Consider the following 57,671-nt stretch of genomic DNA (forward strand, 5'->3'; position numbering starts at 1 on the left):
GGAATTCATTCAGCGTAGCGATCATAGGGAACATAATGCGCAGGTTTCCATAGACACTAGCGCGCAGCAAGGCGCGGAGCTGAGTGCGGAAAATATCGGTCTTATCGAGACAAAGACGAATTGCCCGGAATCCGAGGAACGGGTTCATCTCTTTTGGAAGGTCCAAATAAGGCAGTTCCTTGTCACCGCCGATGTCCAGTGTCCGCACGACAACCGGCTTGCCTTCCATCTTCTCAAGCACGGTCTTGTACGCATTGAACTGAATTTCTTCGGAAGGCAGCTTGTCGCGGCCCATGTACAGGAACTCGGTACGGTAGAGGCCAACGCCTTCTCCGCCGTTCTCCAGAACGCCTGCCACATCATTAGGCGTACCAATGTTGGCCGCCAGCTCGACATGCACACCGTCCTTGGATACGGTCGGTTGATCGCGCAGCTTCTTCCACTCTTCGCGCTGTTCCAAATACTTCTGCTGCTTGGTGCGATATTGCTCCAGCAGTTCGTCCGTTGGGTTGATGATCACTTTGCCGTCCAGACCGTCAACGATGATCACATCCCCATCTTTGACCTTGGACAGCACATCCTTCGTTCCGACAACCGCCGGAATTTCCAGAGAACGAGCCATGATCGCGGAGTGTGAAGTCCGGCCGCCAATATTGGTCGTAAAACCCTTCACATACTTGCGGTTAAGCTGAGCTGTATCCGAAGGAGTCAAATCTTCCGCGATAACAATCACTTCACGGCTGATTTCCGCAGGGTTCACATAGTTCAGCCCCAACAGATGAGTCAGAATCCGCTTGGTTACATCGCGCATATCGGCAGCACGTTCTTGCAGGTACGCGCTCTTCATGTTCTCAAACATGGAAATGAACTGGCTAGCCGTTTCGTTCAGGGCAAATTCAGCATTGACAGAATCACTCGTGATCTTCTCACGAACAGGATCAATCAATTCCGGATCATTCAGAATCAGCAAATGAGATTCGAAAATTTCCGCCTTCTTGGCACCAAGCTCCTGAAGCGTGCGCTCTTTGATCGCTTCAAGCTCTGCTTGCGACTTCGCCAAAGCTGCATCCAGCTTGGCGATTTCCGCAGCAGTATCCGTTACCTGACGCTCATGAACCGTATAATCCGGATGCTCCAGCTTGAAAGCCTGAGCGATGGCTACCCCTGCAGAGGCAGCAATCCCTTCCAGCTTAAGCATTCAGCTCTCCCAGCCCTTCGTTAATCATAACATCAGAGAGCGCTTGAATCGCTTCTGCTTCATTCTCACCTGTAGCAGAAAGAGTAATAGTGTCGCCCTTTTCAAGGCCAAGGGACAATACACCAAGAATAGACTTCAAAGTAACTTTTTTGCCTTTTGCTTCCGCAAAAGCTTCAGCACCTTTGAATTTATTAGCAGTATTCACCAGCGCAGTTGCTGGACGTGCGTGAATTCCATCTTCGTCAATGATTTTAAAAGTTCTTTCCATGAGTAATCCTCTCGCTTTCAGATAGTAATTGATTTTTTTGTAGCTAGTATACATATTAAAGGATTAGAGCGGAAAATTCCAGTTCCGCTCTTAACCCTTGATTATACTTACTTAATCGTGATGATGTTTGCCTCACCGCTCTTCACGGCTCCCGTCTTGTTCAGCGTTACCGCTGCACCTTCCGGAAGATTGGAGAAGATGATCGGTGAAATAATGGATGGAGCATGCTCCTTCACATATTCCAGATCCACTTCCATAATCGGCTGTCCGGCAGATACGAGGTCTCCCTCCTGTACCAGAACCGTAAATCCTTGGCCTTTCAGCTTAACCGTGTTCACTCCAATGTGAACGAGCACTTCTTTGCCGCCGTCGGACATAATGCCGACTGCATGCTTGCTCGGGAACACATTGAAGACCTTACCGTATACCGGCGAGCAGATCTTGCCGTCATGCGGCAATACCGCGAAGCCGTCACCTGTCATTTTTTGCGAGAACACAGGGTCAGGTACATTGGAGATATCCATTAATTCACCATTTACTGGTGATACGATATCCTCAGCAATCAGAGCATTGCCTTCTTGAGCTGCTTCCTGCTCTACTTCAGCCGGCTTCGGATCAGCAGGAGCTGGAGAAGGTGCCGGCGTTCTACCGCTCATAATGTCAGCAATCTGCGATTTGATCGTATCCGAACGAGTACCGAAGATCGCTTGAACGTTGTTACCTACTTCAAGCACCCCGGAGGCTCCAAGGTTCTTCAGACGATTCTTATCGACATTCGCCTTATCCTTAACTTCCACCCGCAGGCGAGTGATACAAGCATCCAAGTGAGCGATGTTCTGCTGACCACCCAGCGCAGCCAGAATGTTATGCGGAAGCTCATCGGTTGTCACCGGCTTGCCAGATGCTTGTGAGCCGCCCTCATCTCCCTCAGAAGCATCGTCACGTCCAGGTGTCTTCAGGTTGAATTTCCGGATAAAGAAGCGGAACATGAAGTAGTATACGACCGCAAAGCACAAACCTACTACAATAACCAGCCACCATGGCGTCCGGTTTGGAATAATCCCGAACAGGGTAAAGTCAATAAATCCGCCCGAGAAGGTCATACCAATCTTAACGCCTAGGATTTGCATGATCATGAAGGACAAACCTGCGAAAATGGCATGTACAGCGAACAACAATGGTGCTACGAACAAGAAGGAGAATTCCAACGGCTCCGTAATCCCTGTCAGGAACGCAGTAAGCGCACCGGACAGCATCAGGCCACCCACCATTTTCTTATGCTGCGGCTTAGCTTCATGATACATCGCCAATGCAGCAGCTGGCAGACCAAACATCATGAACGGATATTTACCTGTAGTAAATGTACCCGCTGTGAAATTAACACCGTCCCGCAGTTGAGCCATAAAGATATGTTGGTCACCACGGATCAATTGTCCCGCTTTATTAGTGTACTCTCCGAACTCAAACCAGAATGGCGAGTAGAAGATATGATGCAAGCCAAACGGAATCAGTGACCGTTCGATCACACCAAAGATAAAGGCTGCCAATGTACGATTGGTGTCAATCATACTGTTAGACACATAGTTCAGTCCGTCTTGAATCGGCGGCCACACAAACGACAGCGCCACACCGGCAACCAGCGCCCAAACTGCAGTCATAATCGGAACAAAGCGTTTACCGGCAAAGAACCCGAGATATGAAGGCAGTTCGATCTTGAAATACTTGTTGTACATCGACGCCGCCAGGATACCTATGATGATCCCGCCGAAGACCCCTGTCTGCAGCGTTGGAATTCCGAGTACTCGCGCATAGGCTGCACTGTCTACCTTTAGAGCGTACTCGTTAACTCCCATGATCGTACCCATGGTAACGTTCATAATCAGATAACCGACGATTGCGGCAAGACCCGCAACCCCCTCACCGCCAGCCAAGCCTACGGCCACGCCCACGGCGAACAACAGAGATAGGTTATCAAATACGATTTGTCCGGCATTCATCAGGATGTTTGCAATGGTTTGAATCCAATGCGCGTTTAATGCCGGGACATATTGAAGGAAATCCGGATTGACCAGCATGTTGCCGATCCCGAGTAGTAAGCCTGCAGCAGGAAGAATAGCTACCGGCAGCATCAGGGCTTTACCTACTCTTTGCAGAACACCGAAAAACCGCTTAAACATATGCGCCCTCCTAGAAGTTAAAGATGGTGTCCAAACAACAAATAAAAAGGCATGAGCCGACAAAACATCCTGCTTGTATGCCTTACCTTCACGGTTATAATACCCCGTACAAGGAAGTTACAATCAGAATACTTTGTTAGACTCATGCCTGATCGAATCAGTTACACGTTCTGAACTATTTTATTCGTTGCTTTACGTTGGTAGTATAACACCAAGCTAGTCTAAGTGCAACCCTTTACATTAAAAAAAATAATCAGAGCCATAAATTTATATTGCGCCTTTAGGAGCTACCCGGTGCAAATGCATCGTTAAGTAGCTCGTCTCCGCCTGATAAACGGGCTTTTTCAGCCGCTGTTCCATTACCTTGGTGAGTTTCCAGGCTAAGGAGTACAGCTCAGGATATTCATCCCGAAGCAGCTCTTCAAGCTTGGAAGTCTCCTGTACACGCTCCCCCCTGCGAATCCGCTCAATTGCAAAACGAAGATGAGTTAGCATTCTTGCATAATCAAGCGAGTGCCTTGCTATAGAGTAATGAAAATGCTCTTCAATGATGCCTACAAGATCAGCTATGAGTTGAGAGTGTTCCTTGACCTCGGTAATATGCTGGTTTGTCATCGCACTGTGTATGTGAAGGGCCACAAATCCAACTTCATCCTGTCCTAAATCAATGCCCATCTTCTCCTCCAGCTGCTTCATTACATGCTCAGCCAGCTCATATTCCAGCGGATAAATTTCCTTGGTTTCGAACAAAAACGGGTTGTGTATTGCAATATCCTGTTCTGCCCGTTTAATTGCAAATGCAATATGGTCGGTAAGCGCAATATGAATATGTTCGTTAAGCGTAATTTCACTGCGCTGGGCTATATATAAAATCGCCTCATTTATAACCTCAATCAGTTTTTCGTCGACTTGGGGAATGAGCTGTTTGTACTGTTCCTGCTCCTGTGCATTTTTTAGTATAAATAGCTTCTCAACCGATTTCAGTGGAATCGCTTCGTGAGGCTTGCGGTTAAAGCCAATACCCTTGCCGATCACCACAACTTCGCCATGTTCTGGATGATCGGCGATAATTACATTATTATTCAGCACTTTATTCACCAGTAAGCTGCTCACGGACGCACCTCTTTTAACAAGAAAATAATAGCCTGCCGAACGAGCTTTACACAGCTAGCGCGACAGTCATCCCATTATAACCTTTGTTTTTGAGTTCACGCTACTGTTTGTATATTCTAAGCAAAAAAATAGGACCGGGAAGAAATACTTCTTCCCGATCCGGCTTCTATTCTCCCTCATGAAGTGAGGCTGCAGCTTCGCGTTGCGCCCGCTGCTTAGGTGCCTCAGCAGCAGGTTTGCCGCCAACTAGCCCCTGAATCAGCTGATCCAAATCGATGCCGGATACACTCCTCAGCATCTCTGGTGCTGTTGACATTAATTCTGTCACATAATTGCTCACCCTTGAAGCTCCTTCGCCTTTGCCTGTGTCGACCACCGTTAACTTGTCGATAGACGAGAGCGGCTGAGCAATCTTGCCAGCAAGCTCTGGCAGCATCTTAATGACGATGTCGAGGATCGCCGCCTCGCCAAACTTCGCGAATGCATCGGCCAACTTCTCCTTCGCTTCCGCTTCGGCGAGACCCCGCAGACGGATAATTTCTGCATCAGCCGTACCTTTAGCCCGTTCGGCATCAGCCAAAGCCTGACCCTCGAGTCTTTTCTGCTCTGCAGAAGCTCGGGCCTGCGTCTCAATGGAGTACGAAGCCGCATCGGCTTCACGCATTTTACGGGCTTTATCCGCCTCGGCTGCCTGTTCGACCGCATAACGGTCGGCGTCGGCCTTCTTCTTCACTTCGGCATCATACTGCTTCTGACGCACTAGAATTTCTTTCTCTTGTAGGTCAATCTCCCGCTCTTTCCGAACCAGTTCCACCTTCATTTGCTCTTCGACCATCGTCTGCTTGGCACGTGCTTCTTGAATGTGATAAGCCTGATCGGCTTCCGCCTTAGCCGTATCCTGTTCCTTCTTAAAGGAGGCTACCTTCAGTTCTTTCTCCTTGCTGGCTTCCGCGATGTTCGTGTCACGAAGCAGCTCGGCCTTCTGCCCTTCTTCCTCGGCACGCGCCTTCTGGATTCGGGAATCCCGGACTGCCTCGGCTTCGGCAATCTCCGCATCACGTTTTACGGCAGCAATTCGCGGCTTACCCAAAGCTTCCAAATAGCCATGCTTATCGCGAACATCCTTGATGGTGAAAGATACGATCTGCAGGCCCATCTTCTTCAAATCCCGGGCAGCAACACTCTGTACCTCTTGTGCGAATTTATCACGGTTCCGGTAGACCTCCTCCACCGTCATGGAACCGAGTATAGAGCGCAGATGCCCTTCCAGCACTTCTTGAGCCTCACCCTTTAGCGATTCGATCGGTTTGCCCATGAATTGCTCGGCAGCCGTCGCTACATCTTCCGTGGTGCTGCCGACTTTGATGATGGCGACCCCGTCTGCCAGTACGGGAACCCCTTGCTCCGTATAGACCTCGGGCGTGGTAACATCGAGTTTATGGGATAGTAATGACATAAACTCTGATTTCTGGAATACCGGCCAGATAAAAGCGCCACCGCCCCTAACAATCTTAATCTTCCGTCCCGTCTCGTCTTCTGATATATTCTTGCTGCCAAGGAATGAACCTGTAACAATCATCGCCTCATCCGGACTGACTGTCCGGTAGCGTGCCCAGAAAGCAAGGCACAACACGATAATTACGCCCATTACAATTGCCGGAATAAGCAAATAATCAGGCAAACTCGTCATTACACATCTCCCTCTCTCTCATCCAATTCGGACACAAGCAGAATCCCCTCGCGAGTATCAACAACCACTACCCGTGTACCTGCAGCAATCTCCCTCTTCTCCCAGCTTGCAGCGATATGTAGTGTATGGCCTCCGACAAGACTAACCATGATCTCTCCAAAGCCGGAAGGTGGAATGGGGATTGTTACCTCACCGACTTTACCGGACAGCTCCCGAATAGAATAGCCCGTCGAGTTCTCGCTGTTCTCCATGGGACGAACGTAACCGAAGTACACTAGTACAGCAATGAAGACTGCACAGAGTATGGCCAGAACAATCACTCCCGCAGCAGACAGCCCGGTATGCCGGTTAAGCAGGAGCCCCGCTCCACCGAAGGCAGTTATGGCTCCCGCAATGACTACAGGTTTAAAAAAATCCACCGACAAAAAGTCGAGTGCTCCGCCCAGCAAATCACTGATTACATCGCCAAGGAGCACACTGACTAATGCGAAGAGTACCCCTCCGGCCAAGCAGCTTAGAAACAGAGTCTCCACCTTCGGACCTCCTTTCAGAAACTCGTTGCTTGTATGTTAATTGTTACGTATGGAGACTTCCAAAGTTTCAATAATTTGTATGTATATTGATATGTATATGCACATAAAAAAGCGTTCCACCCTATGAGTGGAACGCGGTTACAGCTGAAATGATTAGAGAGAACGCCGGTAAATATCAAGTACCGCTTCCTTATCCAGCTTGGCGAAGTTGCCGAACGGGCCAAAGCGAACGGTCTTCTCAGCCATGACTTCAAGCTGGCTGTCATCAATATCATAATCAGCAAGCCGGCTTGGTGCGCCAATGGAAGTCCAGAAAGCCCGGAGCGCATCAATGCCCTCCTCCCCGACCTCACGATCGGTTTTACCCGCTGGATCGATACCAAATACATTTACGGCAAACTTCCTGAAGCGGGCAGGGTTCACATCAAGATTATGCTTCATCCAGTTCGGGAATAAGATGGCCAGTCCACCACCATGAGGAATATCGTAAACCGCCGACACAGCATGCTCGATATTATGTGTCGCCCAGTCGCCACGGAAGCCCATGCTGACCATGCCGTTCAGCGCCAAGGTTCCGACATACATAATGGTTTCGCGCAATTCATAGTTCTCCAGATCATTGATTAGCTTAGGCCCTGTTTCAATGACCGTACGGAGCAGAGTTTCACAGAAGCCATCCTGTACAGGCGTATTCCCTTCCTGATGGAAATAGTGCTCCAGCACATGGGACATCATGTCTACCATTCCATACACGGTTTGATCTTTAGGCAGGCTGAAAGTATTCTGCGGATCAAGGATAGAGAAAGTCGGGAATGAATAAGGGCTGCCCCAGCCCAGCTTCTCCTTCGTTTCTTCATTTGATATTACAGAACCGCTGTTCATTTCAGAACCGGTAGCTGCCATGGTCAGCACGGTTGCCAGAGGAAGCGCATCCTGAGGAACAGCCTTGCGCTGTGCAAAATCCCACATGTCGCCATCGTACTTCGCTCCCACGGCAATCGCTTTGGAACAGTCAATAACGCTGCCTCCGCCAACAGCCAGAATAAGCTCAATGCCGTGCTTCTTACAAAGCTCTACGCCCCGGTGCACGGTGGACAACCGAGGGTTAGGCTCAACGCCGGCCAGTTCAGTAACCTCTGCTCCAGCTTCCTTCAGAAGGCCCAGCACTTGATCATACAAGCCGCTGCGCTTAATGCTGCCACCGCCATAAACTAGCAGCACTTTCTTTCCGTATTTAGGGACTTCTGTTCTTAATGCTTCTGTTTTATTCTTACCGAAGATCAATCGGGTCGGATTGTGAAACTCAAATGAATCCATGTCTGAATCCCTCCAACTATATTATTACTTTCCTATAGTTACTTGCTTTGTCATACTCATTATAACCTGTCGCAACCGAACAAAACAAATGATGAGCGCAAAGGGCTACCCGAAAAAATCCGAGTAGCCCTCTTGTTACCTCATATTTAACGATAGCCAGCAGCATTAAGGAAGCGGCGTAGTGCAGCCTGTCCTTTCTCTGTTCGTTTGAACACACCAGCATGCTCAAGGATTTGCGAGAACTTTCTCCCCACCTGATCGCGAAGCAGTTCATTAGCTGCCTCCTTCGAACGGGCGGCTCCGTATTCGCGAATCAGCTGATCCACCCATTCCTTATGCTTAACCAGCTCAGGCAGGCCTCCTTGCTCCGCTTGGTGAAGAAGCTCTGCATCTCCAGACAGAATAGAAGAAATTTGATCCAGCTCACTCTTGAGCCTACCCGGCAGAATGGCAAGACCCATGACCTCAATCAGACCGATATTCTCCTTCTTCAAGTGATGCATCTCCCGGTGAGGATGGAAGATCCCCTCCGGATGCTCAGCACTTGTCCGGTTATTTCGCAGCACCACGTCCATCTCATATCCGCCATCTGGCGACCGCCGTACAACCGGCGTTACCGTGTTGTGCGGAACCGAAATTCCTTCTTGTACGGATTCGGCCAGAATGTCAGCTTCGGCATCACTGTAGCTCTGCCAAGTTGTGTACAGCTCATACCCTGCTTCAAGCAGCACATCCGACTGCTGCGACCGAAGGCGCAGTACGGTCATTGGCCAGTTCACGATGCCCAAGGTAACATCCGGGTAACGTTTCGAGACAAGGACTTCATCCACGGGTGACTTCTCAAGCGGAAAGCGATGCCTGCCCCCTTGAAAGTGATCATGCGTCAGAATAGAGCCTCCAACGATAGGCAGGTCTGCATTGGATCCGATAAAATAATGCGGGAACTGTCTTACGAAATCCAGAAGCCTGCGGAAAGTATCCTTACTCATCTTCATTGGTACATGATCATGATGGAATACGATACAGTGCTCGTTATAATATACGTAAGGTGAATACTGGAAAAACCATGGCTCTCCATTCAATTCCAGCGGAATGGTACGCAAATTGTGGCGAGCAGGATGATTTATTCTTCCTGCATAGCCTACGTTCTCCCTGCATAACTGACATTTAGGATAGGCAGGAGACGGCATTAGCCGTGCTGCAGCAATCTCCTCCGGCGTTTTCTCAGGTTTGGACAGATTGATCGTAATTTCCATATCCCCGTAAGGTGTCTCTTGAACCCAATATACATTTGCAGCCACCCGATCCATACGAATGTAATTGGATTTCTCTGATAACTTGACCAGAGCATCCGTAGCGGCTTCAATCCCTTTATCCCGCTCCAGCTTACGGAAAGTGTGAATGACTTCTGACGGCCGCGGCATAATCAGCCCCATGATCCGGGCGTCCAACAGGTCTCTGTACGTAGGCGTATTCTCGGCAATAAGTCCTATGGTATAACCGTAATCGATCAGCACCTCTAACAGCGGCTGAGGGCCGCCAAGCGGCAGCTCCTCTACTTCCTTACCATAGGGCTCATCGAAGGAGAATAGCTCCAGCAGCCTGTTCCGTGAATAATCCAAGTCCCACCAGTCAATCAGGCTGTGCTCGAGTGCGAAGTGAACCAGACGCTCGATAGCAACCAGTGCTTGTTCGCGCAGTGCATCATGGGAGCGGGTAGTAGCTTCTGATGTTTGTTCCTTCACTCCATTAGCCTCACTTTCCGCTATAACCTTCAGGGTGGTTTTGATGCCAATTCCAGGCGCTCTGAATAATCGAATCCAGCTTGCTGCGGCTAGGATTCCAGCCCAGTACAGCGCGCGCTTTCTCTGCGGAAGCGATCAGGACTGCAGGATCGCCTGCACGCCGAGGATGAACCTCTACCGGGAAGTCCACCCCAGTTACTTCCTTCACTTTCGCAATGACTTCCTTGACAGAGAAGCCTTCTCCATTGCCCAAATTGTAGACATCGCTCTCCCCGCCCTTGCGCAAATAATCTACTGCACGAAGGTGAGCGTCTGCCAAATCACTGACATGAATGTAGTCGCGAACACAAGTGCCATCTGCCGTCGGGTAATCATCCCCGTATACGGCGATATGCGGACGCTGCTTGAGAGCAGCCTGCAGGATGACCGGAATCAAGTGCGTCTCTGGACGATGGTCTTCGCCGATCTTCCCGCTCGCATGAGCCCCGGCCGCATTGAAATAACGTAAGGCCACATACTTCATGCCCAGCACACGATCGAACCAAGACATCATGGTCTCCATAGTCAGCTTAGTCTCTCCGTACACATTCGTTGGACGGGTACGGTCACCTTCTTCAATCGGCACCTTCTCTGGCTCACCATAAGTTGCAGCCGTAGAGGAGAATACAATCTTCTTCACCCCGGCCTGCTCCATCGCTTCAAGCAAGCATAAAGTACCGTACACATTGTTGTCATAGTATTTTACAGGCTGCTGCATACTCTCACCAACCAGCGAATTTGCTGCAAAGTGAATGACAGCATCGATGTCGTTCTCTGCGAACAGTTTAGCCAGCAGTTCTTTATCTCTTAAGTCACCCTCATATAATTTACCGCCCAGCAAGGAATCCTTATGCCCTGTCTGCAGGTTGTCGAGAACAACAACCTCTTCTCCGCGGTCAAGCAGTTCTGCTACTGTATGAGATCCGATATAGCCTGCACCGCCTGTTACCAAAATTGCCATCGTTTATACCCCCTCGATTTGATGAACGCCCTCACCAACACCGCATACATAAAAATCACCTTTCAGTCCGGTGCGTTCTTCATAAGCTTTACCTACTTGCTCCACAAACTTCTCTACATCGTCCTGATGCACTAGAGACACCGTACACCCTCCAAAACCTGCTCCTGTCATTCTCGAACCTAAGGTTCCCGGAATTTTCCGTGCTTCCTCAACCATGACATCCAGCTCTTCACAGCTGACTTCATACAAATCACGCAGAGAATCATGGGATGCATTCATCAGCTGCCCAAATGCCGCCAAATCGCCTTGTTTAAGAGCTTCGACGGACTTTAGCACCCGGGCGTTTTCTTCCACAACATGCTTCGCTCTCTCCAATAGCGGCTTTGTCTCCAACACAGCCTGATGCTCCTCAAGCTGCTCGGGAGTAAGCTGGGCAAGGTAATCCAGACCGCTTACTCTGGACTGAAGTAACTGTAGCGCCTGATCGCATTCGCTGCGCCGTTCATTATATTTCGAATCCACCAAGCCTCTTCGTTTATTGGTATTTGATATCACAAGCTTATAGTCTCCGGTAACAAATGGGACCTTCGTATATTCCAGTGTATCGCACATCAGCAGAATAGCGTGATCCTTTGCCCCATTCGCTACTGCAAACTGATCCATAATTCCGCTGTTGACGCCTACATATCCGTTCTCCGCTTTCTGGGAAAGCACCGCAATTTCCACGCGATCCGCCAGATATCCCTCTGTGCTGAGAAGGCCGTAAGCGGTCACTACTTCAATGGAAGCCGAAGAGGACAGGCCTGAGCCATTAGGAATTTCACCGTTGTACAAGAAATCATATCCACGGGTCAAATCACGTCCCAGCTTGCCAAGCTCAACTATGACGCCAACCGAATAATCGACCCATTCCCCGGTTTTGGATTCCGCAAGAGATTTCACATCGCCATGAAGCTCTACATGATATGGAAAATTCATAGACTTGAAGGACAGTTTCTTGTCTTGGCGCGGACGCAAGAGCAATGTGGTTCCGAATTCCAGTGCGGCCGGAAGCACATAACCTCCATTGTAGTCAATATGCTCACCGATTAAGTTGACCCGCCCAGGCGCCTGAAACACGGATATTTCTTCGGAAGATTCCCCGAATTGTGCCGTAAATGCCTGCTTCATCTCCATCAGATTCATTAAGATACACCCTTTCAACAAAATGTTACATAGTATGAGGTTCATCTGCAAATTTTCGATGGTTCCTGGTTCAATTATAAGAGATACGCACCAAGATTGATAATGTATGTATGCGCTTTTAATATGGATAAATGTGACTTCACCGTGTAAGATAGAAGAAGAAACTGCTTCACAGGGGGGAGTCGTTATGACTGCAGAGGCATCTTATATTTCTGCTGCAAATCCGGGAGGAGCAAGCCGTGAGGAGCTTCGCGTCCTATTTGCCGGCGACAGCCAGACGATGCCAGATCACATGCTTGGACCTAAAATCTATGATTTCTTCCTGTTCCATTATATTGAGAACGGGGCTGGAGTTTTTCGTACCGAAGAAGCGGTCTTTCATTTACAAGCTGGCAGCGGCTTCCTGATCCATCCCAATCAGCTCGTAAGCTATGCATCCGATCATGAACAGCCATGGAAATACCGGTGGATGGCCTTTACGGGCGGGAATGCTGCTTCGCTTGTACAGCGCGCCGGCTTCAGCTTAAGCTTACCGATCATGCATGGGAATGTGCACAGCGGAATTCCGCAAGCCCTCGCCTCCATTCTGCAGCTTTTTCGCGAACAAAGAGAAGGTGCTCATCTGGCTTCCTTAGGGTATCTCTATCTGATTCTGGCCGAAGCCGAAGGCTCAAGGACTGAGAATATGGCGCCCTTAACGGGAGAGACACGCGGTGACAGGATTGTAAAGCAAATGATTCATTATATGTCCAGCCAATACGCTTATCCTATATCTATTGAGGAAATGTGCTCCGGACTCGGCTATAATCGCGCATACCTGTCCCGAATCTTCAAGAAAGAAACCGGCATATCCCCAGTCTCCTATCTTCTGAAGCTGCGCATTGATAAAGCTCGTCACCTGCTGCGTGAGCGGCCTGACCTTTCCATTGAGCAGGTTGCGAATTCCGTAGGAATTCCAGACTCACTCTACTTCTCACGCCAGTTTCGCCGCTTCCACGGCGAAGCACCCAGCAGATACCGCCAATCCGCAGCAGGGCTTAAGAGCAGAAGCGTTATGAAATAAAAATGCCCGGTCCACCTAAGCATTGCTGAGGTGGATCGGGCTACTCATTTATCTTGCGAGTCACGACTATTTATTCAGCGTCTGTCTTCAAAATGGTCTCAATTCGGTTCAGTTCTTCCTCAGAGAAATCCAGCTGATTCAAAGCAGCTACGTTCTCTTCAATTTGACTGACACGGCTTGCACCAATCAAGGCCGAGGTGACACGGCCGCCGCGAAGCACCCATGCCAGGGCAAACTGAGCCAGGCTTTGTCCTCGGGCTGCAGCCATCTGATTCAGAGCACGAATCTTACGTAGGACCTCTGGCGTAATCTGGTTCTCCTGCAAAGCTCCGGTTGGATTGGCTGCGCGCGAATTTTCCGGAATTCCATTTAAATACTTGCTGGTAAGAAGACCTTGAGCAAGCGGACAGAACGCGATACTTCCAACGCCGTTCTCTTCCAGAACATCCTGCAGTCCGTTTTCGATCCAACGTTCCAGCATGGAATAGCTCGGCTGATGAATCAACAGCGGGGTGCCAAGCTGCTTCAGAATCGAGATCGCCTCCGCCGTCTTCTCGGCAGAATAGCTGGAGATTCCAATATAAAGCGCTTTACCCGAACGAACAATTTGATCGAGCGCCATCATGGTCTCTTCTAACGGAGTCTCGGGATCAAACCGGTGGGAGTAGAAAATATCCACATAATCAAGCCCCATCCGCTTTAGGCTCTGATCAAGACTGGAAATTAAATATTTCCGGGAGCCCCATTCTCCATAGGGACCTGGCCACATGTAATACCCGGCCTTAGAGGAGATGATAAGCTCATCGCGATAAGAAGCCAGATCCTTCTTAAGTACCTGTCCAAACATCTCCTCAGCCGATCCGGGAGGCGGGCCATAGTTGTTTGCCAGATCAAAATGGGTGATTCCCATATCAAAGGCGCGTCTTATCATTTCACGGCCGTTCTCAAAACTGTCCACACCACCAAAATTATGCCATAAGCCAAGCGATATAGCCGGAAGCTTCAGCCCCGAGCGGCCTACTCGGTTATATTTCATATTTTCATAGCGTTCTTCATTAGGAGAGTATACCATGCTCCACATCCTGCCTTCCTATGTTGAAATAACCTGCTAAAAATATGATAGCCTCTTCAATAATGTTTGGCAAGAAAACGTTTTCTGGCGCTCTGTTACTAGAATTTGTAGAATAAATCAACGATTATCGCTATACAGTATCTTACCCACTTTTTCAAAAGCCTGACCGATAGGCTCAGTTATGATCAAATTAGCCCTGTGGTCATAAGCTGTACGGGAAGCATTCAGCAAAACGGTATAATTTCCCCGGAAATAAGTAACAAAATGAGCGGCAGGCTGAACAGTCAAAGAAGTCCCCCCAATCAGCAGCAAATCTGCTCCTTCAATCACGGCCAATGCCTGTTCAATAGTGTGCTGATCGAGAGGTTCCTCATAAAGAACTACATCGGGCTTAATCACTCCTCCGCATTTACTACAGTGTGGAACCGCCTCCTCTATCGACAAAATGTGCTCAAGCGAATATGGGGCCCCGCATTCCATACAAGTATTTCGCTGAACTGTTCCATGGAGTTCAAATACATGCTTATTACCTGCTGCCTGATGAAGCCCGTCGATATTCTGTGTAACCACTCCGATCAGCTTGTTCCGCCGCTCCAATTCGGCTAGAAACCGGTGTGCGGCGTTAGGCTTAGCTTCAGGGTGCAGCATTTTTGAACGATAAAAGTCAAAAAAGACTTCAGGATGCCGATCAAAAAAACTGCGGCTTAGAATCGTCTCCGGAGAGTATGGAGACTGATTCTCCATCTGATAAATTCCCGCAGCCGAACGAAAATCAGGAATTCCGCTTTCCGTGGATATGCCTGCCCCGCCAAAAAAGGCAATTCGGTTGCTCTCGGAAATCCATTTTGCCAGCTGTTCAAGCTTTGCTTCCATTTCCCTCACTCCTCATATATTAATTTAAGTTCTGATTGCTGCTTCAAGATCCGCATAGTGGTGAATAATAAAATCCGCGTGTATAAGATGCCCCGAATCTCCATCCGGAGCATAACCGACGGATAAAGCGGCACCGCCCTGCCGCCCCATCTGCATATCCCCATCCGTATCCCCGATCATGAGAACTTGCCCTGGAGCAACCCCAAGTTCGCTGCAAGCCAGTTCAAGCATTTGCGGGTCCGGCTTTCCCAGACTTACCCGGTCATGGCCCACAACTGTGCTGAAGAATGCGGAAATACCTAACCAGGCTAGATGGTCAGCAGCTTCGCTTGTCCGATCGGCGGTGACTACGCCTAGAGGAATGCCAAGCCTCTTGCATGTTTGCAGCAGAGAGAGCAAGCCAGGCATAGGCACCGCATTCTTCTCCTCCCGAACCGTCTGCATGGCACTCTTCGCGAACTGCCTGACCTGAAGCAGCGCCTCATTCCAGGCCATGCCGGCGGCGGCATAAAGCTGCCATGCCAGCACAGCAATCGTCTGCTCTTCTGAGGCCATGGCAAGCGGCCCCCTCCGGTCATAATCTGCAGCTCTTCCATCAAGGCCAAAGCTTAGACCAAGCAGCTTTGAAGGCTCCCCGAGCAGCTTTCCGCCCAGCAGCGAAAGGTGGCTCTCCACCAGCCGCGTCAATACTTCTGCCCATTGCCCCCACAGCGCCATAAAATCCAACAATGTACCATCCTTGTCGAACAAAGCAGCATGGAAGGGCACTGTCTTACCTTGAATGACCAGCTCTGGCATGCTTCTCCTCCTAACTCAATTACGAAGTTTAACGAGTGATCTTAAGTTAATTTTATTTTACCGCTACAAAAAACATGGATTCAACACTTAGACATAATTCCAGGTAATGATAACGCTTACTGAAGTGATACATATCACACGCAGAGGCACTGTTTCCGTCGTATTCTTAGCTCAACAATATTTTAAATTTAAAAAACATATTTTTGGACAGGAGTCGTTCGCTATGCTGGATGCTTCTACCGTTGAACGTACGGGAGAAACCTATGCTTTGAACCTTCGTTTTCTGCTCATTGTATGTGTTTTTATCGGTAATCTCATTGAGCCGCTAATTCTCCAAGCACCTCACATGCACGCCCTGTATGTTTGGATTTTCACTTTTCATATGCCTCTATTCGTGTTTGTCACCGGTTATTTTGCTAAGCATAATCTTAGGGGGGATGCCGGACGCAAGCTGCTGATCCAAATTGGCCTGCAATACTTGATCTTTCAGAGCATCTACTCAGTTCTCGACATTACTGTGTTCAAGGTGAATCAGATTCACCATTCGTTCTTCGCCCCTTACCTTCTCCTCTGGTTTCTAGCCAGCCACATCTTTTGGCGTCTAGCTTTACGGCTGATGTTAAAATGGCCGGTAAAGCTCCAGTTTCTATGCTCCTTGGCAGGTGGTATTCTAGTCGGCTATTTGCAAATGGACGGCACTTGGCTCAGCCTTTCTCGCAGCTTCATCTACCTTCCTTTTTTTGTAGCTGGATATCACTACTCTTACGCTTATTTTGTGAAATTTATCACCAGAAATATCCGTCGCCTTGCCCTACTCACCAGCCTCATTCTCTTAGGGGCCGCTGCCATATGGTCAAACCAAATGCAGATCGGCTGGCTGTATGGAAGCATGACGTATGCGCAGCTCCAATATCACGAGTGGTATGCGGGTCTTTTTCGGGCAACGATTTACATGGTGCAGATCATTTCGGCAGCAGCCATTTTATTGCTTGTCCCTCAGCGGCAGCATCGCATCACCGACTGGGGTAAGCGAACACTGTATGTCTTTCTGCTGCACGGGCTTATTGTACGCTTTGCAGCTGTCTCACCGATATACAGCTATATAGAGAGTCCCGCTGCCTCATTCGCCTTGATGCTTGCAGCAATTCTCTTAACGATCCTGCTTTGCCACCCCAAAGTTAAACAAATGACCTCCTGGATCATAGAACCTAGGGTAGAATGGCTGTTCGCAGCTCATTCCCAGCCCACAAAGATAACAGCTGCTTCCAGCGAGCGTTAGCACTTTAATCTCCATAGCTGATTCAACCCAGCTAGCTGTGGTATATAAAAGTTACGCGCAACTAAAAACCATTACTGCGAAGGAGTGATTTTTGATGGCACGTAACAATAAAAAGATGAGTCGTGAGGAAGCGGGACGCATGGGTGGCGAAGCCACTGCTAAAAACCATGGCAAAGAATTCTATCAAGAAATCGGACAAAAGGGCGGACAAGCCACCGCCAAATCACACGACCGCGAATTCTATCAAGAAATTGGGCAAAAGGGCGGCGAAGCCACCGCCGATTCTCACGATAAAGACTTCTATCGTGAAATCGGACGCAAAGGTGGACAAGCCAGAAACAATAAATAATTTCCCAGTATTGGGATGAACTTTATATATAGGAAGCAAGGGCGAACACTCCGGATTACTGATCCGGGGTGTTCGTCTTTTATAGGAAAATGCAACCTGCTGGCTTTAGTAGAAAAAGAAGAAGTGATATGATAGACTGTTAAGAAAGCTTTAGCGATGTGAATTCTTAAAATACTGATGTGTAAACTGGGGGGAAACGTCATCATGACAGCCAAGAAAATGCGTTCTGATATGATTAAGAAGGGCTTTGACCGGGCTCCGCACCGCAGCCTTCTGCGTGCAGCCGGAGTGAAAGAGGAAGACTTCGGCAAACCGTTCATCGCCGTCTGCAACTCCTACATTGATATCGTGCCAGGGCATGTCCATTTGCAGGAATTCGGGAAAATTGTCAAGGAAGCCATCCGGGAAGCCGGCGGGGTTCCATTTGAGTTTAATACCATCGGGGTGGATGACGGAATCGCCATGGGCCACATTGGTATGCGTTACTCTCTGCCAAGCCGGGAAATTATCGCCGACTCGCTGGAAACTGTAGTTTCTGCACACTGGTTTGACGGTATGGTCTGCATCCCGAACTGTGACAAGATCACGCCGGGGATGCTGATGGGTGCACTGCGTGTTAATATCCCAACCATCTTCGTCAGCGGCGGCCCGATGAAGGCCGGAGTAGATACCAAGGGCAACCGGTTATCTCTGACCTCTGTATTCGAAGGCGTCGGCGCTTATCAATCCGGAAAAATTGATGATGCTGGTCTTCTCGAACTTGAACAATATGGCTGTCCTACCTGCGGATCCTGTTCAGGCATGTTCACGGCTAACTCCATGAACTGCCTTGCTGAGGCCTTGGGTCTGGCGCTTCCAGGCAACGGAACAATTCTTGCGGTGTCCGAGGAACGCCGTGACTTTGTTAGACAGTCTGCTCGTCAGCTCATGGAGCTGGTGAAGATGGACCTTAAACCTCGCGATATTGTGACCAAGGAATCCATTGACAATGCATTTGCATTAGACATGGCAATGGGCGGATCCACGAACACTGTGCTTCACACGCTGGCCCTTGCTCAGGAAGCTGGTATTGACTATCCTCTGGAGCGGATCAATGAGGTAGCTAACCGAGTTCCGCATATTTCCAAGCTGGCCCCGGCATCCAATTATTTCATCGAAGATGTGCACCAGGCAGGAGGCGTGAGCGCAGTGCTGAACGAGCTGCTTAAGAAGCCGGGAGCGCTGTTTGGCGAGCAAATTACCGTAACAGGTAAAACGCTGCGTGAAAACGTAGAAGGCCAAGAAATTCAGGATACCAACGTCATTCATCCGATCGACCAGCCTTATTCCGAGCGCGGTGGTCTAGCTATTCTGTATGGTAATCTGGCACCTGAAGGCTCTGTAATTAAGGTAGGCGCTGTTGATCCTTCTGTAGGCGGGTATCATAAAGGTCCTGCCATCTGCTTTGATTCTCAGGAAGAAGCGCTCGAAGGCATCGCTAACGGCAAGGTCAAGGAAGGTCATGTCGTAGTTATTCGTTATGAAGGACCAAAGGGCGGTCCTGGTATGCCGGAGATGCTGGCTCCAACTTCTCAAATTGCCGGTATGGGCTTGGGTGCTAAGGTCGGCCTAATTACAGACGGCAGATTCTCTGGCGCATCCCGCGGCATCAGTATCGGACATATTTCTCCAGAAGCTGCTGAAGGCGGTCCGATTGCTTTTGTTGAAGATGGAGACCTCATCGAACTTGATTTGAACAACCGTAAGATTGAGCTTCTGGTTGATGAAGAAGTAATGGCTGCGCGCCGCGCAAACTGGAAAGGATTCGAGCCAAAAGTAAAAACAGGCTACCTCGCGAGATATTCCAAGCTAGTTACCAATGCTAGCTCCGGTGGCGTCATGAAAATTTAAATAGAATTTATGGATAAGAAAAAAGGACCGATGAAAATCGGCCCTTTTTTCTTATCTTACTGCATATCTCATGTAACGCTTGGAAACAATTGTTAGCAAGGAATAGATGCTTCAATCGCCGCATCATGCTCTTTATGATCTTGCAATCTGCGATGAGAGCCATCTTCCCCAAATTGTTCAATGAGCGTATCAATCGGCATTACAATCAGCTTGGGAACCATTTGATCTGCATGGCGCCGGACTCGGTCCTGACCTGCAGGGTGAATAACACGCATCAGTAGCTTCAAGTAAACCTTGGTGGATTTAGCAAAGAAACCGTCGGGAAGATCTGTTACTGTAAATCCAAATTGTTCAGGTCCTCGATTAATAAGACTTACTCCATACAAAGCCTTGACGTTTTTCAATGCTGGATGTTTGGTGATGTATTGGGCTAGCTCGGGGAGAGTCTTCTCTACATTTCGTATCAATTGAATAGCCAAATGAACGGAAGACTTCGACTTGGAGCCGATATCAAACAATCGCTTGTTATCAAAATGCAGCTCAAGAATCTGGTCACCCTTCCGCAGCGCCCCCCCTTGCTTTAAGGCAACTGGGTCACCCGAATAGGTTCTAACTCGAAAATGAAATATAGGATTTTCCTTATTCGTGGTCTGAAGGCTGAACATGAAGTGAAACAGCTTCTCCCACAACAGCCATAAGAATACAATCGCTTTTTTGAACCAGGACAGTGCTGGCACCCCATCCTTGCCTTTCTTCACAGCTTTAGGCATCTGGGCTTTAGCCGTCCCGTGAATCATTTCATCGATTCGGATGCTTCGAAGTCCGCGGGCCTCCGCTTCCTGCAATACCTGCTCCAGTGCCGCAAGCATCTCGGCAGGCGCAGTCTGATTCGCCCCCAGTGTAGCCCCGCAGTCATGCAATAAAAAAACCTCTCCTGCGCGCAGCTTCTTCAGCATGCGCCGAGCCAGCCGTTCTCTCCCTACACGGGCTCTCCAGTCTCCAAACATGGAAGACCATAGCACAAGCTGCATTTCATTGCGCTTGGAGAAGTCAAACAAGTTCACAATCCCCCATGGCGGACGGTAGAAATGCGTCTCCATGCCGGTCACGCTTTTGATAATTTGCCCCGTCATAGCCACCTGTTTCTTGACTGTTCCTGGCCGCATCAACCAGTTGGTCTTATGAATGTAGTTGTGAATGCCAAGCATATGACCCTCATCATGAATTCGCTTGATTAGGTCCGGGTGCTTCTCTGCATTGGCTCCAACCACGAAAAAGGTTGCCTTAGCATCATATTTCTTTAATAAATCCAACAGCTGAGGCGTATAAACGGCATCAGGTCCGTCATCAAAGGTGAGTGCGAACTCGTTCTCCGTTGTACCTCGTCTGAAGACACGGAAACCGAACAAACGGCTGATCAGCCCAGGAATAAAGGCATATAAAGATAAAATATAGAATCCCCATAACAGCAAAGTCTCCATGGCGCTTATCCCTTCTTTTCTAATTCAATTGACTTTAGCTTGCTAGAATAACGCAAGTCATGGATACATCCACTCTATTTTATCATATGATGTTACAAATTAGGCGCACTTTTTTTATTTAGCCCGTTTGCGTCCTCTTGTACAGTATATTCATGACTTCACCAAACAGCTCTGTCGCAAGTGATTTTGTTCCGGGTTTTTTGCCTTGCACCAGAACAGCAACGGCATACCTCGGATGCTGGATTGGCCCATAACCAATAAACCACTGGTCGTTCAGCTTACGCCCGTGCCGGGTCACCTGGGCTGTTCCGGATTTTCCGGCAAGGTCCCAGGAGAAGTCTGCAAGGCTTCGTCCTGTTCCTTCGGTCACCACTTTTCTCATCCACCCCAGCAGCGTAGCTGCAGTCTGTGGAGAAATTCGCCCGCTTGACGCCAGCACCGCATGCGGTTTCAGTGCAGCTAACGGGGTCCCGTCAGCATAATAAACATCGCTCACCAGTCTTGGCGCATGAACCACCCCGCCGTTAATCAGTGTCACCACCAGATTAGCGGCTTGCAGCGGCGTCATAAGAACGCTTCGCTGTCCAATTGCAGTTTGGGCCAAGACGCCTTTATCAGAGGGATCTTTTTCCTTGCCAAATACAGTACCTGCCTCTTCCTGGTCAAACATCCGCAGCGGCTCTTGTCCCTTTCCATAAAAAACACTGTCACTCCATCCAATCAGGCGGCCCAGCCCAAGCTGATCGGCGGTCCGTTCCAGCTGAAAAGGCGACAAACGTTCTCCTAGGCTTGCAAAAACTGTATTACAGGACTTGGCATACCCCTCTCCCAGCGAGAGACGGCCATGACCATGCTCCTTCCAGCACGATAAGCCGTATTTGCCGTAATCCCCATTACAGTGAAAGGCTTCCGACGGAGAGGTTAGTCCGGCTTCAAGTGCAGCAGCGGCAGTAACCGTCTTAAAGATCGAGCCTGGTACAGCTGCTTTCACTGCTCGATTGCTCCAAGCTTGATCAGATAGCTCAATATGATTGGGCTGGAAGAAAGGGCTGGAAACCATGGCGAGTACATCTGCAGTTTTCGTATCGAGTACAACTACCGCTCCTTCTGCCACTCCTGCAGCTGCAGTCAGCTTCTCAATTTCGGCTTGGATGCCAAGATCGATGGTGGTCTTTACCTTAACCGGGTAATATGGATTTCTCGGGGTATGAATCCGGACAGCCTCTCCTCCAATCGGTTTCTGATGGGCATCCACGCGGTATGCTGCCTGTGTCGGTCCCAGCCCCTGCAGCATACGGTCCAAGGTTCTTTCCAATCCTGATGCGCCGATCTTCGAGGATATCGGCAGATTTTTCTGGTTAGGCTGGGACAGATTCAGCTCTCGGATCCGTTCAGGCTGCTCAGCCAGGAAGCCGAGCCACTGGCGCCCTCCAGCAGCCTCAGGATAACGAAGCACATAAGGGAGAGCTGCTAGGCCTGGGACGTTCTGCTTGTTGATCGCCTTTGCCTCACCAAGGGACAATCTTATAGGGAGCTTATCCTTTCCGCCCGTCCAAGTCGCAGGATGCGTCAACTTCCCCCAAACGGTCCCCAGCTCTTCAGGAGAAGTGTTCAGAAGTGTTGCCGCTTGATGTAGATAGGCCGGGGCCTTGCTTGAATTTATCCCCAACGGCTCAAATGAACCTACTGGAAACAACACCGGTGTCCAGATGAGCTGCCCGGTCAAGGAGCGTCCATGGCGGTCAACAAATTGCCCCCTTCCGCTGTCCAGTTCAATTCTCTCCTCCCGCTGCCGAACCGCTCTCTCACTGATATCAGTGTTTTGCATAGCGACACGGGCCGGAACCGGATCTGCGAATTGAAGCCATGCGAGCCGAAGTCCTAGAAGCACAATCAATCCGCTTAATAAGATAAGCAGGTAGAAGATGCGGATTTTTGTCTGCATGAAGTCTGTCCCCCTTAGGGCTAAGTATCCCCTCATTTGCCTCACTTCACACCATCCTTAGAAGCGCTCGATCCAGTCGGGGTACAAAATAGTGGAAGACCCCTATATAAAAAAGACGGCCCCGTAGGAGAGCCGCCTTTACTTTTGGCTTATTTTAGAATGTAAATTTGGACAAGGAGTCTTTCAGACCGGTAGATACCTTCTCCAGCTTATCTGACAGCTGAACCAGCTGATCTCCAACCAATTGCTGTTCGTTGCTAAGGGATGCAACCTCTTCGGACGTTGCGGAAGACTGCTGCGCTACCGCGCTGACATTGGTCATAGCTTCGCTCAACACGCCCTGTGACTGACTCAGCCCTTGAACCGATGTCGTTACAGAGTCAAGCTTCGAAATGAAGCCGACCATTTGCTCCTGTACGGATACAAAGATTTGATTCGTCTCCTGAACCGATGTAATCTGTTCAGCAAACATTGGGCTTGCATCCGACAGCGCCTGAACGGTCTCGTACATTTCCTGCTGAATTTTATCTGTAATTTGACCCACCATCGTAATAGACTGCTTGGACTGCTCGGCTAGCTGACGAATTTCATCTGCCACTACCATAAATCCGCGTCCGGCAGCTCCTGCTCTCGCTGCTTCAATCGTAGCGTTAAGCGAAAGGATATTAGTCTGCTGAGTGATATTTTGCATGACATCCACTACTTTGAGTACAGAAACAGTGCTTTCCTTCAAGGCTTCTACTTTCTCAGCCAAAGCACGGGTAATTTCCCCAGTAGCATTGGTCTTCTCCATAAGTCCTTGTAAATACTCTGTGCCTAGCTGACTGGACTTCTCTACCTCGCGTGCTGAAGCTTCCATCTCTTTATTGGCAGAGATCACTTCATGAACCTGGCTGCCAATCCCTTCGGTCAGCTCGCTGCCCCGTTCCGCCTCGGAGGCAAGGCTGCCAGCACCATTGGCAATTTCCTCTGTAGCTACAGCGATTTCCTTGGCCGAGATCGCGGTCTTTTTCGAAGCTTCTGCTAGCTCGGAGGCGGTATCGAGCACATCTCTCGCCGAACCATTAGCCTGCTGTACCAATTCCGTAATTTTCTCCATCATGACATTGAAGCTTGCCGATAGCTGTCCAATCTCATCCTTCGTCTTATGGTCAATTCGTACGTTCAGGTTGCCTTTGGCCCCTTCTTGCATCAGACCATTCAGCTTGCTAAGCGGCCGCGCAATCATGCGAACCATCCAGATTCCCAGTAGGACCGCGATTATGGCAACTACAATCACCGATAGATAGGTGGACAGCAGAATTCCTCTGGCATCCTTGACCAGGTTGCCGGTTGGCACAATACCTGTCAGCTTCCAGCCAGAAACCTGCTGGGTACTATAAACAGCCAGAATGGAATCCCCTTTAAGATCCTTTGTAGTTAGGCTGTCCTGTTCCTTTTTGGAATCTTTAATAAAGCTGTATTCTACTTTTTGGCCGTTCTCTTCATCAATGGAAGAACCGATGATTTGTCCTTCCGGCGTAATCAGCTCTACTTTAGAGCCTTCGCCCAAATCCACCTTTTTCAGCTGTTCGGTAACAACAGATACATCAACATCACAAGCAATAAGGAACTGATTGGTGCCCGTCAAAGTCTTGATGGATTTGACCCACCGGAACATATTCTTGCCCTTATCTCCGTCTACAGACAACCAGACCGAACCCGATTGCTTGCTAAGCTCATCATACCAGGCTTGATCCTTCATTGTGCTCATGAAGTCAACATCAGATGTCCCGGTAACAACGTTGCCCAGCGAATTATTTAGTGGAAGCAAATAAACTGCCCGCACCCCTTCAACGGTATAGTTCAAGCTGCTCATTTTTTTATTGATACTGTTGGTTACGGTAAAGCGATCATAATCGCTGCCGCCTGTTGTTGCGAGAGCCGTTTGAATCAAGGATTGCATCTCCTGATCAACGAACATTTGCTGCATACTATCTTCATATCGTTTAAATATAATGTCCAGCTTTTCACTGGTTTGAATAACGGTTTGCCGGTTAGCACTGAGCGCATTTTTCTGGATGGTATTCTTCGCCAGCTGGTAAGATACAATCCCCAATGACAACACGAAGACCATAATGGCTACAAAGAAAATCAGGAACAGACGTATCCCTACAGATCTGGTAGGATCCAGCTGCTTAATCCGAACGCCCCGCAAGTATGTAATCGCTTTCTTAAAAGGCCCGGATAAACCCTTGGTTTGCACTTTATTTATCTCTTTCCCTTCCTCAGCTCCCCCTTTCTTCGGACGATTGTGGTTATTCTCTGGTTTATTCTTCTTTTTCGGAACCAGACCCATTGCCCTCACCTACCACTCTCTCTAGTCTTAATCACACTCATTATATTATTTCGGTCGTTCTTCCTAGATTTTTAAGATGGTCCTCCATAACTTGTTAGGTTTTCTTATTTTTTTTGGAATTTGTCATAAAAAGAACATTTTTTCTCTATCTAGGGGCCTACAGCTGATTCTATCATAATCAAGAAGTAGACTGATTTACCTATATGGATTGAACTAAAGTTTTACAGTGACCTTTCTATATATAACGGCCTATTTCGGCCCTATAACATTCATTTCTTTAGTTCATTCTATATAATTCACATAAAAATGCCTATCGCCGCTAAAAGACGATAGGCATTAACAGTTTAATTACTTTTTCTTACGCATCATATCAAAGTACTTAACAGGCTGCTCTACTTTAAAACGAACTAGCTGCAGGGGATGCCGCGCCGCATCCAGCTCATTGCCTTCTTCATCCCAGATCGTATCGATCTTCTGCTTGAAGAAAGTGCCACCTGGACCGAAGAATTCAACCTCTTGTCCAGGCTTGAAGTGGTTGCGCTGCTGCACAGTTACAAGCCCCGTCTCTTCCTCATAGCTCATGACCAGTCCTGCAAAATCATAAGGCGCTGCCTTCTCTTCAGGCTCATAAATATGATCCTCATGATCAGGAGTATCATAGAAGAAGCCCGTATTCAAAGGACGATTCGCTGCTTTATTCATTTCATCGATCCATTCCTGTTTAAGCTCATAGCCTTCAGGATCAGCCATATAAGCATCAATGGCCTGACGGTATACATTCACAACAGTAGCTACATAGTGTATGGATTTCATTCTTCCTTCAATCTTGAAGCTGTCTACCCCAACATCGATCAGGTCGGGAATGTTGCCAATCATGCACAAGTCCTTAGAGCCCATCGTAAAGGCATTATCCTCTTCCGCAAATAAAGGAAGCTGGGTCACACCGAGCTTGAACTGCTGAACAGCCCGATCCTCCTGCGCCTGTTCTTCTGAGACCCAGGTCGTCTCAGGTCTGGCATCTTCAAACAAATCGTACTTCCAGCGGCAGGATTGGCAGCAGCCTCCGCGGTTAGAGTCCCGGTCCGTAAAGTGATTGGACAGCACACAGCGCCCAGAATAAGAAGAGCACATCGCACCATGAATAAACGCCTCAATCTCAATATCCACATGGTCCTTGATCTCCTGAATTTCCGCCAAGCTGGTTTCCCGCCCCAGAACAACCCTGGGTAGCCCCTCTTCCTTCCAGAACTTAACGGCTTGCCAATTCACGGTGGACTGCTGTGTGCTTAAGTGAACTTCCAGATTAGGAACTACGCGGCGCGCGGTATCCACAATGACGGGATCTGCCACAATAACTGCTGATATTCCGACTTCATATAGGTTTCGGAGATATTCTTCAATACCTTCCAGATCCTCGTTATGCGCATAAATGTTCGTGGCCACGAATACTTTTGCACCGTATTTGTTTGCGAATTCGACGCCTTCCCGCATTTCCTCAAAGCTGAAGTTATCTGCATTGGAGCGAAGACCATACTTCTGCCCGCCAATATACACGGCATCGGCTCCATAATGTATAGCAAACTTGAGCTTCTCCAGATTACCGGCCGGAGCAAGAAGCTCCGGCTTATCAAGCCGATAGCGTTTGCCTGAATATTTGGGCTTATGTTTAACAACGGTGTCCAAGTGGTATTCACCCTTTCAATGTAAAATTTTAAGAGTTCTTAAAACACTTGCTCTTTATAGAAAAAGCCAAACGAGAGCTCACGCTCAGGATCTTGAAGTCGCCGTACCTCTTCCAGCCAAGCCTCATCATATTGATACGCTTCGGGCGCTTCGACATAGCTATCCATCGCCTGCCGATACGCTTTAATGGCTGCCACATTATAAGCTGCAGGCTTCAACAACGTTTCGATCTTGAAGCTTTGAACTCCAGCTTCCAGCATGAGATGTAAATCCTCTATGATGCATATATCATCCGAGCTCATGATGTGCGTACCATTTATATCTTCATAGATTGGAAATTTCTCTTCCTTACGTTCTTCTTCGATGAGAAACAATCCTCTATGAAGCCCCAAATCCTCTCCCTCGACGGGCCGGCCCTGATGCAGCATATAGCTTGCTACAAGGCGCCGCTTCGAATGGTAGATATTCGTCATGCCATGAATTTGTGCCTGCGCCTCAATCTCCAGGTGCGGCATCATGCCAACAATTTCATCCATGTTGAGCTCACGGGCCAGCACCACCCGCGAAGCGCCTTTGCGTCCCCAGTAATTAGCTGTTGCATAGTTGGTGGAGGTCATCTCCGCGTTCCAGTGCAGCTTTAAGCTGGGAGCATCCTCCTTGGCGATGCTAAGCACCGCAGGGTCTCCGAACTCAATTGCATCAACACCCGCTTCTTCCAGACTTCTCAGATAAGCTGGAAGACCCTTCAGCAATTCATTGCTCATCAAGTTGTTTACACTCACCACTACCTTGACGCCCTGGTTGTGCGCGATATTCACTGCCTGAACAAGCTCGTCTCCTTTCAGCTCTCCAGGGAGACGCATACCATACAAATCTTCACCGATTAAAACCGCAGTGGCTCCGGCAGAAATATAAGCTTCTACCTCTGCAAGAGATCCCGCAGGAGCGATTAGCTCCGGTTTGTATCCTTCCATATTCACACCTCTGTCTATTTGGCCGAAGCCTTGCTTTTCTTAATATTTGCCTCATGCTCGGCAAATGTCCGGGCAAACAGGTGCTCCTGGCTGCCATCCTTCTTAGTAACGTAGAACAAATAATCAGAGCTTTCAGGCGTAAGAGCTGCCTCAATGGACTTCAAGCTGGGGCTGGCTATAGGTCCGGGCGGTAGTCCCTTGTATAAATAAGAATTATATGGACTATCCACCTTGCGAAGATCCGAATTTAAAAGCCTCTCTTTGGGCTTCTCAAGCAAATATTGAACCGTCGCATCAATCTCCAGCTTCATATCCTGCTTAATCCGATTATAAATAACTCCAGCAACCAAAGGCCTTTCCTGATCAACAACTACTTCCCGTTCCACTAATGAAGCTACAGTCATCAGCTCATTCAAAGATAGCCCCTGCCGCTTTAGCTTTGCTTGGTAGTCAGGAATCGTGCTAAGCTTCTTCTCGGTCTCATCCAGCATTCGTGCAATAATGTCGCTTGCCGTACTGCCTTTCTTCAGCTCATAAGTTTCCGGGAATAAATATCCCTCCAGCCGGTACATAACTTTGCTGTCCTGTGGAATGGAGCTAAGCAGTCCACTTTGAATCCCGGTAGGGTTCTTAGCGAGCTTAAGAAATTCATCCGCATTTACAATCCCCTCAGCAGAGAGCTTCTCTGCCATCTGCTTGACAGTGTAGCCTTCAGGAATCGTGAAACGCACCATCTCATCCTTAACCACATCACCCTTATTAAGCTTTTGAATAATTTCTTGGTAAGTCATGCCAGGATTCAGTTCATATACGCCAGCCTGGAAGTGTCCCCCTTCACTCTTCAGCTTCAAATATCCTTTGAACAACAGTGCATTACGAATCAAGCCTTTGTCTTCTAACAAATCCGCAATGCCAGACGTTCCTGTTCCCGGCTCAATCGTAAACTTTACTTTCTCATCCGATGGCTTCACCGGCTGAAGGTTGACATAAGTGTATCCTATAATTCCTCCTGCGATGACCAGCAATGTAATCAAAACGGCCAGCCATCGGCGATTGCGTCTTTTGCTCAAGAATTGTTCAACCCCTTAACAGCCAAAAAGAGCGGAAGCTCCTCCGCCCTTCTCAGCTAATTCTCTATAGAGTAGCCCTCTTCACAAGTCTACTACTCAGGAAATGTTAATTCGTCATACAACTCATTAACATCTTCCCATTCATCATCATCGTCAATGGTCTCCAAAGACAGCGTTCCCTCCGGAGAGGTGATGATCTTAAGGATCTGCGGCTCAGTTTGAGCACCTGCTGAATCTAGGCGCAGAACGGCGTAGGATCTGCCGGCAACATCGAATTCCTTCTCAACACGATAATAAGAGGCTTTACCCTTCTCATCTTGAAGCTCCACGATCGGGCCAAACGCTTCCTGGATTCTATGACTCCATACAACCTCAGCAGCAGAGAACTCAGTCATGCTCGGGATCTCCACCGAACTCATCCAGAAGAGTATTAAAGGTCTCCTCGACAATTTCCCACTCTTCATCACTTTCAATCGTGTACAGCTTCAGATCTTCTCCGTCTTCCTCATACCGAAAAGCATACACCTCTTCACTCTCTTCATCCTCTGAATCGAGCGGTACGACCATCATATATTTCGCATCAGAGCCGTCAACCTCAAATTTCATGATGACTTCGAACTCTTCCTCGGTCCCTTCTTCATCAGGGATATAGATGATTTCCGGTTCTTCCTGATTGCCGATAATCTCCTTCGCCATTTGCCATCACCCTCACCTTTTACTCTTAGAGTCCAAATAATTCTGTAAAATGAAGATCGCCGCCATCTTATCTACGACCTGTTTGCGCTTCTTACGGCTTACATCAGCCTCCAGCAGCGTGCGATGTGCTGAAACTGTTGTCAGCCGTTCATCCCATAGATGAACAGGCAGATTCAGCTGCAATTTCAGCTTCTCTGCAAATTCCATGCAGATTTCACCGCGGGGACCGATCGTACCATTCATGTTCTTGGGAAGTCCAACAATAATCTCTTCAATATTGTGTTCCTGCACCAATTCAGCAATTCGCAACAGCTCAGATTCGTCCCGCCGGCGCTCGATTGTCTCAACGCCTTGCGCGGTCCAGCCCAGAGCGTCACTGACGGCAACTCCGATCCTGCGGTCCCCATAATCGAGTCCCATAATTTTCATTAGCTAACTCCTGTCAAACTTGTCTTTGCTTCATAGCTGAATTACACAGCCTATAACGGCAATTGTTCCTCTACCGGTGATTTGCCAAGTAGTATCTCACCAGTTCCTCGATCAGTTCATCGCGCTCTTTCTTCCGGACCAGACTTCTGGCATTGTTGTGTCTCGGTATATATGCCGGATCCCCCGACAGTAAATAACCGACAATTTGATTAATCGGATTATACTCTTTCTCTCTCAGGGCCTCATACACGGTGAGGAGAATTTCCTCTGCAGAAGCTTCCTGTTCATCAGCCTTCACATTAAATTTGACGGTCTTATCCATGGAGTCCATAATGCCACCTCGCTTCTTCAAACATAACGGTTGCATTGCCGATAGAGCAGTTTATGACAAGCTGACTAATCAATGCTGATAAGAAAGCCTATATACTCCTACTATACCATAGACAGGGTTCTATAAGGAAATAATAACCTGCTAAAAATATCCCTAACCAGGTCTTCCTCAAGAAATAAACTGAATTTAGCCTTCAATCAGCTGACGAGCCAGCTGGAGTGCCTCATCCAATTTGGAAGCGTCTTTACCGCCCGCTTGAGCCATATCCGGACGGCCACCGCCGCCGCCCCCGCATACTGCGGCAATTTCTTTCACCAGCTTACCTGCATGCAGTCCGCGTTTTACATCTGCCTGTGGAACAACCACGACAAAGTTCACTTTGCCTTCCATCTCTGCGCCCAGCACAAGCACAGCATCCGGCAGCTTCGTTTTAAGCTCGTCCGCCAGCGTACGCAAGGCATCCATGCTTCCTGCGGCCACCCGTGCAGCCAGAAGCTTGCTCTCGCCAACCGCCTGTACCTGGCTTGTCAGTTCACCGGCTTCGATTGCACTCAGTTTGCCTTGCAAAGATTCATTGTCTCGAGACAGCTCCTTGATCTGCTGATGCAGCCCTTCAATTCGCTTAGGGACCTCGCTGAGGTTGGTCTTCAGTGCAGACGCAGCCTGTTTTAACAGCTCAAGCTGCTGGTCAATAAATTCGTAGGCGTTGCGCCCTGTCACAGCCTCGATCCGGCGTACCCCAGAACCGATGCCGCTCTCACTCACCAGCTTGAACAGCCCAATTTCAGACGTGTTCTGAACATGGCATCCGCCGCACAATTCAAGGCTATACCCGCCGACTTGCACAACGCGTACGATATCCCCATATTTTTCTCCGAACAAAGCCATAGCTCCCATAGCCTTAGCTTCATCAATCGGCTTAAGCTCAATTACTACGTTCAAACTGTTCCAAATCTGCTCATTTACACGGCGTTCAATCTCTGTCAGCTCCTCAGGGGTAATGCTGCCCAGATGAGAGAAGTCAAACCGTAGACGCTGCGGCTCTACCAGAGAGCCTGCTTGGTTAACATGCTCGCCAAGCACTTCTTTAAGCGCCTTATGAAGCAGGTGGGTTGCCGTATGGTTCTTCACGATATCAGCCCGCTTAGCGCGGTCTACTTCTGCACGTACTTCCGTCCCGGTCCGAAGCTCACCTGCTGTGACCTTCACTTCATGTACATGCTGGCCATGAGGAGCTTTGAACAAGCCCTCAACTTCAGCTGCCCCGCTCTCTGAACGCAGCTGGCCTTGGTCGCTCACCTGTCCGCCGCTCTCGGCATAGAACGGGGTTGACTGAAGAATAATTTGCCCCGTTTGACCTTCAGACAAAGTATCTACGAAGGCATCATCTACAATAATCGCCAAGATTTTCGTTGAGGCAACAAGCTCATTATAACCAACGAATTCAGTTTTAGTCGTAAAATCAGACAGCACCCCACCCTGAATCTTCATGCTTCCTCCTGTGTGGGAAGCCGCTCTAGCTTGGTCGCGCTGTTTTTGCATGGATGCTTCGAACCCTTCGCGGTCTACGGTCAGTCCGTGCTCCAGGGCGTAATCTTCCGTCAGGTCCAGCGGGAATCCGTAGGTATCGTAAAGCTTGAACGCGTCTGCACCTGCAATCACAGTGCGTCCGGCTTCTTTCGCTTCTTTGGATACCTGCTCCAATATAGCTAGACCATCGCTGAGCGTCTCATGGAAGCGCTCCTCTTCACCGCGAACGACCTTCTCGATGAATTCACGCTTGGTTACGATATCGGTATAGTAGCTGCCCATAATTTCACCTACAGTCTCCACTAGAGAGAACATAAATGGACGGTCCAGCCCGATCATTTTGCCGTAACGCACAGCCCGGCGCAGCAGGCGGCGAATAACATAGCCACGGCCTTCGTTGGATGGAAGGACACCGTCAGCCACTGCAAATGCTACTGTACGGATGTGGTCCGCTATAACTTTCAGGGCTACGTCATGCTCCTTGTTCACGCCATAAGTCACTTTTGCGATCTTAGCCGTCTTGGCAATAATCGGTTGGAACAAGTCGGTATCAAAGTTTGAATCTACGTTCTGCAAAATGGAGGCAAAGCGCTCAAGTCCCGCTCCTGTATCGATATTCTTGTTAGGAAGCGGAGTATAGCTGCCGTCCTTATTATGATTGAATTGGGAGAACACAAGGTTCCACACTTCAAGCCAGCGCTCATTCTCACCGCCGGGATACATTTCAGGATCAGACAGATCATTGCCGTAGGCTTCTCCACGGTCATAGAAAATTTCTGTACAAGGTCCGCATGGGCCTTCGCCAATATCCCAGAAATTATCCTCAAGCTTAATAATGCGCTCTGGTGGAATACCGATCTTCTCGTTCCACAGCTTGTACGCTTCTGCATCCTCAGGATATACAGTTACGGACAGACGCTCCGGATCGAATCCGATCCAGTCTTTCCCTGTGAGGAACTCCCATGCCCACGTAATGGTCTCTTCCTTGAAGTAATCTCCAATTGAAAAATTACCCATCATTTCAAAAAAGGTATGGTGCCGTCTAGTTTTGCCTACATTCTCAATATCGTTCGTTCGGATACACTTCTGAGAATTGGCAATTCGCGGGTTCTCCGGCTTCACACGCCCGTCAAAATAAGGCTTCAGCGGCGCCATCCCTGCATTAATCCAGAGCAAGGACGGATCGTTGTGGGGAACGAGCGAAGCACTCGGTTCAATGTTATGCCCCTTGCTTGCAAAAAATTGAAGCCATTTGGAGCGAATCTCACTTGATTTCATGATCTTGTATCCTCCCAAAAATGTAAAAATAGAAAAAACGCCCCTGAACTACAGGGACGATTGTCTCGCGGTACCACCCTGGTTACCTTCCAATGACCGTGCCCTAGAGCACTGTGACGAAGCGGAAGATCGCCTTATATCGGTTCTGTAACGGGGACCAGCCGGCGGAACAGACCCGCACTCTGAAATTAGCTTTCGGCCAGGGCTTTAATTTGCGGTTCTTCCAGCCGACGCAGCAGGATCTGCGAAGGAACCGTTCTCTGGGAAATAGCCAAGACGTACTTGATTTCATCATTGATTTTAACTATTAATCTACAAAAACACACAGTTCAATACTCAGTATATAAGCTTGCCACATCGCCTGTCAATCCGGTTTTAGATCGTCTTACGCCGGATGTAATAGGCATAGAAGTGCTGGAAGATAACCTTCAGAACAGCAAACAAGGGAACGGCCAAAATGAGGCCCGGAATGCCTCCCAGCTGCCCTCCCACCAGGAGCGCGAAAATAATGAGCATCGGATGAAGGTGCAGCGTCCGTCCCACAACCTGCGGAGAGATCACATTGCTCTCTAACACCTGACATACGGTATTGACCAACACGACCATCAGCACCATTTTCCACGAAATCGTCGAGGCCACGACTACGGCAGGTGCGGCTCCAAGAAATGGCCCCAGGTAAGGAATGACGTTGCAAAGCGCCACCACGCTGGCAAAGAGCAGCGCATAAGGCATGCCAATAATCATATAGCCGGCATACGCCAGCACTCCGATTATGACACATACCAGAAGCTGGCCCCGCACATAATTCCCAAGTGCCTCGTCAATATCCTTGATTAGCGTAACAATAGACTTACGATGCGCCTTAGGAAGGCATTTCAAAATCAGACGTTCAAACACCTCAAAATCCTTCAGCATATAAAAGATAAGAAAGGGCACGATGAACGCATTAAAAACCACACCGATCGTGGTTCCTATATGGTTCATAAAATCCGAAATCCCACCGGCAAGCTTTTGCTCAAATTGATAGAACCAATTATTCATCCCCATTCTTACACCCTGAGGAAGCATCGTGTTATCCCATCGGTTCATAATTTGCTGTGTATGTAAAGTCAGCTCCGGAAGATGCTCTCCGAGTTCAGCAAGCTGCTCCATAAACATAGGGATCATATTCATCAGCACTACGGTCAGGCTTGTCAAAAACACGGCGTAAATGAGCAGCACTGCAATGGTCCTTGGAACCTTCCGGCTTCCCAGCATTCTTACAATCGGGTTAAGCACATAAGAAATGATCATTGCAATGATGAACGGAGCTAGCACCGCCTTCAGAAAACCATAAACGAGACTAAACATAGGTCTGAGCAGCCATATAAAATATAAAATTACCAAAGCCATAAGCAGCCAGCATCCATAACGAAATATTTTGCTTTTGTATAACGGCTCCACATCTATTTCCTCCCCGCATGTGGACTGGCTTTACTGTCAGTATATGCTCAGGGGATAGAAAATAACCAAAAATCGTACTTTGGCAAAATCCAAACATCAAACATACAAAAAAGCGGACAGAATCCTAAAACAGATTCCTGTCCGCTAAAATTAGCAGCTGAACTCATATGAAACCAAACTCTGTCTTCCTCTAGAAAAGCGCTTTATGTATGAGGAGAGCCGGTCCTTACGAGGAAGCATGAAGCTGTGGAAAGTCTTGAGCCATTTCCTCGCCGAAGAACAGATCGTCAAGCGAACTTAGCGTACCGTCCTCTTCCACTTGGTAAACAGACATCTTCTCTCCATTCACTGTCAATTCAATAAAGCAGCCCCAGCAATAAAATTGATGGGAGCCAATCTTTCCGATATCCTTGGAATTGCAGTTTGGACACTTCATCATCATATAATCACACCTATCCGTTCGCAGAGTTAATGGTCTTCTCCAGCCGCTCCTCACTGAGCGGAGGAACCATAATGGCATTCTCGCCCTTCGTGATCTCCGGTGTAAAAGGCAGCCATCTCCGCCCCTCTACCAGATCCGAAATAAAGCCATCACTGATTTCAAGACCTGTTATTGTATTTCCCAATTCATGGTCAAAATAAACATCACTGACATGACCAATCATAACCCCGTCACTTGTCAGAACAGACAGCTCTTTGACCTTCCCATCTCCAAGCGCGAAGGTGGTTTGTATATTCTCGGCTTCCATCTTCCGGACAGCCTGTTGATTACGAATCATAACGGCATCTTCGCCATAGGCTGAGATGTCTTCCCACAACACCGCTTTATAATGCGGGGAAAATATGCTCTTGCCTTCCAGAATAACACCGAGTATCTTCCAATCCTCACTGATCATGAAATCGAGGACCTTCCCGATCTCTTTGCCATCCTCCACATCAAATACGGACAAACCGAGCATTTCCTGAAGTTTCATGGCGCGGGACCTCCTCTGTCGGCTTCTGGCCTGATTCACCCATCTCCTCTTTCGGCAACTTAGAAGTCAAGCTAAAGAACAGCCCTATCTTCTATTACGAAGACGGTTCAATATGGTTCCAACTTTTTCTGCACAATAGGTCATATCTTCCCTAGTATTACCCAAACCAAAGCTAAATCGAATCGCGGAACGCAGAACATTTTCAGGCAAATGCATCGCTTCCAGCACATGAGACGGCTCGAGCGAGCCGGAGGTGCATGCCGAGCCGCTGGCAACCGCAATTCCTTCCATGTCCAAATTCATCAGCATCGTCTCTGTTCCGCATTCCGGAAAGCTGACATTCAGGATATGCGGCAGATGCTCGGTAGGATGTCCGTTGATTCGGAACCGCTCCGTACCAATTTCTCGCTCGAGCGCTGCGATCAGCTCCTTCCGCAGCTCTTCTTCACTATCTCGACGCTTAACGGTTTTGCAGCTCGCAATTTCTGCAGCTTTGGCGAACCCTGCCAAACCGGCCATATTCTCTGTTCCCGCACGCCGCTTGCGTTCCTGAAGGCCTCCAAACAGCAGCGGTTCAATGGAAATGCCGCGCCGGACAAATAATGCGCCAACGCCTTGTGGCCCATTAATCTTATGAGAAGAAACGCTCAGCAGGTCCACGGGTAGATCCTTCACCTTGAAAGGCACAGCACCAAAAGCCTGTACAGCGTCCACGTGAAACAGAATTCCGCGCTCTCTAGCCAGGTTTCCAATCTGCTCAATCGGCTGAAGCGTTCCGACTTCATTATTCCCATACATCACACTTATTAAAATGGTCTCCGGCGTAATCGCTTCCGCAACTTGCTCTGGATGAACTTGTCCATAGGTATCCACAGGGAGATAAGTTACCTGATAGCCGTTATCCTCCAGCTTCTGGCAGGTATGAAGCACGGCGTGATGCTCAATCGCTGTGGTGATAATGTGCCGACCTTTATGCGATCTGGCGGCGGCTGCTCCGAATAACGCCAAATTATCGCTCTCCGTTCCTCCTGCTGTAAAGACGAGCTCATCAGGCCCACATCCAAGCGCGGCTGCTAACGTATCCCGTGCCGCATTAACCGTCCGCTTCGCTTCCCGGCCAAACGCATGAATACTTGAGGCATTGCCGACCTGCCCACGCATCACGCGAAGCATAGCCTCCATCGCCTCTGGATGGACTGGGGTTGAAGCGGCATGATCCAAATATACGCTTCTCATTTTGTATAAGGCTCCTTCAATTATATATAGAACATGAAGTTATCTGGGGTCTCTTGATCTTCGTAGTTAATCAAATTCTCGAGCGTGGTGGAATCCAGAACACCTGCAATGCTATCCCGTATGCGCATCCACAGGTCACGCTTGGCCGGATCATCTTCTTCTGTGAAGTCCACTGGCGAAATCGGGCCCTCTAGGACACGAATAATATCCCCCGCCGTAATCTCATTTGCCTCACGGGACAGAATATAACCGCCATAGGCGCCACGCACACTCTTAACAAGACCAGCATTGCGCAGCGGGGCGATCAGCTGCTCCAGATAATGCTCTGAGAGCTGATTCTTCTCAGCAATGCTCTTCAGTGAAGTCGGACCTTCACCAAATCTTGCGGCGAGCTCCATCATGATGGTTAATCCATAACGTCCTTTAGTTGAAATCTTCAAGCAAGGCACCTCTTTCATTTTCTAAATAATCTTTATATAATAGAACTTTAACAGTTACACTAAGATGTAACGGAACATATAAATATCCAAGAAATCCATCGGATATATTGTTGTATTCCGATCAGTTATCCTGTCTATGGTAACATATCTGATCGCGCATAAACAACAATGGACACAAACCACCATTATTAAGGCCTACAGCCTAAAGGAGTGATACCATGCCAGCAAATCCTTCTAATACGCGGATCGTCGTCGGGATGTCCGGAGGCGTAGATTCCTCGGTGACGGCACTTCTGCTCAAACGGCAGGGGTATGACGTTATCGGAATTTTCATGAAGAACTGGGATGATACGGACGAGCTTGGCTACTGCACCGCAGAGCAGGACGCAGAAGATGTACGCCGTGTATGTGAGCAAATCGGCATCCCTTACTATACCGTTAACTTTGAGAAAGAATATTACGATAAAGTATTCTCCTATTTCCTGGACGAATATAAGCGTGGGCGCACTCCAAATCCAGATGTCATGTGTAACCGTGAAATTAAATTTGGAGAATTCCTTAACAAAGCGCTTGATCTTGGGGCCGACTATGTTGCAACAGGGCATTATGCCCGCGTTGTTGAGGAAGAGGGCCAATTCAAGCTGCTGCGCGGGGTAGACGGCAATAAGGATCAGACTTACTTCCTTAATGCGCTGAATCAGGAGCAGCTGTCCAAGGCCATGTTCCCGATCGGTCATCTGCCAAAGCCGGAAGTTCGCCGTCTGGCCGAAGAAGCCGGGCTGTATACAGCTAAGAAGAAAGATAGCACCGGCGTATGCTTCATCGGCGAACGCAATTTCCGCGAATTTTTAAGTCACTATCTTCCAGCCAAATCTGGAGATATGGTCGATATTGCAACCGGTGAAGTCAAAGGCCGTCACGACGGGCTTATGTACTACACGCTGGGCCAGCGCCAAGGTCTCGGCATTGGCGGCTCCGGCAACGGCGAGCCATGGTTTGTTGCCGAGAAAGATCTCGAACATAACATTCTGTATGTCGTTCAAGGGGACAAGCATCCAAGCCTGTACTCCACAGGACTGATTGCATCCGGCTTAAACTGGATTGCCGGCGAAGCCTCTGTTCCGCAGGAGCCTTTTAAATGCACTGCCAAGTTTCGCTACCGTCAACCGGATCAAGGCGTAACCGTGCATTTCCGCGAAGATGGTACAGCCCATGTGATCTTTGACGAGCACCAGAAGGCAGTCACCCCAGGGCAAGCGGTCGTCTTCTATGATGGAGATGTTTGCCTTGGCGGAGGAACGATTGATGTTGTAGAGAAGCTGCCTTATCCGGAGCTTAACGCAAGCCGCTAAGCCAACTTATTTTTACTTCATATTTAGATATGCTAAAGAACCTTTAACTCTACTGACAGTGAAGTTAAAGGTTCTTTTTTATGGTTATTCATCTCTCGACAAAAACGAACTTCTAGAACCTGCTTAAACTACAGACTTCACTTCTGTCTTCTGCGCAGCTCCTGATTATGCCGAATCTTGCTCTCATTTCCCTGCTCAGTTGCTTCATAGAATACTCTATCCTTAAGCTCGGGAGGCAAGTACTCCTGCTGCACATAATGACCCGGGTAATCATGCGGGTATTTATACCCCTCATGCCCCAGCTTGGTCGCCCCTTTGTAATGAGTATCCCGCAGATGGAGCGGGACCTCTGCGGACTTCATCCATTCCATGGCATTCATCGCTTTAGAGATCGCGGTATAGACTGCATTAGACTTAGGACTCTCCACCGCAAATAAAATAGCCTGGGCAATATTTAGCTTTGCTTCGGGCCAGCCATTGTTGCGGTATGCCTCCAAGGCGCTTACCGCCTGAACCATGGCCTGCGGATTCGCAAGGCCGATGTCCTCGCTGCTGGCCGCAATGAGTCTGCGCAGGAACACCATCGGGTCCATGCCGAGCTTCTCGACGGCATATAAGAACCAGAAGAGCGCGGCGTCGCTAGAGCCGCGGATGCTCTTATGGAAGGCGGACAGGACGTCATACTGTGTTGACTCGTCCGCCCGCACCGTAGGGCGCCGAATCGATTCCTCGGCGACCTCCAGTGTGACATGCACGGTGCCGTCCTCCTGAGGCGGCGTGGTCAGGGCCGCGAGCTCCAGCGCATTCAGCGCGCGGCGTATGTCACCATTCGCCATGCCCGCGATATGGTCCAGCGCCTCTTCGCTGACTTCGAGCGCTATGTAGCCCAAGCCTCTCTCCTTATCAGCCAAGGCGCGGCGCATCGCCATCAGCGAATGCTCCCTCGTCAGCGGCTGGAGCTGGAATAAGGTTGAGCGGCTCATTAAGGCCCCGTTCACATAATGGAACGGGTTCTCTGTCGTAGCGCCGATGAAGATAATCGTGCCCTTCTCTACAGCTGGCAGGAGCGCATCCTGCCGAGAACTGTTGAAGCGATGAACTTCGTCTAGAAACAGGATCGTCTTGGTTCCATACAGCGCCTTATCGTTCTGCGCCTTCTCAATCACCTCACGTACATCTTTGACCGAGGCATCCACCGCATTCAGACGTACAAACTCGCCCTGAGTATGGCGAGAAATAATATGAGCCAAAGTCGTCTTGCCGCACCCAGGAGGGCCGTATAACAAGATGGAAGACACCTGGTCGGCTTCAATTGCTCTCCGCAGCAGCTTCCCTGGACCGACAATCTGTTCTTGCCCTATATATTCATCCAGCGTAGCAGGGCGCATGCGGTCGGCAAGCAGACGCATGCCTGGATCATTGTCTTGCTGATATGAGAATAAGTCCAATTCCATTCACTTCCCCAATAGATAGATCTACCAGTCACGCCGGTATTGTAGCTAAAAATCATCACTCTCTCCATTTTATCATAACTACACTAAAAGACGCGTTCGAGGAATTTATCAATGACTGGTTTGTCTGGCGGAGACAACTCCATAGGAATTTCACTATAACTAAAAAAACGCAATTCTTGTACTTCGTCTCCATCTACTTTTGGAATTCCATCATAAGCCGTGCATACATAAGCAGTTACGACATTATACACCTCATCACCGTGAGGATATTTGTAATATAGCTCTTGTCCGGAGAATATATGAAACAGTTCAAGACTTTTGGCTTTTAACCCTGTCTCCTCAAGAAGTTCCCTTATTGCAACCTCTTCTAACGTTTCGCCAGGCTCCATCGAACCCCCAGGCAATCCCCATAAACCGTTATCGGTTCTACGCTGTAACAAGAGGCGTTGGTGGCTACACAATAGAACACATGCTCCTGTCATAATCAGTGGCCTTGAACCAACTAGCTTTCTCAGTTCCATGATGTAACCCATTACTAAAACCCCTTTTTCAATTATAGTCCAGAAAGAGCAGGTCATTCGGCAGAGTTTGGTGAGCTTAGTTTCTCCATGCTGCCTTAATAACGGGAACAGGCCTGACAATGTTACAGCTACTTGTTTTTAAAGCAAACAATTCAACTATATAGAATGAACTAAAGAAATGAATGTTATCGGGCCGTATTAGGCCGCAAAATTAGAAAGATCAATGTAAAACTTTAGTTCAATCTATATCATTTTATAATCAAAAAAAGCTCGAGGCCACCCGCGGCCTCAAGCTGTCCTTTCTTGAACTGTATATTATTCATATCCGCCCCGGTGGCGGTAATAATTATCCATCGGCGGCTTGTAAGTATCCATCGGCTGATGGTACGGCACTTCTCGATACATACTGCCCATTCCCTGAAGGGTTGGCTGAGGCGCCGCGCTAACCATATACCAGCCTTTACGAGCCATGTAGCTCCAAACCTCGTAAGCCTGGTGGGAGCACATCCGGAAGGCATCCTCCAGGAACATGCGAAGCTGTATGGTCGAGCACTCAAATGCAGACCATGCGTACTCCCGCCCCGCCCGTTTCAAAGTTAGCAAATAAGAAGTGGCAATGCTGCGGTCGTCAAGCTGATTCAGCTTGACTTGCGGCTGTACTGGCGAAAGCTGCATAGGCTGCATAGGAGCTGGCGCACCTCCAACATTCTGGAGATTAGGCACATTCAGTCGGTCTGGAGAGCCTTGGGGCTTACTGGCAAATTCGACTTTCATGTTGTAGTCTTGAATATGAACGGCATAGTGGCGAGCAATCATGTCATGCAGTTCCCGGTCCTGCGCCTGATTCAGAAACAAAGCCATGGATTGAATGGAATTCGTACAGCTAAGTAATAGTTCATTAAGCTCTAGAGCTTCATGGGCAGCTAATTGCAAAGATAACACCTTCCTTGACCAAATTTTTGGGGTTTCAAAGGCTAGGTTGTCTTTGTTCAGTCTGCATTATGTAAAGTAAAGTTTGGGTAAAAATCTCATATAACCGTTCTTTCACTTTAAGCTGGCTTCTAAATATGAGTTAATATAGATGTCGGGCCGACGACAAGCTGGGAAAGGGGGCTGATCGAAATGATTTCAGTGAATAGTGAGGTGGTCTTCGCTTAAAGCGAAGACCACGAAGCACGGGAGGCCGATTGGCCTCCCTATATTTTAATAAAGATGATTTAATTTCCCTTCGCATATAAAGTCATTTATAATATAACCATGATATGGAATCCAATTTAAATTTTGAAAGGAGGAACACGGCAATGTTGATCTTTAACGTTAAGGTAGCGGTGGACGGACAACGCTTTAAGGAGGATGTTGAACGTGAATTACAGAAATGGGAAGGATGTGCTTCCCCCTAGACTGCTGAAGGAGCTCCAGGATTACATACAAGGTGAGCTTGTCTACATTCCAAAGGTGAGCCAGAAACGGGCACTTTGGGGTGAAATCAGCGGCTCGCGCAAGGCCATTGCCAAGCGCAATCAAGAAATTTACCAGGCCTATCTGGAGGGTCAATCCGCCGAAGAGCTGGCCGGATCCTACCATTTATCCATAGACAGTATCCGCAAAATTATTACAAAAATGCGCTGTGCCAGCCGGAAGGCGGCTCTGGTCCAGCAATCATGACGAAGAGCCGGGGCTAACTGCCCCGGCTCTTCGCATATCTCAATGCAGCACGATTATGAGACGATTGACTTCGCCTTAGAGCCAACTAGGGCCAATCCGTGCTTGCAATCTCGGCATCATCGGCTTTTACGTAAGAAGGAAGCCCCCCTCCATGCAGAAGCCACAGTTCATGCAGTGCCCGTGTGCAGCCCACATATAGCAGCTTAGCATCTTCTGCATGATAGTGATCTATATCGGTATCTAACATCAGCACAGCGTCGAATTCAAGTCCCTTGGACAAGTATACGGGCAGTACCGATATCCCGCCTTCATACTCGCTCTTACGGCCATCAATCAAATGCAGCTCTCTGCCTGCAGCAGCCAGCTTCTGATACAGCTCCTCTGCCTCATGAAGGGTGCGGGTCAGCAAGGCTGCCGTCCTATAGGGACCTTCAAGTATCCGATCCAATGCTTTGATGATCGTCTCTACCCGCTGATCCGCAGGGTGATAAATAACCCTTACCGGCTCTGCACTGCGAAATACCGGTACTGCGAGAAGGTCGGTGCCTACACCCTCCTTCAAAATTTCATTGGCAAAGGTGATAATCTCCATCGTAGAACGATAGCTTCTTGTCAATGCGAAGTATCCCGTATCCTCCTCAGCAAACAGCTGCTGCATTTCACGCCACGTTCTAATTCCGCGGTAGTAATGAATCCCTTGGGACAAATCCCCTAAGATTGTAAAGGAGTGTCCCTTCACAAACCGATCGAGGACCGCAATCTGAAGCGGTGAGAAGTCCTGAGCTTCATCGATCACTACATGGTCAAAGCGGTGTTTGCTGTTGATCTCATTTACTCCAGCAAATAAATACAGCAGTGCAGCCAGGTCTTCTTCCTGAAGCTGATTCTTCTTCAAGGAAGCTCTCGTCTCCTTCAGCACAGCCTCCGGAATTCTGCCTGTTAACTCCTCTAAATCCGGAACAACGGCTCCTTGACTCTTACCTGCTCCAAACAGCAATTTATAAAGTGCCAAGGGAGACAAATCTGGCCACTTCTTGGCATAGGCCTTCTCCCGCTGAGAGCTCTTTGATTTACGCTCCTTAAGCACAGCTGCAGAGGGAGCCTTCTTCTGCTCCATTTCCACCCAGCGATGTATTCGAGCCAGCGTTCTTTCTTTACGCAGCGCCAGCGGATAATGCTTATATTCCTCTTCATACCACTGCTTTATCATCGCTCGGGAGAGCACCTTCCCGTCCCACGGAGAAAAGTCCTCCTCTGGTAAACAAACAGATGACAGACGATCGAGAAAATCCTCCAGCAGCTGTTGAAACAATACAGAGCCCTTGAAGCGCCCAGGCAGCCAAGCATCGTGATTACTTTGCCGATCCGGCTGATCGAACCAGCGAATTAAAGTATCAGGCCCATCGCTTGGCGCATGCCCCAGCTCAAGGACTGCTGCACTCCAGTCACTAAAAGTGCTCTGCTGAATATCCCCTACGCCCAGTTCAGGGAGGACTTCCGAAATATAGTTGATGAACATCCGGTTCGGTGCGAAGATAATCATCTTTTCGGCCGAGATTTGTTCTTTATATTGATACAGCAAATAAGCCAACCGATGCAAGGCTACTGTAGTCTTTCCGCTCCCGGCGACCCCTTGAATTATAAGGGCCGTATTCTTGGCTGCACGAATAATCTGATCCTGCTCAGCCTGGATTGTAGACACGATGTCCCGCAGCCGGTTGTCCTTGTTCTCCCCAAGCCGGTACAGCAGAAATTCATCAGAGACGGCTGGCCCTTCATTGTCTTTGTTGTATGTATCTACAACCCGCTCAAGAATTTGCTTGCGGATGACAACGTTGCGCTTTAGATAAACCAATCCTTCGATCAATCCCTCCGGCGCCTCATAAGTTGCCGAATCCCCGCCTGTAAAGGAGTAGAATAAACTGGCTACCGGAGCACGCCAATCAATGACGATCGGCTGGCGGCCTTCCCCGGCTACTCCGACCTTGCCAATATAGAGTGGAGCCTTCTGCCCGCCCTTCTCCTCAAAATCAAGCCTTCCAAAATAAGGTTCCTGCAGCGACTGGGCAAGCTGTTTGCGCTGTGTTTCTCTTCCGGCCTCCAGCACCTGCTCCGTGTAATTGTGTCCAGTATAGACAGGAATACCCTGCAGTCTTTGGAGCTCGGCATCAATCGTTTTCAAGGTGCGATCCAGCCGTTCCTTCTCTTCTTGATAGGCACTTTGAAAATCATCCATTTCAGTTACCTCCTAAGATATCGATCTCTTTTCCCTCCAATTAATTCCACTTGTGAAGCAAAAAGGAATCTCATTATACCACTGTTTTCTTCTAAAAGCTAAGAGCTTTTTATCTATATAGAATGAACTAAGAAAAATGAATGCTATAAGCCGAAACTTTAATTCAATCTATATAAAGAATTGTAAAAGGGAACCGGCAGTCAAATCACAATACCGGTTCCCCTATCCTATTACACATAATTCTGTTTGTAGTTATATTTTGTCTGTTGGTCTCTTCAAGCCTAGCGACAGCTTCTCAACCGTTCCAACAATCCGCTTCTGTCTTGTCTCAGCCCTCTTGGCCTGTTCAATCCACTCCAGATAAGCTCTCTTGTGAGAAGGGGCTAATTGAGCAAACCAAGCTGCTGCTTCTGGGGAGCTCTTCAAGGCAGCTGACAGATCGTCCGGCACCTCCAGCGGTATGGCAGGCTTTCTGGTCTCAGGGTTCACGCTGGCCCGGCGCATAGGGCCACCTTCACCAATCGGCCGAAAACGCATGGCAGACCACACCGCATCAACGGCAATCAGTGCGATGCCTTCCCGGCCCGCGGCGTTCATTGGCTCCCAGCCTTTGTCCCGGTTCAGATCCGTACCCGCCTTAGCGCCTCCCTTAGGATAGGCAGCCCAGAGCAGCCCATCCGGTTTAACAGCCTTAGCTGCCATTGGGGCAAGCCTGCTGACATCCTGTGCATTTGCTGCGAAGAACAAGACAAATTCACAATCCGATTGGAACTGGCCTACCTCGTCTTCCGTAACACCAAGCAGCTCCAGATAACCCTCGGGGGCGTTCAACACTAAGACCTTCCGCCCAGTATAGAGAGGTAGTCTAAGCTTGCGTATCAGATCCTTATCCATCTTTACTTCCCGCTTTCAGCGAGCATCTCCCGAATGGCTACACTCACCATGATCAGGCCCACTACAGGTGGAACAAAGGAGTTGCTTGCCGGAGGCTGCTTCGCCTTACGAATCGCAGGCGCATTCTCAGGTACGATCTTCTCCGTCACATCCGGACGCGGCTTGATCGGCGGCTCTGTAGAGAAGACCACCTGAACGCCCTTCTTGATACCGGCTTCACGCAGCTTGCCCCGAATGACACGAGCCATAGGGTCCATATGGGTCTTAGAGATGTCCGCTACCTCGAACTTGGTAGGATCCATCCGATTGGCGGCCCCCATACTTGAAATAATCGGAACGCCTCGGCGGAGGCACTCCTTGATTAAGTGAACTTTATAAATAATGGTGTCCGAAGCATCCAGAACATAATCCAGATCATACTCAAACAGCTGTTCATAGGTTTCTTCAGTGTAGAACATATTGAGTGCAATGGTCTCACACTCCGGGTTAATCAGCTTAACCCGCTCACACATCAAATCTGCCTTTTTTTGCCCTATAGTTGTAGTTAAGGCATGGATCTGACGGTTGATATTGGTAATGTCTACGACATCTTTATCAATCAATATTATCCGGCCAACGCCTGTCCGAGCTAGAGCCTCTACTGCAATAGAGCCGACCCCGCCTATTCCCAGCACTGCTACGGTGCTGTTCTTAAGCCGCTCAAGTCCTTCTGCACCAATCGCAAGCTCGGTTCGAGAGAACTGATGAAGCATAGCGAATTCCTCTCCTTTCTACCGTCTGCAATGATTAGTTCTTGGCTTCAGCCGGCTTCTTAGCGGCAATCTTGATGTGAAGCTGCTCCAGCTGGCCTGGATCAACCGGTGCTGGTGCGTCCATCAGAAGATCGGATGCGCTAGCTGTCTTAGGGAAGGCAATGGTTTCACGCAGATTGCTCCGACCGGCCAGCAGCATCACGAGACGGTCGAAACCGAATGCCATACCGCCGTGAGGAGGAGTGCCGTATTCGAAGGCATCCATCAGATAACCGAACTTATCTTTGGCTTCCTCTTGAGATAACCCGATGGCCTTGAACATCTTCTCCTGAATTTCACGCTTGTAAATCCGCATGGAGCCCCCACCGACTTCATATCCATTCAGTACGAGATCATAGGCCTGTGCAAGAATTCGTCCAGGATCAGTGTCAAACAGCGGCAGATCTTCTTCACGAGGTCTGGTGAACGGATGGTGCTCAGCAACATAACGCTTCTGATCCTCGTCCCAGCCCAGCAATGGGAAGTCAACAACCCATGCGAATTTATAGACACTATCATCAATTAAGCCCAGCTGGCGGCCAATTTTGAGACGCAACGCGCCAAGCACATCGGCAACGACCTTCTTCTGATCTGCGGAGAAGAGCAGAAGGTCACCTTCTTCAGCTCCGGTCCGTTCCTTGATTGCTTCGATTTCTTCCGGCGTGAAGAACTTCACGATCGGCCCTTTGAACTCGCCTTCCTTCACTTGGATCCAAGCCAGGCCTTTCGCTCCATAACGTGCTGCATATGGACCGAGATCATCGATCTCTTTACGGCTCCAAGTGCCGCAGCCCTTGGCATTAAGAACCTTAACCTCTCCGCCCTTCTCAATGACGGAAGCAAAGACCTTCACACCGCTGTTTGCAACCAGATCGCTAACGCCGATCAGCTCCAAGCCAAAGCGAAGATCCGGCTTGTCCGAACCGTATTTTTCCATAGCCTCAGCATAACTTAAACGCTGGAATGGAGTCGCAATCTCTACACCCTTGGTTTCTCTGAACAGGCGGACTACAAGCTGCTCCATCATGTTCAGCAGATCATCCTGGGACATGAAAGAGGTCTCAATGTCAATCTGAGTGAATTCCGGCTGACGGTCCGCACGCAGGTCCTCGTCACGGAAGCAGCGGGCGAGTTGATAATAACGCTCTACACCACTGACCATGAGCAGCTGCTTGTACAGCTGTGGAGACTGCGGCAGGGCAAAGAATTCACCTTCGTGAACCCGGCTCGGCACCAGATAATCGCGTGCGCCTTCCGGTGAGCTCTTAGTCAGAATCGGCGTCTCTATTTCGATAAAGTCTTCTCCATCAAGGAAGTCACGGAATACCTTGGCAGCCTTGGAACGCAGCCGTAAGGTCTCCTGCATCTCCGGACGGCGGAGATCCAGATAACGGTATTTAAGCCGCAGGGACTCGTCCACTTCAATACCGTCTTCAATGAAGAACGGAGGTGTCTTGGCAGAGTTTAGCACTTCAATTTCCGTAATCTGCACTTCAAGTTCGCCTGTAGTCATATTCGGGTTAACCGTCTCTGGATCGCGCTTAACCACTTTGCCTGTAACAGCAAGTACATATTCGCTGCGCACCTTATCAGCAACTTGCAGCGCGTCTCCTGAATAAGCCGGATTGAACACAATCTGTACGATGCCGCTGCGGTCACGCAAGTCAATAAATAGTACGCCACCTAGATCCCGGCGTGTTTGTACCCAGCCATTCAAGGTTACCGTTTGTCCGATATGATCGGCGCTAATTGCACCACAGTGATGAGTTCGTTTCATGTTAATTTTGCTCCTCCTGGTCATTTGAGCTTTTGCTCATAAATTCGAATTTTATTAAAAGTCGGGACTGGACTTACTTCAATTCCTTCGCCAAATCCGTAAGTTTAACCGTCTTCTGTTCACCGCTCTCCATCGACTTCAAAGCAATCTCGCCACGAGACAGCTCGTCATCGCCCAGAATCGCTGTAAATCGAGCCTGCATGCGGTCCGCAGACTTCATTTGAGCTTTCATTTTGCGTCCAAGGTAATCGCGTTCTGCCACAAAACCGGCCTGACGGAGCAAATAAAGCTGCTTCGTAATTTCCTTCTCCGCAGCCTCACCCAAAGCTACAAAATACACATCAATCGGCTTATAAGCCTCAACGTCAACTTCTTGGTTCTCCAGAATTAACTGGATACGTTCCAGACCGATCGCTAGGCCAATCCCGGGCTGATCCGGCCCGCCTACATCGGCTACAAGACCGTTATACCGCCCGCCGCCGCCAACGGTATCAATCGCTCCAATGCCGGCCGCTTTGTATTCGAAAGCGGTATGCGTGTAATAATCCAACCCCCGAACCAGGCGCGGATTCACATCATAATCCACATTCATCTCTGTAAGATACGCCTTCACCTGATTGAAGTGCGTCTCACATTCCTCATCCAAACTGTCCAGGATGGATGGCGCATCCGTGAATTTATCTTGATCCACCTTGCAATCCAGTACACGCAGCGGATTCCGTTCCATACGCGATTGACAATCCTTGCAAAGACTATCCTTCATCGGTGTCAGGAACTGAAGCAGCTTCTCGCGATAAGCCGCGCGTACCGCAGGGGTGCCTACCGAGTTAACCTCTACTTTGACACCCTTCAAGCCAAGATCGATACAGAATTGGTAACCTAGGGAGATAGCCTCGGCATCAATGGCCGGATCGACAGAACCTAGGGCCTCAATGCCGAACTGGTGAAATTGCCGCTGTCGTCCAGCCTGCGGACGCTCATAACGGAACATAGGCCCTATGTAATAGAGCTTGCTGACATCTGGCTCCCCGTATAGCTTGTTCTCAACATAAGATCGAACAACCCCCGCCGTACCTTCCGGTCTAAGGGTCATGCTCCGCCCGCTCTTGTCTTCAAAGGTGTACATTTCCTTCTCGACAATATCCGTAGTTTCCCCGACCCCACGAACAAACAGGGAAGTTTGCTCAAAAAGCGGTGTGCGGATTTCTCTGTAATTAAACCGGCGGCAAATATCCCGCGCTTTATCTTCTACAAACTGCCATCTCTCCACGACACCCGGAAGCAAATCCTGAGTACCTGTAGGTTTTTGAAAAGCCATCTGATATCCTCCACCTTGTCTCAATATAAAAAATCTCCCGCCCCTGCCGTTAAACACAACAGGGACGAGAGATCTGATATTCCGATCGCCCGTGGTACCACCCACATTCCGATCGCAACTAAAAATGCTTGAAGTTGCAATCGCTCTGAACGGTTAACGCCCGTCTACGTCTTACGGCTACTTAAAAGGTTCGCCGAAGGTTCTCAAGGAGGTCTTTCGTCTAATCATCACCGGAATCCTTCCAGCCTAGCGGGATTCCTCTCTGGGGGTGTGGGGCTAGAGTACTTTGTCCTGTCACTGAATGTCGTATATAAGAAACTGTTATTGTTAGATTTTAAGTAACTACAGTGTCAAAGTCAAGAACTTACACCAAGAAAAAACCTGCCAAAGTGGCAGGTCCATGATAGTATATTAAAAAAAGGGGGTCATGTCTTTATTATAAACACCCTACATTACAGTAAAAAGGCGTTAATATTACAGTTATATTACACATGAGAAAGCGTTTTACTTCCGCGGTTTAATCCAATACTTCTACATATCCGCCCGCCGAACGCAGTTTGTTCACGACCGCATTATAATCCGCCTCACTTACCTTTGCGCTCAGCACATATTGAAGTTTATCATAATCCTCATCGCCGAGCAGCGTAGGCAGAAGTTCACTTGATTTCTCGCTAGCCGGTCTTTCCGAAGCATCGCTGTCCGGGACATCCGTATCACCGTTCGCTGCTCCGCGCTCCGGAACTGCAAGGGGTACGCCTGGATTTACCGTCGACCCGGGTACCCCTGCCGCATTGGGCGCCCCTCCTGCGTACATTCCACTGTTGTTGCCTAAGGGGACAATAGGAAGCAGGAACTTCGTGTCCCGTCCCAGGTTATTCTCGAGACGGCCTACCTCCACTTGTTCCGCAGCATATCCGATCAGACTTGTTCTGGCTCCCTCTGCTCCATCTTCATTGCGAAAATAAGCTTGAATATGTCTAGCCATGTCTATCTCTCCTTTTCTACGAAATGCGGGGAGACCGTCCCCAAACGGTATGACAGCCTAGCGCTAAAATTATTTCAACGCATTCAGAATTTCACGCACAAAGGCTGGCTCGTCCTTGGGTGTGCGAGAAGTAATAAAGTTCCCGTCCACCACGACTTCCTGGTCCACAAAGTCTGCACCGGCATTCACCATATCATCTTGAAGCGGTGGATAGGAAGTGATCGTACGCCCCTTCAGAAGCTCAGCACTGGCCAGAATTTGCGGACCATGGCAAATGGCGGCAATCGGCTTTTTGGATGCGTTCAATTGCTTGACGAAATCTAGAACACTCGAATCTTGGCGCAGGTTCTCAGGAGAAGAACCACCTGGAATCACTACGGCATCATAATCATCGGCTTTTACATCGGCAATGGATTTATCGGCCTTATACTCAGCTTTCCCCTGCTTTCCCTTTAAGGTCTCTCCAGCTTTTAGCCCGATAATCTCCGCCTCATGTCCCGCTTTCTTCACCTCATCATAAGGTACCTGCATTTCAGAATCTTCAAACTCATTCGCCAACAAAAAAGCAACTTTACTCATTTCGCATCAATCTCCTTTTTTATTTATGACAGGTTCTCGTGTTGTTATTACCCGATTGAACAGTTGTTATAACAAGGTTAAATTCCGAATTGTTTCTAGCGTGACAAGTATATAAAGATGCAAAAAACACCCTTATAAAGGGTGTTTTACATGTTCGTTCTGATGTATGTGCGCCTACATAGAGGCTCGTCTGCTGCTTCCCTTGACTTTGCAGCCAAGTAAACCCATTGTTCCTCACCTGATCCTCTGCGCCATGCTTCTGCATCACGATAGTGACCCGGCGCGGTATGAACTGTACCATACCATAAAGACTGCTTCTTCGATTGTCGCAAGGTTACCAGGAACTCCTTTACAAAAATCATCCTCTTCTCTTATATGAGGATTCCCTTCGCAGACGGTTCCTATGCACCTTACGCCTGAAGAGGGCTTTCTAGAATAAGCGTCACCGGCCCCCAATTCGTTAAAGACACATCCATATCGGCTCCAAATTGTCCGGTCTCCACCTGCAGCCCTTTTTCTCTTAACAATTCATTAAAGCGTTCATATAGCGGCTCTGCATAATCAGGCTTGGCTGCGGCCATATAGTTCGGTCTCTTCCCCTTGCGGGTATCAGCATATAACGTAAATTGAGACACCGACAAAATAGCCCCGCCAATATCCTGTATGCTTAAATTCATCACGCCCGCTTCATCATCAAATATACGCAGCCCTGCCAGCTTATTGGCCACATAAACAAGATCCTGCTCTGTGTCTTCATGCGTAATGCCTACAAGCAGCAGCAGCCCTTGGGCAATCTTGCCAATGGTCTGTCCTGAAACGGTCACACTGGCCTCTTTGCAGCGCTGGATTACTACTCGCATGGTTGTCTCTCCTTACTAAGCTAACGTAAAAGTTAAAGCTACTGCATTATCCGGTGGACCGTATAAACATCCTTCACACGTTTAATCTTCTCCACCACAGATTGCAAATGGTCGATATTCCGAATGAGGATCGTCATATGAATCATCGCCATCTTATTCTTATCCGAACGGCCGGAAACAGCTGAAATATTCGTCTTGCTCTCCGACACAGCCTGCAGCACCTCATTAAGAAGGCCGCGGCGGTCATGTCCCGTGATTTCAATGTCTACACTGTAATTCGCTTCAATAACCTCTTCCCATTCGACTTCGATCACACGTGCTGCTTCTTCCCCATCATCTGAAGTCGGAATGTTCGCACAATCGCTGCGATGAACGGAAACTCCGCGTCCGCGCGTAATGTATCCGATAATATCATCGCCCGGAACAGGATTGCAGCATCTGGCGAAGCGCACAAGCAAATTATCAATGCCCTTCACTCTTACTCCATTGGTCGGTCGGGACTTACGCTCTTCTTGAGCCTTAACCTCCCTCACTTCAGAGGACAGCTCAATTTGTCCGGATTCTTCCTGCTCCTTACGCAGCTTCTCGGTAAGTCTTGTGTAGACCTGCGCAGCCGTCAACCCGCCAAAGCCGATTGCAGAGAGCATGTCTTCTATATCGTTAAAAGCAAATTTCTTAGCGGCTTCAAGCAGCTTATCATCCGACATCCACTGGGAAGGCTCTAGGCCTGCCCGCTTAAATTCACGTTCAATGGCTTCGCGGCCCTTCTCCACGTTCTCTTCCCGCTTTTCCTTCTTGAACCACTGCTTAATCTTGCTGCGCGCATGGGACGATTGAGCGATTTTGAGCCAATCCTGGCTCGGCCCATAAGAGTGCTTAGAAGTTAAAATCTCAACAATATCGCCAGTTTTGAGCTTATGATCCAGAGGAACAATACGCCCATTCACCTTAGCGCCAATCGTCCGATTTCCCACCTCGGTATGAATGCGATAAGCAAAATCAAGCGGAACCGAGCCTGCCGGAAGTTCGATGACTTCACCTTGCGGGGTAAACACAAATACCAGATCCGAGAAGAAGTCCATTTTGAGCGATTCAACAAATTCTGAAGCGTCCTTTGCCTCATGCTGCAGCTCCAAAATTTCTCGAAAAAAAGGCATCTTATTCTCAGGTCCGGCAGCTTCAGTTCCTTCTTTATAGGCCCAGTGGGCGGCAATACCATATTCTGCTGTCTTGTGCATATCCCATGTGCGGATCTGCACCTCGGTAGGCTCCCCATTCGGTCCGACAACTGTAGTGTGTAAGGACTGATACATATTGGCCTTCGGCATGGCAATATAATCCTTGAACCGTCCAGGCATCGGCTTCCATAGGGTATGAATAATTCCCAGCGTGGCGTAGCAGTCTTTAATATTGTCCACGATAATTCGAATAGCCAGCAGATCGTAAATCTCATTGAACTGTTTATTCTTGGTCGACATTTTCTTATAGACGCTATAAATATGCTTGGGACGGCCTGATAAGTCGGCTTCAATCCCCATCTCATCAAGTTTCTCCGAGATCCGGGAGATGACGTTATCAATGAACTCCTCCCGTTCAGCCCGTTTCTTATGCATCAGATTGGCGATGCGGTAATACTGCTGTGGATTTAAATAGCGGAGCGCAATATCCTCCATTTCCCACTTAATCGCAGAAATCCCGAGCCGGTGTGCAATAGGACAGAAGATCTCAAGCGTCTCATAAGCAATCCGGCGCTGGCTCTCCTCTGACTGAAACTTGAGGGTTCTCATGTTATGCAGACGATCCGCCAGCTTGATGACGATGACCCGGATATCCTGAGCCATCGCAATGAACATCTTGCGATAGTTCTCGTTCTGCTGTTCTTCCTTTGACTGGAAGCGAATACGCTCCAGCTTGGTTAAGCCATCAACAAGCATGGCACAGTCCGGTCCAAATTGGTCGCTTATTTCCTGAAGCGAAACTGTCGTATCCTCCACTACATCATGAAGCAGAGCTGCAATAATCGACAGCACATCCATTCCCATATTGACAACAATATCCGCCACCGCCAGCGGATGAAGAATGTAGGGTTCCCCGGACTTCCGCACTTGGCCGTGATGGGCTTGCTCAGCGAAGTCATAGGCTTCCCGTATGCGGTTCAGATCTGCTTCTTTGATATAGGCGGATGCCTTTTCAAGTAATCGCTGTATGCCCATGGAATTCCGATACTGTCCTTTCTATAGAAAAGGAATGCGTCTGTAAAGTAAACGCAATCCCCCTAATTTTGATTTTCTTATCATTATGACGCTTGCTGTGTTCTCCGTCAACACTGCTTGAGGTTTTGTCCGAGTAAATTTTGCAAACTAACCCTATTTTCTGCGATTTGTTGTTGAAAAATGTCTACATTGTTATTAATCTAGTAAAGATAGTCAAATGAACGTTAAATTTAAGGAGTGACTTGTTCTTGCAGCGCGAAATTCAGGTAAATGAGAAAGTACCCTTTGGCCCCGGCATTGTCCTAAGCCTCCAGCATCTGTTTGCCATGTTCGGCAGCACAGTGCTCGTGCCAACCATCTTCAAGGTGGACCCCTCCATGATTCTCCTCATGAACGGGATCGGGACCTTGCTGTACATCTTGATTTGTTCAGGCAAGATTCCCGCCTATCTTGGCTCCAGCTTTGCCTTTCTGTCGCCAGTCAGCAGCGTGCTCCTGTCTCATCCGGGCAACGGATATTCTTTAGCGCTTGGCGCGTTTATCGTTACCGGATTCATCTTTATCCTTGTGGCCATAGTTGTTAAATATGCAGGAACGAAGTGGATTGATATTGTTTTTCCACCTGCTGCCATGGGGGCAATTGTCGCCATTATCGGTCTGGAGCTTGTACCTACTGCGGCAGGAATGGCCGGATTAATCAACAGTGATTCTACGAAGCCGTGGACCATGAACTACACGGACGTAACCCTTGCTTTAGTAACACTTGGCGTTACAATCCTAGGTGCCGTGCTATTCCGCGGGTTTCCGAAGATTATCCACATTCTGATCGGTATTGTAGCTGGATATGTGCTTGCTTACTTTCTGGGTGAGCTCGGAGAAGCATCCGAGAAAATTGCGGCAGCCCCATGGTTCTCCCTTCCGCATTTCACCTCCCCAAGCTGGGATATGTCTGTCATACTCACCATTGTTCCTGTAGCGCTCGTCGTCATTGTAGAGCACATTGGGCACCTGCTTGTTACAGGGAAAATCGTCGGCAAGGATCTTTCGAAGGACCCTGGACTTCACCGCTCCCTGATGGGGAACGGCATTTCCACTGTATTGTCTGGCTTTGTTGGCTCTACGCCCAACACAACCTACGGGGAGAACATTGGCGTTATGGCATTAACCAAAGTTTATTCCGTTTACGTGATTGCCGGGGCTTCCATCTTCGCCATATTGCTGTCCTTCCTTGGAAAGTTCTCAGCGATCATCGCCAACATTCCGGGTCCGGTCATGGGCGGTGTATCTCTGCTGCTATTCGGCGTTATTGCTTCATCCGGTTTCCGGATCTTTGTTGAACAAAAGGTTGACTTCTCCAAAGCCAAGAATATGATTCTTGTGACTGTCATTTTTGTAACCGGGCTTAGCGGAGCGAAGCTTACAATGGGATCGGTTGAGCTCAAAGGCATGGCTCTTGCCACCATTGTCGGCATCGTGCTCAGCCTGTTCTTCAAGCTTATTGACGTGCTAGGCCTATCCAATGAGAAGGATGAACAACCTACTCCTGACATTTAATATGTGCTCAAGTGAGCAAGCCAAAAAAGCCGGCCGCCGAGAAATCGGCAGCCGGCTTCATTTCTATTTTAATAAATAAGCAGGGAGAATACGTCGATGCCTGGCAGCTTCGCCCGCCCATTCAGCTCTGCAAGCTCAATCAGGAAGGCTGTTCCTACGACATTCCCGCCCAATTTGCGAACCAAATCCACTGAGGTTGAGATGGTTCCCCCTGTTGCCAAAAGGTCATCCGCAATCAGCACATTTTGTCCAGGCTTTACAGCATCACTATGCATGGCGAGCACATCTTTTCCGTATTCCAAGTCATAACTGACTTCGATCGTATCAAAGGGAAGCTTTCCTTTTTTGCGGATCGGCACGAAGCCAACACCCAGAGCGTAAGCCAAAGGCGCACCAACGACGAAGCCGCGAGCCTCGGGACCGGCAATCAGATCGATTTTAAGCTCTGATACCATCTTTTTCAGTTCATTTATCGAATCGCGGTACTTCTCGCCATTATTTAGTAGAGTAGTGATATCTTTGAAGCTGATACCTGGCTGTGGAAAATCAGGAATCACTCGAATATAATCTTTGAAATCCACTTGGAAATCTCCTCCTAAAAATACTGCATCTGCAGTCATTGTTATAACCAAACCTTTATTTAATTTACTTCCCACATTCAGCATGGCCCTGTTATCATGATGCGCCTTGCATTCGAGAACGAAGCCATTCCATCAATTGCGGTACGGCCGCAAACATTAGATAATGCTCCATCTCCGCCATCAAAGTCATCTCTTGAAAATTCCTTGAAGTGTCCAGCTGACGCTTGGAAGGCGCTGGATTGATAGTAAGATGCCCTTGTACTCGGTGAATGAACGCCAGTTCTTCGAACACATCGAGGATCATTGCCAACATTTTAGAAGAAATCCGAAGATGCTGTGCCAGGCGCGGCATAATCTCCGCCTCACACACTTGCTTACCGGAAGCTACTTCACGGAGAAGTACATATACCTTCTTAAAATGCTCACGCGTCGGCCATTCTACCCGTTCCGCTTGAATGCCCTGTGGATGAAGCAGGAAGATCCGCTCCACATGAACAAAAAAGGATAACAGCATATCCAGCTGTTCAGGTGTCTCCGGTGGCTGCATGACGAACAAGGTCGTAACGCTCTCCGGGGCTTCTGTGGCCGCTTGCTCTTCAGTCTCTTGTATCAGGTCAGCGTTCCTATCATATACCCAAACCGGCAATTCCCGCAATTGGGAAAATTGCTGTACGTTCGGAAGTTCCCTGCATACAAGGGCTGCTCGTCCTGGAACACGCTGCCCTGCTGCCTCCAGTTCATTCTTCAGCTGTTCCATTTTCTTCAGCGGCTGGATTACACCGCGGTAATCATACACCTGCAGATGATTAACAGCCAGGTCAACCACCATCAGCTGAGGCTTGCGTGAACCGTTCCATTCATTAATGCTTGCCTCAGCTACCAGATCAATTTTTGCCCGATCGGCTAGCAGGGAAGCAAGGTCTCCTTTGCCGAAAGCTACAGCTTCAATCGTGTTTCCGTTCTGCTGCAGCACCAATTTTAGATGCTTCTTGTCCTTTCCCATCTGCTTGTATTCGACCAGCTCGGCATCCCGAATCAAAAATCTCGGGAGGGCGTTGTCCATACCGAACGGCTCCAGCCTAGATAGCTGCTCAACCGTTTGAAGGCTGATTTGTTCCAGTGTGCACTCCAAGTCAGCCGTCAATTTTGGTACATAATCCTCTTCTCGAAGTGTTTGAGATGCATGATGAATGAGCCGCTGCGTGAAAGCTTCAACATGATTTACGGAAAGGGACATTCCGGCAGCTGCAGTATGGCCCCCGTAATGATCCAATAAATCCGCACACTCGGTTAATGCCTCATACACGTCAAATCCGGGAATCGAACGAGCAGACCCCTTACATATTCCGGTCTCTGGCTGTATTCCAAGAATAATCGTCGGTCTATAATATTTCTCCAGAATCTTAGAAGCTACGATGCCGACAACGCCGATGTTCCAATTCTCTCCTGCAATTACAATGACGGGCGGAATACTCCCGCCGGCCAGTCTGTTCT

52 protein-coding genes and 1 other annotated feature (2 of these 53 only partly in view) are annotated in these 57,671 nt (G+C 48.8%); of the genes, 8 read left to right on the plus strand and 44 right to left on the minus strand.

Annotation, left to right across the window (positions count from 1 at the left end; genetic code table 11):
• From ptsP to DCC85_RS16575, 10 genes are all read right to left on the minus strand, one after another.
• On the minus strand, window positions 1-1,198 hold the 5' portion of the coding sequence (gene ptsP, locus DCC85_RS16530) for a phosphoenolpyruvate--protein phosphotransferase (RefSeq protein WP_108466570.1). It extends 515 nt beyond the left edge of the window; 1,198 of the gene's 1,713 nt are visible here — the first part of the coding sequence; it begins with the start codon at window positions 1,196-1,198; the stop codon falls past the left edge of the window.
• On the minus strand, window positions 1,191-1,466 hold the full coding sequence (locus DCC85_RS16535; protein ID WP_108466571.1) for an HPr family phosphocarrier protein: 276 nt from the start codon (window positions 1,464-1,466) through the stop codon (window positions 1,191-1,193). The genes ptsP and DCC85_RS16535 overlap by 8 nt, the downstream gene beginning before the upstream one ends.
• A gap of 107 nt (window positions 1,467-1,573) precedes the next feature.
• Window positions 1,574-3,643, minus strand: a complete 2,070-nt coding sequence (gene ptsG / locus DCC85_RS16540) for a glucose-specific PTS transporter subunit IIBC (RefSeq protein ID WP_108466572.1) — start codon at window positions 3,641-3,643, stop codon at window positions 1,574-1,576.
• A 267-nt stretch (window positions 3,644-3,910) separates the two neighbouring features.
• On the minus strand, window positions 3,911-4,756 hold the full coding sequence (gene glcT, locus DCC85_RS16545) for a glucose PTS transporter transcription antiterminator GlcT (protein ID WP_108466573.1): 846 nt from the start codon (window positions 4,754-4,756) through the stop codon (window positions 3,911-3,913).
• A 166-nt stretch (window positions 4,757-4,922) separates the two neighbouring features.
• The gene (locus DCC85_RS16550; RefSeq protein ID WP_108466574.1) at window positions 4,923-6,446 is read right to left on the minus strand and encodes a flotillin lipid rafts scaffold protein FloT; all 1,524 of its coding nucleotides are present in this window, start codon (window positions 6,444-6,446) and stop codon (window positions 4,923-4,925) included.
• Window positions 6,446-6,979 (minus strand): NfeD family membrane protein, encoded by a 534-nt coding sequence (locus DCC85_RS16555; protein WP_108466575.1) that lies wholly within the window; start codon window positions 6,977-6,979, stop codon window positions 6,446-6,448. Before DCC85_RS16555 ends, DCC85_RS16550 begins: the two co-directional genes overlap by 1 nt.
• Before the next feature lie 153 nt (window positions 6,980-7,132).
• Entirely contained in the window at window positions 7,133-8,296 is a 1,164-nt protein-coding gene (locus DCC85_RS16560; protein ID WP_108466576.1) for an iron-containing alcohol dehydrogenase, read from the minus strand.
• A gap of 146 nt (window positions 8,297-8,442) precedes the next feature.
• The gene (locus DCC85_RS16565) at window positions 8,443-10,041 is read right to left on the minus strand and encodes a UDP-glucose--hexose-1-phosphate uridylyltransferase (RefSeq protein WP_234414211.1); all 1,599 of its coding nucleotides are present in this window, start codon (window positions 10,039-10,041) and stop codon (window positions 8,443-8,445) included.
• A 10-nt stretch (window positions 10,042-10,051) separates the two neighbouring features.
• Window positions 10,052-11,041 carry a UDP-glucose 4-epimerase GalE gene (gene galE, locus DCC85_RS16570; protein WP_108466578.1) on the minus strand — a complete coding sequence of 330 codons (990 nt, stop codon included), beginning with the start codon at window positions 11,039-11,041 and terminating at the stop codon, window positions 10,052-10,054.
• Window positions 11,042-11,044: 3 nt separating this feature from the next.
• Window positions 11,045-12,226: a galactokinase gene (locus DCC85_RS16575; RefSeq protein ID WP_108466579.1), complete on the minus strand. Its 1,182-nt coding sequence runs from the start codon at window positions 12,224-12,226 to the stop codon at window positions 11,045-11,047.
• Between the two features lie 187 nt (window positions 12,227-12,413).
• On the opposite strand from DCC85_RS16575, the gene DCC85_RS16580 reads away from it, so the two are divergent.
• Window positions 12,414-13,289: an AraC family transcriptional regulator gene (locus DCC85_RS16580; RefSeq protein WP_108466580.1), complete on the plus strand. Its 876-nt coding sequence runs from the start codon at window positions 12,414-12,416 to the stop codon at window positions 13,287-13,289.
• Window positions 13,290-13,359: 70 nt separating this feature from the next.
• Here the strand turns inward: DCC85_RS16580 and mgrA are convergent, their stop codons facing one another.
• The 3 genes from mgrA to DCC85_RS16595 all read right to left on the minus strand — a co-directional run bounded on the left by mgrA (window position 13,360) and on the right by DCC85_RS16595 (window position 16,032).
• A complete protein-coding gene (gene mgrA, locus DCC85_RS16585; RefSeq protein WP_108467925.1) occupies window positions 13,360-14,361 on the minus strand; it encodes an L-glyceraldehyde 3-phosphate reductase in 1,002 nt (333 codons plus the stop codon).
• A gap of 117 nt (window positions 14,362-14,478) precedes the next feature.
• On the minus strand, window positions 14,479-15,234 hold the full coding sequence (locus DCC85_RS16590) for an NAD-dependent protein deacylase (RefSeq protein ID WP_108466581.1): 756 nt from the start codon (window positions 15,232-15,234) through the stop codon (window positions 14,479-14,481).
• A 24-nt stretch (window positions 15,235-15,258) separates the two neighbouring features.
• Window positions 15,259-16,032: an HAD family hydrolase gene (locus DCC85_RS16595; RefSeq protein ID WP_108466582.1), complete on the minus strand. Its 774-nt coding sequence runs from the start codon at window positions 16,030-16,032 to the stop codon at window positions 15,259-15,261.
• Window positions 16,033-16,255: 223 nt separating this feature from the next.
• On the opposite strand from DCC85_RS16595, the gene DCC85_RS16600 reads away from it, so the two are divergent.
• From DCC85_RS16600 to ilvD, 3 genes are all read left to right on the plus strand, one after another.
• Window positions 16,256-17,311, plus strand: a complete 1,056-nt coding sequence (locus tag DCC85_RS16600; protein ID WP_108466583.1) for an acyltransferase family protein — start codon at window positions 16,256-16,258, stop codon at window positions 17,309-17,311.
• Window positions 17,312-17,405: 94 nt separating this feature from the next.
• Window positions 17,406-17,660, plus strand: a complete 255-nt coding sequence (locus tag DCC85_RS16605; RefSeq protein WP_108466584.1) for a KGG domain-containing protein — start codon at window positions 17,406-17,408, stop codon at window positions 17,658-17,660.
• A 204-nt stretch (window positions 17,661-17,864) separates the two neighbouring features.
• Window positions 17,865-19,550, plus strand: a complete 1,686-nt coding sequence (gene ilvD, locus DCC85_RS16610; protein ID WP_108466585.1) for a dihydroxy-acid dehydratase — start codon at window positions 17,865-17,867, stop codon at window positions 19,548-19,550.
• Between the two features lie 92 nt (window positions 19,551-19,642).
• Here ilvD and DCC85_RS16615 read toward each other — a convergent pair whose 3' ends face one another.
• From DCC85_RS16615 to alaS, 11 genes are all read right to left on the minus strand, one after another.
• Window positions 19,643-21,031, minus strand: a complete 1,389-nt coding sequence (locus DCC85_RS16615; RefSeq protein WP_108466586.1) for a polysaccharide deacetylase family protein — start codon at window positions 21,029-21,031, stop codon at window positions 19,643-19,645.
• Window positions 21,032-21,149: 118 nt separating this feature from the next.
• Window positions 21,150-22,976, minus strand: a complete 1,827-nt coding sequence (locus DCC85_RS16620) for a peptidoglycan D,D-transpeptidase FtsI family protein (RefSeq protein WP_234414212.1) — start codon at window positions 22,974-22,976, stop codon at window positions 21,150-21,152.
• 154 nt (window positions 22,977-23,130) lie between these two features.
• Window positions 23,131-25,314, minus strand: coding sequence for a methyl-accepting chemotaxis protein (locus DCC85_RS16625; protein ID WP_108466588.1), 2,184 nt, complete (start codon window positions 25,312-25,314; stop codon window positions 23,131-23,133).
• Between the two features lie 348 nt (window positions 25,315-25,662).
• On the minus strand, window positions 25,663-26,997 hold the full coding sequence (locus tag DCC85_RS16630; RefSeq protein ID WP_108466589.1) for a peptidase U32 family protein: 1,335 nt from the start codon (window positions 26,995-26,997) through the stop codon (window positions 25,663-25,665).
• Between the two features lie 38 nt (window positions 26,998-27,035).
• Window positions 27,036-27,971 carry a peptidase U32 family protein gene (locus tag DCC85_RS16635; protein WP_108466590.1) on the minus strand — a complete coding sequence of 312 codons (936 nt, stop codon included), beginning with the start codon at window positions 27,969-27,971 and terminating at the stop codon, window positions 27,036-27,038.
• Between the two features lie 14 nt (window positions 27,972-27,985).
• Entirely contained in the window at window positions 27,986-29,041 is a 1,056-nt protein-coding gene (mltG, locus tag DCC85_RS16640) for an endolytic transglycosylase MltG (protein ID WP_199909932.1), read from the minus strand.
• A gap of 92 nt (window positions 29,042-29,133) precedes the next feature.
• Complete coding sequence (locus DCC85_RS16645; RefSeq protein ID WP_108466591.1) at window positions 29,134-29,436, minus strand: DUF1292 domain-containing protein; 303 nt, start codon at window positions 29,434-29,436, stop codon at window positions 29,134-29,136.
• A complete protein-coding gene (locus DCC85_RS16650; RefSeq protein WP_108466592.1) occupies window positions 29,429-29,737 on the minus strand; it encodes a DUF1292 domain-containing protein in 309 nt (102 codons plus the stop codon). Before DCC85_RS16650 ends, DCC85_RS16645 begins: the two co-directional genes overlap by 8 nt.
• Window positions 29,738-29,749: 12 nt before the next feature.
• Window positions 29,750-30,166 (minus strand): Holliday junction resolvase RuvX, encoded by a 417-nt coding sequence (ruvX, locus tag DCC85_RS16655; RefSeq protein ID WP_108466593.1) that lies wholly within the window; start codon window positions 30,164-30,166, stop codon window positions 29,750-29,752.
• 70 nt (window positions 30,167-30,236) lie between these two features.
• Window positions 30,237-30,497 (minus strand): IreB family regulatory phosphoprotein, encoded by a 261-nt coding sequence (locus tag DCC85_RS16660; RefSeq protein WP_108466594.1) that lies wholly within the window; start codon window positions 30,495-30,497, stop codon window positions 30,237-30,239.
• 186 nt (window positions 30,498-30,683) lie between these two features.
• Window positions 30,684-33,305 (minus strand): alanine--tRNA ligase, encoded by a 2,622-nt coding sequence (gene alaS / locus DCC85_RS16665; protein WP_108466595.1) that lies wholly within the window; start codon window positions 33,303-33,305, stop codon window positions 30,684-30,686.
• Between the two features lie 113 nt (window positions 33,306-33,418).
• On the opposite strand from alaS, the gene DCC85_RS16670 reads away from it, so the two are divergent.
• Complete coding sequence (locus DCC85_RS16670) at window positions 33,419-33,616, plus strand: hypothetical protein (protein WP_108466596.1); 198 nt, start codon at window positions 33,419-33,421, stop codon at window positions 33,614-33,616.
• A 64-nt stretch (window positions 33,617-33,680) separates the two neighbouring features.
• On the opposite strand, the gene DCC85_RS16675 is transcribed toward DCC85_RS16670, so the two are convergent.
• The 5 genes from DCC85_RS16675 to cymR all read right to left on the minus strand — a co-directional run bounded on the left by DCC85_RS16675 (window position 33,681) and on the right by cymR (window position 37,398).
• Window positions 33,681-34,748: an AI-2E family transporter gene (locus DCC85_RS16675; RefSeq protein WP_108466597.1), complete on the minus strand. Its 1,068-nt coding sequence runs from the start codon at window positions 34,746-34,748 to the stop codon at window positions 33,681-33,683.
• Window positions 34,749-34,974: 226 nt separating this feature from the next.
• A complete protein-coding gene (locus DCC85_RS16680) occupies window positions 34,975-35,184 on the minus strand; it encodes a hypothetical protein (protein WP_199910029.1) in 210 nt (69 codons plus the stop codon).
• 16 nt (window positions 35,185-35,200) lie between these two features.
• Entirely contained in the window at window positions 35,201-35,722 is a 522-nt protein-coding gene (locus DCC85_RS16685; RefSeq protein WP_108466598.1) for a PRC-barrel domain-containing protein, read from the minus strand.
• 84 nt (window positions 35,723-35,806) lie between these two features.
• Window positions 35,807-36,958, minus strand: coding sequence for a cysteine desulfurase family protein (locus tag DCC85_RS16690; protein WP_108466599.1), 1,152 nt, complete (start codon window positions 36,956-36,958; stop codon window positions 35,807-35,809).
• A gap of 20 nt (window positions 36,959-36,978) precedes the next feature.
• Window positions 36,979-37,398 carry a cysteine metabolism transcriptional regulator CymR gene (gene cymR, locus DCC85_RS16695; RefSeq protein WP_108466600.1) on the minus strand — a complete coding sequence of 140 codons (420 nt, stop codon included), beginning with the start codon at window positions 37,396-37,398 and terminating at the stop codon, window positions 36,979-36,981.
• A 218-nt stretch (window positions 37,399-37,616) separates the two neighbouring features.
• Here cymR and mnmA point away from each other — a divergent pair, with 218 nt between their 5' ends.
• Entirely contained in the window at window positions 37,617-38,750 is a 1,134-nt protein-coding gene (gene mnmA, locus DCC85_RS16700) for a tRNA 2-thiouridine(34) synthase MnmA (protein WP_108466601.1), read from the plus strand.
• A gap of 137 nt (window positions 38,751-38,887) precedes the next feature.
• Here the strand turns inward: mnmA and DCC85_RS16705 are convergent, their stop codons facing one another.
• The 3 genes from DCC85_RS16705 to DCC85_RS16715 form a co-directional block, all read right to left on the minus strand.
• The gene (locus DCC85_RS16705) at window positions 38,888-40,198 is read right to left on the minus strand and encodes a replication-associated recombination protein A (RefSeq protein WP_199909933.1); all 1,311 of its coding nucleotides are present in this window, start codon (window positions 40,196-40,198) and stop codon (window positions 38,888-38,890) included.
• A gap of 89 nt (window positions 40,199-40,287) precedes the next feature.
• A complete protein-coding gene (locus DCC85_RS16710; protein ID WP_108466603.1) occupies window positions 40,288-40,737 on the minus strand; it encodes an NUDIX hydrolase in 450 nt (149 codons plus the stop codon).
• A 303-nt stretch (window positions 40,738-41,040) separates the two neighbouring features.
• A complete protein-coding gene (locus DCC85_RS16715) occupies window positions 41,041-41,667 on the minus strand; it encodes a spore coat protein (RefSeq protein ID WP_234414213.1) in 627 nt (208 codons plus the stop codon).
• A gap of 420 nt (window positions 41,668-42,087) precedes the next feature.
• Here DCC85_RS16715 and DCC85_RS16720 point away from each other — a divergent pair, with 420 nt between their 5' ends.
• A complete protein-coding gene (locus DCC85_RS16720) occupies window positions 42,088-42,390 on the plus strand; it encodes a CD3324 family protein (RefSeq protein WP_108466605.1) in 303 nt (100 codons plus the stop codon).
• 85 nt (window positions 42,391-42,475) lie between these two features.
• Here DCC85_RS16720 and DCC85_RS16725 read toward each other — a convergent pair whose 3' ends face one another.
• From DCC85_RS16725 to DCC85_RS16765, 10 genes are all read right to left on the minus strand, one after another.
• Entirely contained in the window at window positions 42,476-44,626 is a 2,151-nt protein-coding gene (locus DCC85_RS16725) for a HelD family protein (protein ID WP_108466606.1), read from the minus strand.
• A 252-nt stretch (window positions 44,627-44,878) separates the two neighbouring features.
• Entirely contained in the window at window positions 44,879-45,520 is a 642-nt protein-coding gene (locus DCC85_RS16730) for a YdeI/OmpD-associated family protein (RefSeq protein WP_108466607.1), read from the minus strand.
• 2 nt (window positions 45,521-45,522) lie between these two features.
• Complete coding sequence (locus DCC85_RS16735; RefSeq protein ID WP_108466608.1) at window positions 45,523-46,272, minus strand: tRNA threonylcarbamoyladenosine dehydratase; 750 nt, start codon at window positions 46,270-46,272, stop codon at window positions 45,523-45,525.
• Between the two features lie 34 nt (window positions 46,273-46,306).
• Entirely contained in the window at window positions 46,307-48,088 is a 1,782-nt protein-coding gene (gene aspS / locus DCC85_RS16740; RefSeq protein ID WP_108466609.1) for an aspartate--tRNA ligase, read from the minus strand.
• A gap of 73 nt (window positions 48,089-48,161) precedes the next feature.
• Window positions 48,162-49,406, minus strand: coding sequence for a histidine--tRNA ligase (gene hisS / locus DCC85_RS16745; RefSeq protein ID WP_108466610.1), 1,245 nt, complete (start codon window positions 49,404-49,406; stop codon window positions 48,162-48,164).
• 57 nt (window positions 49,407-49,463) lie between these two features.
• Window positions 49,464-49,713: a binding site (T-box leader), on the minus strand.
• Window positions 49,714-49,923: 210 nt separating this feature from the next.
• Entirely contained in the window at window positions 49,924-50,391 is a 468-nt protein-coding gene (locus DCC85_RS16750) for a hypothetical protein (protein WP_108466611.1), read from the minus strand.
• A gap of 69 nt (window positions 50,392-50,460) precedes the next feature.
• Window positions 50,461-50,970, minus strand: a complete 510-nt coding sequence (locus DCC85_RS16755) for a type 1 glutamine amidotransferase domain-containing protein (RefSeq protein ID WP_108466612.1) — start codon at window positions 50,968-50,970, stop codon at window positions 50,461-50,463.
• Between the two features lie 146 nt (window positions 50,971-51,116).
• On the minus strand, window positions 51,117-51,332 hold the full coding sequence (locus DCC85_RS23050) for a hypothetical protein (RefSeq protein WP_159081912.1): 216 nt from the start codon (window positions 51,330-51,332) through the stop codon (window positions 51,117-51,119).
• Window positions 51,333-51,380: 48 nt separating this feature from the next.
• Complete coding sequence (gene dtd, locus DCC85_RS16760) at window positions 51,381-51,830, minus strand: D-aminoacyl-tRNA deacylase (RefSeq protein WP_108466613.1); 450 nt, start codon at window positions 51,828-51,830, stop codon at window positions 51,381-51,383.
• 38 nt (window positions 51,831-51,868) lie between these two features.
• The gene (locus DCC85_RS16765) at window positions 51,869-54,043 is read right to left on the minus strand and encodes a RelA/SpoT family protein (RefSeq protein WP_108466614.1); all 2,175 of its coding nucleotides are present in this window, start codon (window positions 54,041-54,043) and stop codon (window positions 51,869-51,871) included.
• A 248-nt stretch (window positions 54,044-54,291) separates the two neighbouring features.
• On the opposite strand from DCC85_RS16765, the gene uraA reads away from it, so the two are divergent.
• Entirely contained in the window at window positions 54,292-55,596 is a 1,305-nt protein-coding gene (uraA, locus tag DCC85_RS16770) for a uracil permease (protein WP_108466615.1), read from the plus strand.
• Window positions 55,597-55,664: 68 nt separating this feature from the next.
• Here uraA and DCC85_RS16775 read toward each other — a convergent pair whose 3' ends face one another.
• The gene (locus DCC85_RS16775; RefSeq protein ID WP_108466616.1) at window positions 55,665-56,177 is read right to left on the minus strand and encodes an adenine phosphoribosyltransferase; all 513 of its coding nucleotides are present in this window, start codon (window positions 56,175-56,177) and stop codon (window positions 55,665-55,667) included.
• 94 nt (window positions 56,178-56,271) lie between these two features.
• Window positions 56,272-57,671, minus strand: the 3' portion of a protein-coding gene (gene recJ / locus DCC85_RS16780; RefSeq protein ID WP_108466617.1) for a single-stranded-DNA-specific exonuclease RecJ. It continues 1,006 nt past the right edge of the window; 1,400 of the gene's 2,406 nt are visible here — the last part of the coding sequence; the start codon falls outside the window, past its right edge — the gene reads right to left on this strand; the stop codon is at window positions 56,272-56,274.

The sequence above is a fragment of the Paenibacillus sp. CAA11 genome (assembly GCF_003060825.1).
GTDB lineage: Bacteria > Bacillota > Bacilli > Paenibacillales > Paenibacillaceae > Fontibacillus.

Excerpts from the sequence above, each read along its gene's own strand:
- DCC85_RS16535 (WP_108466571.1), bottom strand. The coding sequence starts at position 1,466 with ATGGAAAGAACTTTTAAAATCATTGACGAAGATGGAATTCACGCACGT.
- ptsG (WP_108466572.1), bottom strand. The coding sequence starts at position 3,643 with ATGTTTAAGCGGTTTTTCGGTGTTCTGCAAAGAGTAGGTAAAGCCCTG.
- DCC85_RS16550 (WP_108466574.1), bottom strand. The coding sequence starts at position 6,446 with ATGACGAGTTTGCCTGATTATTTGCTTATTCCGGCAATTGTAATGGGC.
- DCC85_RS16560 (WP_108466576.1), bottom strand. The coding sequence starts at position 8,296 with ATGGATTCATTTGAGTTTCACAATCCGACCCGATTGATCTTCGGTAAG.
- galE (WP_108466578.1), bottom strand. The coding sequence starts at position 11,041 with ATGGCAATTTTGGTAACAGGCGGTGCAGGCTATATCGGATCTCATACA.
- DCC85_RS16575 (WP_108466579.1), bottom strand. The coding sequence starts at position 12,226 with ATGAATCTGATGGAGATGAAGCAGGCATTTACGGCACAATTCGGGGAA.
- DCC85_RS16580 (WP_108466580.1), top strand. The coding sequence starts at position 12,414 with ATGACTGCAGAGGCATCTTATATTTCTGCTGCAAATCCGGGAGGAGCA.
- mgrA (WP_108467925.1), bottom strand. The coding sequence starts at position 14,361 with ATGGTATACTCTCCTAATGAAGAACGCTATGAAAATATGAAATATAAC.
- DCC85_RS16590 (WP_108466581.1), bottom strand. The coding sequence starts at position 15,234 with ATGGAAGCAAAGCTTGAACAGCTGGCAAAATGGATTTCCGAGAGCAAC.
- DCC85_RS16595 (WP_108466582.1), bottom strand. The coding sequence starts at position 16,032 with ATGCCAGAGCTGGTCATTCAAGGTAAGACAGTGCCCTTCCATGCTGCT.
- DCC85_RS16600 (WP_108466583.1), top strand. The coding sequence starts at position 16,256 with ATGCTGGATGCTTCTACCGTTGAACGTACGGGAGAAACCTATGCTTTG.
- DCC85_RS16605 (WP_108466584.1), top strand. The coding sequence starts at position 17,406 with ATGGCACGTAACAATAAAAAGATGAGTCGTGAGGAAGCGGGACGCATG.
- ilvD (WP_108466585.1), top strand. The coding sequence starts at position 17,865 with ATGACAGCCAAGAAAATGCGTTCTGATATGATTAAGAAGGGCTTTGAC.
- DCC85_RS16615 (WP_108466586.1), bottom strand. The coding sequence starts at position 21,031 with ATGGAGACTTTGCTGTTATGGGGATTCTATATTTTATCTTTATATGCC.
- DCC85_RS16620 (WP_234414212.1), bottom strand. The coding sequence starts at position 22,976 with ATGCAGACAAAAATCCGCATCTTCTACCTGCTTATCTTATTAAGCGGA.
- DCC85_RS16625 (WP_108466588.1), bottom strand. The coding sequence starts at position 25,314 with ATGGGTCTGGTTCCGAAAAAGAAGAATAAACCAGAGAATAACCACAAT.
- DCC85_RS16635 (WP_108466590.1), bottom strand. The coding sequence starts at position 27,971 with ATGGAAGGATACAAACCGGAGCTAATCGCTCCTGCGGGATCTCTTGCA.
- DCC85_RS16645 (WP_108466591.1), bottom strand. The coding sequence starts at position 29,436 with ATGACTGAGTTCTCTGCTGCTGAGGTTGTATGGAGTCATAGAATCCAG.
- DCC85_RS16650 (WP_108466592.1), bottom strand. The coding sequence starts at position 29,737 with ATGGCGAAGGAGATTATCGGCAATCAGGAAGAACCGGAAATCATCTAT.
- ruvX (WP_108466593.1), bottom strand. The coding sequence starts at position 30,166 with ATGAAAATTATGGGACTCGATTATGGGGACCGCAGGATCGGAGTTGCC.
- DCC85_RS16660 (WP_108466594.1), bottom strand. The coding sequence starts at position 30,497 with ATGGACTCCATGGATAAGACCGTCAAATTTAATGTGAAGGCTGATGAA.
- alaS (WP_108466595.1), bottom strand. The coding sequence starts at position 33,305 with ATGAAATCAAGTGAGATTCGCTCCAAATGGCTTCAATTTTTTGCAAGC.
- DCC85_RS16680 (WP_199910029.1), bottom strand. The coding sequence starts at position 35,184 with ATGAAGTGTCCAAACTGCAATTCCAAGGATATCGGAAAGATTGGCTCC.
- DCC85_RS16685 (WP_108466598.1), bottom strand. The coding sequence starts at position 35,722 with ATGAAACTTCAGGAAATGCTCGGTTTGTCCGTATTTGATGTGGAGGAT.
- DCC85_RS16690 (WP_108466599.1), bottom strand. The coding sequence starts at position 36,958 with ATGAGAAGCGTATATTTGGATCATGCCGCTTCAACCCCAGTCCATCCA.
- mnmA (WP_108466601.1), top strand. The coding sequence starts at position 37,617 with ATGCCAGCAAATCCTTCTAATACGCGGATCGTCGTCGGGATGTCCGGA.
- DCC85_RS16710 (WP_108466603.1), bottom strand. The coding sequence starts at position 40,737 with ATGGGTTACATCATGGAACTGAGAAAGCTAGTTGGTTCAAGGCCACTG.
- DCC85_RS16725 (WP_108466606.1), bottom strand. The coding sequence starts at position 44,626 with ATGGATGATTTTCAAAGTGCCTATCAAGAAGAGAAGGAACGGCTGGAT.
- DCC85_RS16730 (WP_108466607.1), bottom strand. The coding sequence starts at position 45,520 with ATGGATAAGGATCTGATACGCAAGCTTAGACTACCTCTCTATACTGGG.
- DCC85_RS16735 (WP_108466608.1), bottom strand. The coding sequence starts at position 46,272 with ATGCTTCATCAGTTCTCTCGAACCGAGCTTGCGATTGGTGCAGAAGGA.
- aspS (WP_108466609.1), bottom strand. The coding sequence starts at position 48,088 with ATGAAACGAACTCATCACTGTGGTGCAATTAGCGCCGATCATATCGGA.
- hisS (WP_108466610.1), bottom strand. The coding sequence starts at position 49,406 with ATGGCTTTTCAAAAACCTACAGGTACTCAGGATTTGCTTCCGGGTGTC.
- DCC85_RS16750 (WP_108466611.1), bottom strand. The coding sequence starts at position 50,391 with ATGGCTAGACATATTCAAGCTTATTTTCGCAATGAAGATGGAGCAGAG.
- DCC85_RS16755 (WP_108466612.1), bottom strand. The coding sequence starts at position 50,970 with ATGAGTAAAGTTGCTTTTTTGTTGGCGAATGAGTTTGAAGATTCTGAA.
- DCC85_RS23050 (WP_159081912.1), bottom strand. The coding sequence starts at position 51,332 with ATGATTTTTGTAAAGGAGTTCCTGGTAACCTTGCGACAATCGAAGAAG.
- dtd (WP_108466613.1), bottom strand. The coding sequence starts at position 51,830 with ATGCGAGTAGTAATCCAGCGCTGCAAAGAGGCCAGTGTGACCGTTTCA.
- DCC85_RS16765 (WP_108466614.1), bottom strand. The coding sequence starts at position 54,043 with ATGGGCATACAGCGATTACTTGAAAAGGCATCCGCCTATATCAAAGAA.